The organism is Rosenbergiella gaditana, assembly GCF_018494065.1.
Taxonomy (GTDB): domain Bacteria; phylum Pseudomonadota; class Gammaproteobacteria; order Enterobacterales; family Enterobacteriaceae; genus Rosenbergiella; species Rosenbergiella gaditana.
Genome location: NZ_JABBFR010000002.1, coordinates 115,343 through 172,160 on the forward strand (window position 1 = coordinate 115,343; position 56,818 = coordinate 172,160).

At 47.1% G+C, this 56,818-nt stretch carries 59 protein-coding genes (2 of these 59 cut by a window edge); 26 read left to right on the forward strand and 33 right to left on the reverse strand.

The annotated features are described in order from the left end of the window. Nucleotides 1-536, forward strand: partial view of a metal-dependent hydrolase gene (locus HH682_RS01995; protein ID WP_214235739.1) — the 3' portion only. The gene continues 49 nt to the left of window position 1, outside the view; 536 of the gene's 585 nt are visible here — the last part of the coding sequence; its start codon lies off the left edge, out of view; it ends in the stop codon at nucleotides 534-536. A gap of 120 nt (nucleotides 537-656) precedes the next feature. Continuing rightward, nucleotides 657-2,048 carry an L-cystine transporter gene (locus tag HH682_RS02000; protein WP_214235741.1) on the forward strand — a complete coding sequence of 464 codons (1,392 nt, stop codon included), beginning with the start codon at nucleotides 657-659 and terminating at the stop codon, nucleotides 2,046-2,048. 243 nt (nucleotides 2,049-2,291) lie between these two features. Here the strand turns inward: HH682_RS02000 and osmE are convergent, their stop codons facing one another. After that, nucleotides 2,292-2,633, reverse strand: a complete 342-nt coding sequence (gene osmE, locus HH682_RS02005; RefSeq protein WP_214235743.1) for an osmotically-inducible lipoprotein OsmE — start codon at nucleotides 2,631-2,633, stop codon at nucleotides 2,292-2,294. A gap of 187 nt (nucleotides 2,634-2,820) precedes the next feature. Here osmE and HH682_RS02010 point away from each other — a divergent pair, with 187 nt between their 5' ends. Further along, complete coding sequence (locus tag HH682_RS02010; RefSeq protein WP_214235745.1) at nucleotides 2,821-4,023, forward strand: multidrug effflux MFS transporter; 1,203 nt, start codon at nucleotides 2,821-2,823, stop codon at nucleotides 4,021-4,023. A 75-nt stretch (nucleotides 4,024-4,098) separates the two neighbouring features. Then, a complete protein-coding gene (gene nadE, locus HH682_RS02015) occupies nucleotides 4,099-4,926 on the forward strand; it encodes an ammonia-dependent NAD(+) synthetase (protein ID WP_214235747.1) in 828 nt (275 codons plus the stop codon). 36 nt (nucleotides 4,927-4,962) lie between these two features. Here nadE and HH682_RS02020 read toward each other — a convergent pair whose 3' ends face one another. From HH682_RS02020 to HH682_RS16000, 4 genes are all read right to left on the reverse strand, one after another. Next, nucleotides 4,963-5,442 (reverse strand): Spy/CpxP family protein refolding chaperone, encoded by a 480-nt coding sequence (locus HH682_RS02020; RefSeq protein ID WP_214235749.1) that lies wholly within the window; start codon nucleotides 5,440-5,442, stop codon nucleotides 4,963-4,965. A 189-nt stretch (nucleotides 5,443-5,631) separates the two neighbouring features. After that, nucleotides 5,632-7,050 (reverse strand): YchO/YchP family invasin, encoded by a 1,419-nt coding sequence (locus tag HH682_RS02025; protein WP_214235751.1) that lies wholly within the window; start codon nucleotides 7,048-7,050, stop codon nucleotides 5,632-5,634. Between the two features lie 80 nt (nucleotides 7,051-7,130). Next, nucleotides 7,131-7,358, reverse strand: a complete 228-nt coding sequence (locus HH682_RS15955; RefSeq protein WP_214235753.1) for a gamma-glutamylcyclotransferase — start codon at nucleotides 7,356-7,358, stop codon at nucleotides 7,131-7,133. Nucleotides 7,359-7,390: 32 nt separating this feature from the next. Further along, nucleotides 7,391-7,726 carry a gamma-glutamylcyclotransferase gene (locus HH682_RS16000; protein ID WP_214235755.1) on the reverse strand — a complete coding sequence of 112 codons (336 nt, stop codon included), beginning with the start codon at nucleotides 7,724-7,726 and terminating at the stop codon, nucleotides 7,391-7,393. A gap of 426 nt (nucleotides 7,727-8,152) precedes the next feature. On the opposite strand from HH682_RS16000, the gene chaA reads away from it, so the two are divergent. Then, nucleotides 8,153-9,244, forward strand: a complete 1,092-nt coding sequence (gene chaA, locus HH682_RS02040) for a sodium-potassium/proton antiporter ChaA (RefSeq protein ID WP_214235757.1) — start codon at nucleotides 8,153-8,155, stop codon at nucleotides 9,242-9,244. A 125-nt stretch (nucleotides 9,245-9,369) separates the two neighbouring features. On the opposite strand, the gene kdsA is transcribed toward chaA, so the two are convergent. From kdsA to hemA, 5 genes are all read right to left on the reverse strand, one after another. Next, complete coding sequence (gene kdsA / locus HH682_RS02045; protein ID WP_214235759.1) at nucleotides 9,370-10,224, reverse strand: 3-deoxy-8-phosphooctulonate synthase; 855 nt, start codon at nucleotides 10,222-10,224, stop codon at nucleotides 9,370-9,372. A gap of 35 nt (nucleotides 10,225-10,259) precedes the next feature. Further along, nucleotides 10,260-11,069 (reverse strand): invasion regulator SirB1, encoded by an 810-nt coding sequence (sirB1, locus tag HH682_RS02050; RefSeq protein ID WP_250318515.1) that lies wholly within the window; start codon nucleotides 11,067-11,069, stop codon nucleotides 10,260-10,262. 80 nt (nucleotides 11,070-11,149) lie between these two features. After that, a complete protein-coding gene (prmC, locus tag HH682_RS02055; RefSeq protein WP_214235762.1) occupies nucleotides 11,150-12,001 on the reverse strand; it encodes a peptide chain release factor N(5)-glutamine methyltransferase in 852 nt (283 codons plus the stop codon). Continuing rightward, nucleotides 12,001-13,083 carry a peptide chain release factor 1 gene (prfA, locus tag HH682_RS02060; protein WP_214235764.1) on the reverse strand — a complete coding sequence of 361 codons (1,083 nt, stop codon included), beginning with the start codon at nucleotides 13,081-13,083 and terminating at the stop codon, nucleotides 12,001-12,003. Before prfA ends, prmC begins: the two co-directional genes overlap by 1 nt. A gap of 43 nt (nucleotides 13,084-13,126) precedes the next feature. Next, complete coding sequence (gene hemA / locus HH682_RS02065; RefSeq protein WP_214235766.1) at nucleotides 13,127-14,383, reverse strand: glutamyl-tRNA reductase; 1,257 nt, start codon at nucleotides 14,381-14,383, stop codon at nucleotides 13,127-13,129. Nucleotides 14,384-14,577: 194 nt separating this feature from the next. On the opposite strand from hemA, the gene lolB reads away from it, so the two are divergent. From lolB to prs, 3 genes are all read left to right on the forward strand, one after another. Then, nucleotides 14,578-15,207: a lipoprotein insertase outer membrane protein LolB gene (lolB, locus tag HH682_RS02070; RefSeq protein WP_214235768.1), complete on the forward strand. Its 630-nt coding sequence runs from the start codon at nucleotides 14,578-14,580 to the stop codon at nucleotides 15,205-15,207. Further along, nucleotides 15,204-16,058, forward strand: coding sequence for a 4-(cytidine 5'-diphospho)-2-C-methyl-D-erythritol kinase (gene ispE / locus HH682_RS02075; RefSeq protein ID WP_214235770.1), 855 nt, complete (start codon nucleotides 15,204-15,206; stop codon nucleotides 16,056-16,058). The genes lolB and ispE overlap by 4 nt, the downstream gene beginning before the upstream one ends. 122 nt (nucleotides 16,059-16,180) lie before the next feature. Next, a complete protein-coding gene (gene prs, locus HH682_RS02080; protein ID WP_214235772.1) occupies nucleotides 16,181-17,128 on the forward strand; it encodes a ribose-phosphate diphosphokinase in 948 nt (315 codons plus the stop codon). A gap of 43 nt (nucleotides 17,129-17,171) precedes the next feature. Here prs and HH682_RS02085 read toward each other — a convergent pair whose 3' ends face one another. Then, complete coding sequence (locus tag HH682_RS02085) at nucleotides 17,172-17,441, reverse strand: DUF2583 family protein (RefSeq protein ID WP_214235774.1); 270 nt, start codon at nucleotides 17,439-17,441, stop codon at nucleotides 17,172-17,174. A 198-nt stretch (nucleotides 17,442-17,639) separates the two neighbouring features. On the opposite strand from HH682_RS02085, the gene pth reads away from it, so the two are divergent. Then, on the forward strand, nucleotides 17,640-18,227 hold the full coding sequence (gene pth / locus HH682_RS02090; protein ID WP_214235776.1) for an aminoacyl-tRNA hydrolase: 588 nt from the start codon (nucleotides 17,640-17,642) through the stop codon (nucleotides 18,225-18,227). 101 nt (nucleotides 18,228-18,328) lie between these two features. Beyond that, nucleotides 18,329-19,420, forward strand: coding sequence for a redox-regulated ATPase YchF (gene ychF / locus HH682_RS02095; protein ID WP_214235778.1), 1,092 nt, complete (start codon nucleotides 18,329-18,331; stop codon nucleotides 19,418-19,420). A 371-nt stretch (nucleotides 19,421-19,791) separates the two neighbouring features. On the opposite strand, the gene HH682_RS02100 is transcribed toward ychF, so the two are convergent. Together HH682_RS02100 and HH682_RS02105 are read right to left on the reverse strand one after the other, a co-directional pair. Continuing rightward, nucleotides 19,792-20,394 carry a LysE family translocator gene (locus HH682_RS02100; RefSeq protein WP_214235780.1) on the reverse strand — a complete coding sequence of 201 codons (603 nt, stop codon included), beginning with the start codon at nucleotides 20,392-20,394 and terminating at the stop codon, nucleotides 19,792-19,794. Nucleotides 20,395-20,505: 111 nt separating this feature from the next. Further along, a complete protein-coding gene (locus HH682_RS02105; protein WP_250318518.1) occupies nucleotides 20,506-20,916 on the reverse strand; it encodes a bleomycin resistance protein in 411 nt (136 codons plus the stop codon). Between the two features lie 599 nt (nucleotides 20,917-21,515). On the opposite strand from HH682_RS02105, the gene HH682_RS02110 reads away from it, so the two are divergent. Then, nucleotides 21,516-22,001, forward strand: a complete 486-nt coding sequence (locus HH682_RS02110; RefSeq protein WP_214235782.1) for a cold-shock protein — start codon at nucleotides 21,516-21,518, stop codon at nucleotides 21,999-22,001. Between the two features lie 27 nt (nucleotides 22,002-22,028). Here the strand turns inward: HH682_RS02110 and araD are convergent, their stop codons facing one another. From araD to HH682_RS02125, 3 genes are read right to left on the reverse strand one after another with little or no spacing between them, the layout of a single operon-like run. Continuing rightward, complete coding sequence (gene araD / locus HH682_RS02115; protein WP_214235784.1) at nucleotides 22,029-22,727, reverse strand: L-ribulose-5-phosphate 4-epimerase; 699 nt, start codon at nucleotides 22,725-22,727, stop codon at nucleotides 22,029-22,031. Between the two features lie 16 nt (nucleotides 22,728-22,743). Further along, entirely contained in the window at nucleotides 22,744-24,249 is a 1,506-nt protein-coding gene (gene araA / locus HH682_RS02120; RefSeq protein ID WP_214236037.1) for an L-arabinose isomerase, read from the reverse strand. A gap of 12 nt (nucleotides 24,250-24,261) precedes the next feature. After that, nucleotides 24,262-25,941: a ribulokinase gene (locus HH682_RS02125; RefSeq protein WP_214235785.1), complete on the reverse strand. Its 1,680-nt coding sequence runs from the start codon at nucleotides 25,939-25,941 to the stop codon at nucleotides 24,262-24,264. Between the two features lie 233 nt (nucleotides 25,942-26,174). On the opposite strand from HH682_RS02125, the gene araC reads away from it, so the two are divergent. Next, entirely contained in the window at nucleotides 26,175-27,098 is a 924-nt protein-coding gene (gene araC / locus HH682_RS02130; protein WP_214236039.1) for an arabinose operon transcriptional regulator AraC, read from the forward strand. Nucleotide 27,099: 1 nt separating this feature from the next. On the opposite strand, the gene HH682_RS02135 is transcribed toward araC, so the two are convergent. Beyond that, entirely contained in the window at nucleotides 27,100-28,506 is a 1,407-nt protein-coding gene (locus HH682_RS02135; RefSeq protein WP_214235787.1) for a sugar porter family MFS transporter, read from the reverse strand. Nucleotides 28,507-28,737: 231 nt separating this feature from the next. On the opposite strand from HH682_RS02135, the gene HH682_RS02140 reads away from it, so the two are divergent. Beyond that, on the forward strand, nucleotides 28,738-29,751 hold the full coding sequence (locus HH682_RS02140) for a LacI family DNA-binding transcriptional regulator (protein WP_214235789.1): 1,014 nt from the start codon (nucleotides 28,738-28,740) through the stop codon (nucleotides 29,749-29,751). On the opposite strand, the gene HH682_RS02145 is transcribed toward HH682_RS02140, so the two are convergent. Continuing rightward, the gene (locus HH682_RS02145; protein WP_214235791.1) at nucleotides 29,721-31,160 is read right to left on the reverse strand and encodes a glycoside hydrolase family 32 protein; all 1,440 of its coding nucleotides are present in this window, start codon (nucleotides 31,158-31,160) and stop codon (nucleotides 29,721-29,723) included. The genes HH682_RS02140 and HH682_RS02145 overlap by 31 nt on opposite strands. A 208-nt stretch (nucleotides 31,161-31,368) precedes the next feature. On the opposite strand from HH682_RS02145, the gene HH682_RS02150 reads away from it, so the two are divergent. Continuing rightward, nucleotides 31,369-32,604 (forward strand): oligosaccharide MFS transporter, encoded by a 1,236-nt coding sequence (locus tag HH682_RS02150; protein ID WP_214236040.1) that lies wholly within the window; start codon nucleotides 31,369-31,371, stop codon nucleotides 32,602-32,604. A 46-nt stretch (nucleotides 32,605-32,650) separates the two neighbouring features. Here the strand turns inward: HH682_RS02150 and HH682_RS02155 are convergent, their stop codons facing one another. Together HH682_RS02155 and HH682_RS02160 are read right to left on the reverse strand one after the other, a co-directional pair. Then, nucleotides 32,651-32,992 (reverse strand): zinc ribbon domain-containing protein YjdM, encoded by a 342-nt coding sequence (locus HH682_RS02155; protein WP_214235793.1) that lies wholly within the window; start codon nucleotides 32,990-32,992, stop codon nucleotides 32,651-32,653. 100 nt (nucleotides 32,993-33,092) lie between these two features. Next, entirely contained in the window at nucleotides 33,093-34,016 is a 924-nt protein-coding gene (locus HH682_RS02160) for an aminoimidazole riboside kinase (RefSeq protein WP_214235795.1), read from the reverse strand. A gap of 89 nt (nucleotides 34,017-34,105) precedes the next feature. On the opposite strand from HH682_RS02160, the gene HH682_RS02165 reads away from it, so the two are divergent. Next, on the forward strand, nucleotides 34,106-35,338 hold the full coding sequence (locus HH682_RS02165; RefSeq protein ID WP_214235797.1) for an amino acid permease: 1,233 nt from the start codon (nucleotides 34,106-34,108) through the stop codon (nucleotides 35,336-35,338). A gap of 34 nt (nucleotides 35,339-35,372) precedes the next feature. Here HH682_RS02165 and exaC read toward each other — a convergent pair whose 3' ends face one another. Beyond that, the gene (gene exaC, locus HH682_RS02170; RefSeq protein WP_214235799.1) at nucleotides 35,373-36,893 is read right to left on the reverse strand and encodes an acetaldehyde dehydrogenase ExaC; all 1,521 of its coding nucleotides are present in this window, start codon (nucleotides 36,891-36,893) and stop codon (nucleotides 35,373-35,375) included. A gap of 213 nt (nucleotides 36,894-37,106) precedes the next feature. Between exaC and HH682_RS02175 the strand changes: the two genes are divergently transcribed. Next, a complete protein-coding gene (locus HH682_RS02175; RefSeq protein ID WP_214235801.1) occupies nucleotides 37,107-37,682 on the forward strand; it encodes a class I SAM-dependent methyltransferase in 576 nt (191 codons plus the stop codon). Nucleotides 37,683-37,694: 12 nt separating this feature from the next. Here the strand turns inward: HH682_RS02175 and HH682_RS02180 are convergent, their stop codons facing one another. The 4 genes from HH682_RS02180 to HH682_RS02195 form a co-directional block, all read right to left on the reverse strand. Next, entirely contained in the window at nucleotides 37,695-38,861 is a 1,167-nt protein-coding gene (locus HH682_RS02180; RefSeq protein WP_214235803.1) for an amidohydrolase, read from the reverse strand. A 1-nt stretch (nucleotide 38,862) separates the two neighbouring features. Further along, on the reverse strand, nucleotides 38,863-39,435 hold the full coding sequence (locus HH682_RS02185; RefSeq protein WP_214235805.1) for a TorD/DmsD family molecular chaperone: 573 nt from the start codon (nucleotides 39,433-39,435) through the stop codon (nucleotides 38,863-38,865). A gap of 127 nt (nucleotides 39,436-39,562) precedes the next feature. Further along, complete coding sequence (locus HH682_RS02190; protein ID WP_214221571.1) at nucleotides 39,563-39,811, reverse strand: GlsB/YeaQ/YmgE family stress response membrane protein; 249 nt, start codon at nucleotides 39,809-39,811, stop codon at nucleotides 39,563-39,565. 142 nt (nucleotides 39,812-39,953) lie between these two features. Next, nucleotides 39,954-40,607, reverse strand: a complete 654-nt coding sequence (locus HH682_RS02195; RefSeq protein WP_214235807.1) for a transglycosylase SLT domain-containing protein — start codon at nucleotides 40,605-40,607, stop codon at nucleotides 39,954-39,956. Nucleotides 40,608-40,861: 254 nt separating this feature from the next. Here HH682_RS02195 and ldcA point away from each other — a divergent pair, with 254 nt between their 5' ends. From ldcA to HH682_RS02220, 5 genes are all read left to right on the forward strand, one after another. Next, nucleotides 40,862-41,785, forward strand: coding sequence for a muramoyltetrapeptide carboxypeptidase (gene ldcA, locus HH682_RS02200; protein WP_214235809.1), 924 nt, complete (start codon nucleotides 40,862-40,864; stop codon nucleotides 41,783-41,785). 39 nt (nucleotides 41,786-41,824) lie between these two features. Beyond that, on the forward strand, nucleotides 41,825-42,175 hold the full coding sequence (locus HH682_RS02205; protein WP_214235811.1) for a hypothetical protein: 351 nt from the start codon (nucleotides 41,825-41,827) through the stop codon (nucleotides 42,173-42,175). A gap of 101 nt (nucleotides 42,176-42,276) precedes the next feature. Continuing rightward, complete coding sequence (locus HH682_RS02210; RefSeq protein WP_214235813.1) at nucleotides 42,277-42,525, forward strand: glycine zipper domain-containing protein; 249 nt, start codon at nucleotides 42,277-42,279, stop codon at nucleotides 42,523-42,525. A gap of 281 nt (nucleotides 42,526-42,806) precedes the next feature. Further along, nucleotides 42,807-43,721 (forward strand): DMT family transporter, encoded by a 915-nt coding sequence (locus HH682_RS02215; RefSeq protein WP_214235814.1) that lies wholly within the window; start codon nucleotides 42,807-42,809, stop codon nucleotides 43,719-43,721. A 263-nt stretch (nucleotides 43,722-43,984) separates the two neighbouring features. Beyond that, nucleotides 43,985-44,167 (forward strand): hypothetical protein, encoded by a 183-nt coding sequence (locus HH682_RS02220; protein ID WP_214235816.1) that lies wholly within the window; start codon nucleotides 43,985-43,987, stop codon nucleotides 44,165-44,167. A gap of 53 nt (nucleotides 44,168-44,220) precedes the next feature. Here the strand turns inward: HH682_RS02220 and HH682_RS02225 are convergent, their stop codons facing one another. Continuing rightward, complete coding sequence (locus HH682_RS02225; RefSeq protein ID WP_214235818.1) at nucleotides 44,221-45,057, reverse strand: endonuclease; 837 nt, start codon at nucleotides 45,055-45,057, stop codon at nucleotides 44,221-44,223. 196 nt (nucleotides 45,058-45,253) lie between these two features. On the opposite strand from HH682_RS02225, the gene HH682_RS02230 reads away from it, so the two are divergent. Then, the gene (locus tag HH682_RS02230) at nucleotides 45,254-46,174 is read left to right on the forward strand and encodes a Kdo(2)-lipid IV(A) acyltransferase (RefSeq protein ID WP_214235820.1); all 921 of its coding nucleotides are present in this window, start codon (nucleotides 45,254-45,256) and stop codon (nucleotides 46,172-46,174) included. 26 nt (nucleotides 46,175-46,200) lie between these two features. Here HH682_RS02230 and HH682_RS02235 read toward each other — a convergent pair whose 3' ends face one another. Beyond that, nucleotides 46,201-46,947: a molybdate ABC transporter permease subunit gene (locus tag HH682_RS02235; protein ID WP_214235822.1), complete on the reverse strand. Its 747-nt coding sequence runs from the start codon at nucleotides 46,945-46,947 to the stop codon at nucleotides 46,201-46,203. An 18-nt stretch (nucleotides 46,948-46,965) separates the two neighbouring features. Further along, the gene (locus HH682_RS02240) at nucleotides 46,966-47,874 is read right to left on the reverse strand and encodes an extracellular solute-binding protein (RefSeq protein ID WP_338049294.1); all 909 of its coding nucleotides are present in this window, start codon (nucleotides 47,872-47,874) and stop codon (nucleotides 46,966-46,968) included. Between the two features lie 197 nt (nucleotides 47,875-48,071). Between HH682_RS02240 and HH682_RS02245 the strand changes: the two genes are divergently transcribed. Next, nucleotides 48,072-49,154: an oxidoreductase gene (locus HH682_RS02245; protein WP_214235824.1), complete on the forward strand. Its 1,083-nt coding sequence runs from the start codon at nucleotides 48,072-48,074 to the stop codon at nucleotides 49,152-49,154. 48 nt (nucleotides 49,155-49,202) lie between these two features. Here the strand turns inward: HH682_RS02245 and HH682_RS02250 are convergent, their stop codons facing one another. Next, nucleotides 49,203-50,204 (reverse strand): zinc-binding alcohol dehydrogenase family protein, encoded by a 1,002-nt coding sequence (locus HH682_RS02250; protein ID WP_214235826.1) that lies wholly within the window; start codon nucleotides 50,202-50,204, stop codon nucleotides 49,203-49,205. A gap of 180 nt (nucleotides 50,205-50,384) precedes the next feature. Between HH682_RS02250 and HH682_RS02255 the strand changes: the two genes are divergently transcribed. Next, nucleotides 50,385-50,624, forward strand: coding sequence for a DinI family protein (locus HH682_RS02255; RefSeq protein WP_214235828.1), 240 nt, complete (start codon nucleotides 50,385-50,387; stop codon nucleotides 50,622-50,624). Between the two features lie 91 nt (nucleotides 50,625-50,715). On the opposite strand, the gene HH682_RS02260 is transcribed toward HH682_RS02255, so the two are convergent. The 4 genes from HH682_RS02260 to HH682_RS02275 all read right to left on the reverse strand — a co-directional run bounded on the left by HH682_RS02260 (nucleotide 50,716) and on the right by HH682_RS02275 (nucleotide 53,546). Beyond that, nucleotides 50,716-51,621, reverse strand: coding sequence for a DMT family transporter (locus tag HH682_RS02260; protein WP_214235830.1), 906 nt, complete (start codon nucleotides 51,619-51,621; stop codon nucleotides 50,716-50,718). Continuing rightward, nucleotides 51,618-52,181 (reverse strand): TetR/AcrR family transcriptional regulator, encoded by a 564-nt coding sequence (locus HH682_RS02265; RefSeq protein ID WP_214235832.1) that lies wholly within the window; start codon nucleotides 52,179-52,181, stop codon nucleotides 51,618-51,620. Before HH682_RS02265 ends, HH682_RS02260 begins: the two co-directional genes overlap by 4 nt. A gap of 65 nt (nucleotides 52,182-52,246) precedes the next feature. Beyond that, entirely contained in the window at nucleotides 52,247-52,999 is a 753-nt protein-coding gene (locus tag HH682_RS02270) for an SDR family oxidoreductase (protein ID WP_214235834.1), read from the reverse strand. 70 nt (nucleotides 53,000-53,069) lie between these two features. Then, nucleotides 53,070-53,546 (reverse strand): OsmC family protein, encoded by a 477-nt coding sequence (locus HH682_RS02275; protein ID WP_214235836.1) that lies wholly within the window; start codon nucleotides 53,544-53,546, stop codon nucleotides 53,070-53,072. A 1,257-nt stretch (nucleotides 53,547-54,803) separates the two neighbouring features. Between HH682_RS02275 and HH682_RS02280 the strand changes: the two genes are divergently transcribed. Both HH682_RS02280 and HH682_RS02285 read left to right on the forward strand, forming a co-directional pair. Further along, nucleotides 54,804-56,024, forward strand: coding sequence for a cupin domain-containing protein (locus tag HH682_RS02280; RefSeq protein WP_214235838.1), 1,221 nt, complete (start codon nucleotides 54,804-54,806; stop codon nucleotides 56,022-56,024). Nucleotides 56,025-56,231: 207 nt separating this feature from the next. Next, nucleotides 56,232-56,818, forward strand: the 5' portion of a protein-coding gene (locus HH682_RS02285; RefSeq protein WP_214235840.1) for a TIGR04086 family membrane protein. It continues 442 nt past the right edge of the window; 587 of the gene's 1,029 nt are visible here — the first part of the coding sequence; its start codon is at nucleotides 56,232-56,234; the stop codon falls past the right edge of the window.

Below are 56,818 nucleotides of genomic sequence, written 5' to 3' on the forward strand. Positions count from 1 at the left end.
CTAAACGCTACGATTTAACCCCAATTATCAGTGCTGCCGATTGGTGGCACCTCATCCCGGCGTGTTTACTGACTAGTCTTCTCCCTGATATCGACCACCCCAGGTCACTTTTAGGTCAGCGTCTACGCTGGATCTCTTTGCCTATATCGCGAATTTTTGGCCATCGAGGCTTTACACACAGCTTAATCGCAGTAGCGATCGGTGTTTTTTTATTAATCAATAAACTGCCTGCGAATTTATTGGTACCTAATGATGTCATCCAAGGCATGGTATTGGGATATTTGAGCCATATTCTTGCGGATATGCTCACTCCCGCCGGCGTCCCGCTGCTTTGGCCTTGTCGCTGGCGTTTTAGACTGCCTATTCTGCCTGCATCAAAACACCCACAGCCTGAGCGGTACTTCTGTATTGCACTATTAACCTTTACGGTATTAACACCAGAAAGTCTGACTAAGCAGTGGATTACTGTCGGTTCACAGCAAATGAATCAGACTTGGCAGCAATGGTCACCCTTATTATTACGTTTTACACATTAACGCTAATTTAGTTATAAAATAGATCTTCTAGTTATAAACACTGAATGGACCCTCCATGGTAAAGTTTGCCCCTTTTCAAACGCCACACTGCCGAGTCGGGCACGCTATATAGAGGTATTCATGGATTGGTCATTAGTGATTAATATTGGTATTTTCGTTTTACTGTTATGGATGTTATCCGCGATAGGTAACGATAAATGGAGCTTGTCCAAGCGTGTATTCAGTGGCCTGGTCATTGGTATACTCTTTGGAATTGGCTTGCAGGCAGTTTATGGCGTCGATAATTCAGTATTAACTACCTCTATCAGCTGGTTCAATATTGTCGGGAATGGTTATGTACAACTGCTTCAAATGGTGGTTATGCCACTCGTGTTTGCTTCCATTCTCAGTGCGGTCGCGCGCTTACATAATGCGAGTTCATTGGGTAAAATTAGCTTTCTGACGATTGCCGTTCTGCTGTTCACCACGGCTATTGCCGCGTTAGTCGCTGTATTCGTCACTGGGTTATTCAAACTCAGTGCTGAAGGATTGGTACAGGGCGTTAAAGAGACCGCGCGACTCGATGCGATTCAAAGCCACTATGTCGGACAAGTTGCTGACTTAACCGTGCCGCAGCTTGTTCTTTCCTTTATCCCGAAAAATCCGTTTGCTGAACTAACTGGCGCGAGCCCAACGTCGATTATCAGTGTGGTTATCTTCGCCGTATTCCTGGGTGCAGCGGCTATTCAATTAGTGAAAGATAGTCCAGAGAAAGGCCAGCGTGTGCTCGCCGCCATCGATATTTTACAAGCCTGGGTGATGAAATTAGTTCGGCTGATTATGCGCCTCACACCTTATGGCGTAATGGCATTAATGACCAAAGTTGTAGCGACCTCTAATTACCACGATATCGTTAAGTTAGGTACCTTTGTGCTCGCCTCTTACTTAGGGCTGCTCATCATGTTCGGTGTGCATGCGCTGCTACTGGCGGTCAATGGGATCAACCCACTCCGCTACTTCCGCAAGGTCTGGCCAGTGATTAGCTTTGCCTTTACCAGTCGTTCAAGTGCCGCCTCGATTCCACTGAGTATCGAAGCACAACAGAAACGATTAGGTACCCCAGAGTCGATTGCCAGTTTCTCTGCATCCTTTGGTGCAACCATCGGTCAAAATGGCTGTGCGGGTTTATACCCTGCGATGTTAGCCGTGATGATTGCCCCAACCATGGGTATCAATCCTTTCGAACCTATGTGGATTGCAACATTGGTCGGATTAGTCACCTTGAGTTCAGTGGGTGTGGCCGGTGTTGGAGGGGGTGCGACCTTTGCAGCACTAATCGTTTTGCCAACCTTAGGCTTACCTGTCACGCTGGTCGCGCTATTGATTTCAATCGAGCCATTAATAGATATGGGAAGAACCGCATTGAACGTCAATGGTTCGATGACTGCAGGAACCTTAACCAGCCGCTGGTTAAAACAGACCGATCAATCGATTATGGAAAGAGAGCACCACGAAGAGACCTCCATTCATTAATAAAAAAAGCCCCAAAAATTGAGAATGCCGATCAGTTAAGACCTTGATGATCGGGTGGTGATACAAAAATTCGTAATCTGTGGTGGATGATTAAGGGTTTTATTATATTGCTCAGTCAGGCTCTGGATGCTGTTCTCAAGTCTCATCCACGAGCGGTAAAAAAGAGGCCGCAGCGTTATCCGCTGCGGCCATCTTAAAAGCTTAACTGATAAACATTGCCAAAGATTGGCCCTATTTTTACAATTATTGCTGAGCCACTTGGGGGTCAGTATCGTATTCTTGGCAGCTTTGGAAACCATAGTTCATCACACGGTCGCTACCGCTATAGCTAACGAAATAGGTAACAGGTTTATTATCTGTACCCTTACCGATGACGTAGGTTTCACAGGTTCCGCGCGCGTGTACCATAGTGATATCGGTTGAAGGCGTACCCGCAATTTGGTGTACCTGCTGACGGCTCATTCCCTTCTTGACATTCTTCACCACAGGTTGAGTCACATAGCTTTCTGCTTGACGGTAAGTCGTACAACCACTTAATACCGCTAACGCTAGACCACCCAGCATAATACCCGCTAATTTCTTCATAAAGTCCCTCTGCAAGTGTCAATCATTGAGTTAGATTTATTCGTAATAAAGTAATCATATTTAAGTGTAGACATAGATTTCCTGCAAAACAAATAGTTAACATAGATCTTTGAAGGGTTAATAGCTATCCTTGCCCTCTACAACGCCGCATTACCGTTTTGTTATCGAATCATATGATTGAGGATCCATGTCAACGACTCACACTCCACGTATGGCGCTTGCCATTCCCCTAGGGTTAATGGCCGGTTTAGGGCCACTCTGTATCGACCTCTATTTACCGGCCCTGCCACAACTTGCCAATGACTTAGCCGTCCCCACCGCCAGTGCTCAGCTTAGCCTAACGGCAGGACTACTTGGTCTCGGTTTTGGTCAACTGCTCTTTGGCCCCTTGAGTGATAAATATGGGCGCAGTAAACCCTTGTTGATTTCGCTATGTATTCTGCTACTCGCCTCTATCGCCTGTTCATTTGCCCAAACCTTACCTCAGCTCCTGACCGCACGGTTATGTCAAGGGTTAGGCGGTGCTGGAGGGGCAGTGTTATCCAGAGCGGTCGCGCGTGATCGGTTTAGCGGCCACGAATTAACCCGTTTCTTCGCTATGCTACTCTTAGTCAATGGCTTAGCGCCGATCCTCGCGCCGGTAATCGGTGGGTTGCTGACCAGTTATATGAGTTGGCGAGGGATCTTTATTGTGTTGGCTGGTATTACCGTCGTGTTATTGTTCTTGGCTAAAACAAGAATTGAAGAGAGTTTGGTGGTTGAAAAACGCAGCCAGGGTTCATTATTTAGCGCATGGAAACTATTGATCGACGTCATTCGCCACCGCCCTTTTATGGGCTTCTGTTTAACACAGGGATTTATGATGTCTGGTATGTTTGCCTATATCGGCGCTTCTCCCTTCGTTTTGCAAGAAACCTATGGTTTGTCACCACAAAATTTTAGCTTGTGTTTTGCATTAAATGGAGTCGGTCTGATCCTCGCTTCGCAAATTAGTTCGCGCCTTTGCCCTAAATTTGGCGAATATACCATTTTACGTTGTGGGTTGATCATCGCTTTTGTGGCATCGAGTTGCTTACTGATCAGCGGGCTTTTACATACAAGTTTACCAATCTTCTTAGTGGCGCTGTTCTTTAGTATTGCCAGTAACGCGATAATCTCCACCACCGCGTCATCACTCGCGATGCAAAGCCAAGGTCACCGTGCAGGAAGTGCTTCGGCAGTGATTGGTGTAACCATGTTTACCTTAGGTTCTATTGCTATTCCAATTACCGGGATCGGCGGCTCATCAGCGCTAGCAATGGGGGCTACGATTTTTGGCTGCTTTATGATGGCGATCATCATGTTTATCTTTGTTGCTAAGAAACCCGAGACCATGCAAAAAGGACATTAATTTATCATCCCCTCTGCTATAGAGGGGCATCATAGCGTTTCCTAAACGCTCAACCCGCTCATCAGAGGTTTTGCCATGTCTTTACAGCAAGAAATCATTCAAGCCTTAGGGGTTAAACCAACCATTAATCCTGAACAAGAAGTCAGACGTAGTATCGATTTTCTAAAAAATTATTTAACACACTACCCTGGCTTACGATCATTGGTTCTTGGTATCAGTGGGGGGCAAGACTCAACACTTACTGGAAAACTGTGCCAATTAGCCATTAATGAGCTGCGTAATGAGTCAAAGGACCGAACCTATCAATTTATTGCCGTACGTTTACCCTACGGCACACAAGCCGATGAGCAAGATTGCCAAGATGCTTTAGCCTTTATCCAACCGGATAAGACTTTCGTCGTCAATATTAAAGAGTCGGTATTAGCCAGCGAGCGCGCGTTAAAAGAGGCAGGGATAATTGTTTCAGATTTTGTTCGCGGTAATGAAAAAGCCCGCGAGCGGATGAAAACGCAATACAGTATCGCCGGCATGACCCAAGGGGTAGTGGTCGGCACTGATCATGCAGCGGAAGCGGTGACTGGGTTCTTCACTAAATATGGTGACGGGGGGACTGATATCAACCCACTGTTCCGTCTCAATAAACAGCAAGGTAAACAGTGCTTGAAACATTTAGGTTGCCCAGAACACCTCTACCTTAAACACCCCACTGCCGATCTCGAAGATGATCGTCCCGGACTCCAAGATGAAGTCGCGTTAGGTGTCACTTATGCGGATATTGATGCGTATTTAGAGGGGGAAAAGATTGCAACAGAGCGGGCAGCGATTATTGAAAATTGGTATCTCAAGACTGAGCATAAACGCCGGACGCCGATAACGGTATTCGACGATTTTTGGAAACAGTAAAAAAAACTGCGGAGTTACAACTCCGCAGTTTTTTATTTAGTTTTGTTGAGGTGCCGCTTCAGGCGCCGAACGTTTGAAGCTCTTCATTTTCTCGTAATTCGCTTGATACTGCTTCTTTTGATCAGCTGTCAATAAATTATAAATTTTATTATCCGTTTCTAACCGATTTAACATGCGTTGTTTATCTAATGCTGCGTGGCTATCAACTAGCGTTTGTGCTTTAGCGGCATCAAATTTTTCTGCTGTAATCAGGTTGAATGCCGCTTGACGGTCCGCTTTAGAGGGAGGCGTCAGGTTCTTACGACCTTGGTCAAGAATACTATGAATGTGTTGCTTTTGAGCGTCAGTTAACACAATCCCTTTCATAAGCATCATTTCGGGTGCGCCATGTGGGCGCTTTTTCATATGCGGATGTTCAGTAGGGGTTGCGCTTAATGGTGCTGTCTCTGCATAGACCATTGATGCCGAACCCATCAATAAAGAACTCGCTAATAATAATGATGTGACTTTACGCATCTTAGTTTCCTTAACTTATCAACAACCACGAGAATGTCGTGAACAGGGAGGTAATAATAAGAGATTCATTGTCAAGCAACGCGCAGTTCAGTAAAAACTTGAAAACATTCGCCCCTCATATTCTTCTCTAATTGCAATCATTGCAAAGCCCAGCACAATACTCTGTTAAGATTACGTTAGGACTCGCTATTATCCTGCATATCCCTGATTGAAATAATCAGGTTGCTGCGCCGGTGGCTCTGATTTAAGGGTGATTGTGTTCGAGGTAACACGTTGTTTGCCATTATCAACTGCCACAGCCAGATGATATTCATTCTTAGCGCCTGGAGCATTATCCCAAGGTGGTAAGATAATCGTCCAACCCGATAATTGCTGGGTATTGGCGGGCGGTGTCAAACTTAATTCCCGCGTATCACCCTGCCATTCGACGCTTTTAATCGATTTATTTGGCGTAGCCTGTACGACTAAGGTAATAGAATCTCCTGAGTTGAGCTGCCATGGCGGTGTTGCCAGATAAACCGAGAAGCCTTGACGTTTACGATAGCTCATGACTGGAAGATTATTGCGGGTAACGACATCGTATCGACTACCGAACAATGACCGAGCATCTGCTACCGCGTAAGGTGATAGCTGCTGTGAGAGGGATTGACCAAAGTGATAGTTAAGATTGAGTCCGAACACATCCTGACTGGTGCCGCCAGATCCTTCCTTGTGAGAAGCCGATACCGTAACAAGAGGGATAGGCGTATAGGTCAAGCCTACTGACATGCTGCGTGGATTGTTGTAATAATTTCCATCATTGAAGATATCTATTCCCGCTCCCAGATATTGTTGCCACGAGACGGTCACCCCAAGTTGTTGATAGAACGGTAAGTAGCCTTGGCTGGTAATATCATAACCTCGTGCCATACGTTGAGATTGAGAGAGGGACGTATTTTTCCATCCCGATAATGGAGTGTAATAATTCGCTGAGAAGCGCAGAAAATGACTCCATAACTCTGTACCGATAGAACCTCTCTGCTGATTATTCGTAAAAAGTTGATCCAGGAAAGCGTTATATCCGAACAACCATTGGTTATTGGAAAAACGCTGTCCCAGCCCGGCGCTACCCACCGTTCCTAAGGTACTTTGATTAATGGAAAGTTGACTAAATGTCAGTCGTTGACCGTTATCGCTGAGAGGCGTGAAGAGCGAGCCGGTCGACCCGGTAAAGTTACCTTCCATATCAACATTGACGCTTAAATTCGCCTGACCAAAAGGTGACAATAGGTGTTCGCCAGTACTGTCCACCTTTTCAGTAAGCTTATCTCTAACGTGGTTGAATGCCCATTCGCTCGCACTGCGCCCTATGCTGGTATTGTCATCAGAGTTTTGTAACGACTTTCCCAAGCTTGTCGCAATGTCGGTAAGCCGCTGGTCAACTTGAGAAGTAGATGATTGGGAGGATCCTAAGTCGGGCAAGGTGTTTACATAGGAGGCGCTATTCATCGTAGAATCTGACGTCGAGGGATGTAGCATACTGCCCTGCGTGCGGCTCACGACGAGCAATGGAGAAAGCAACATCAGCACTTTGGTCAGGGATACAGGATCACGCTTTATATAAAACAATAGGAGCAACTCCTCTTTTAATAGTGCTGAGAGATAGACCCGATAAGTATATAAGCTGAGATATGGATCACAATATCATCTCATTCCGAAGATGTGCTGCTGATTTCCATCGATAACTTTACTGCATAATCAGTCAAGGCGGTCATGCTTGGCTCTTCAATTCCATATTGTTGGAAAGTGGTCATCATCTCCTGTAAATAAGTAATATTTTTACCCAATGGGCCTTGTGCGCAAGCAATGGTTTTTGCTTTATAGGCAATATTTTCCTGTGCTCTGAACAACACATGTTGTGGGTTGGCGACGAACACTAAGGCTTCAATCGTTTCTCCGCTCTCTAGCGTCAGTGACTGCCAAAGCGGCCGATGGTTATCCCCCCTTCCACCAGCACCAACATGCGCCCTGGTGTCTCCGACGTCCCCCGTCCCACGATCAAGGTTAAACAAAAATCTCGAGACCATCCCTCTAAGTAAGCGGTTTCAACTCGGTCATAATCTAAAAGTGGATTCCACATTAATGAACCATAGCCAAACACCCATAACGGGCCTTTACTTGGCTTATTCAGTAAAAAGTGATGTAACGAGGCAGTTCGTTGTTCAGTTGAAAGCAGTAAGCTTTCTTCGATTGGCCCAAAGGAAGATTGACAATCAGCACTTTTCAAAAATTCTCGGGTTAACACAGCCACTCCTCTCTACTTCAACACCTCCCCATCATGACAAAGTCCTCTATCAGTGTGAAGACTTATGACTTAGAAAATGGGCAGATAATTACTTCCTATTATTAACGACCTCAGTTGCGTATCGCTTTAGTCAGAAACTCATCATTCTGCCTACCATTCATCAATTATGATCTTAAATGAGTAAAAATAGAGGTTATTAGTGGATAATTATGGGTTAAAACTCAGAATAAAGATGATAACTATATTTTTATTATCTTTATTTTCAATTCATTAAAGTGATTTATTGGTTTTTTATGGGCTCCGCGATGCGTAAAGCAAAGTAAAACAAAGTGACCTTGTTAAAATATTTGCTATAGTAATTATTCCCCCTTTAGGATTACTCTACTCGCGAGCTGACTCACGCTACGCTCATTATAAGGAGATTGGATGCCTGGTAACGAAAAAACACGTCACACCGAATTTAGTTTAGCGCTTCCTATTTTGGCCATCGGTCTATTATTAGGACTCCCACACCCTGAAGGTTTAGTGTTAACGACTGGAATGAATATTATTGCTATCGTTGCGATTCTCTCCAGTGCCTTCAGCGTAGTTCGCCATGCAGATGTGCTCGCTCACCGGTTAGGTGAACCTTATGGCTCTCTTGTGCTTACCCTTTCTGTCGTGATTTTAGAAGTTAGCTTAATCTCTGCATTAATGGCGACTGGTAGCGCTGAGCCAACCTTAATGCGCGATACGCTCTATTCAATTATTATGATTGTTATCGGTGGATTGGTGGGCTTTGCTCTGTTGTTGGGCGGAAAAAAATTCGCCACACAGTACGTTAATCTGGCAGGCGTTAAGCAGTATTTGATTGCCATCTTCCCACTCGCTATTTTGGTCTTAATTTTTCCCAATGCATTACCGGGTGGCAACTTCACAACCGGGCAATCGCTACTTGTTGCAGCACTTTCCGCCGTCATGTATGGCGTTTTCCTGTTAATTCAGACAAAAACCCATCAAAGCTTATTTGTTTATGAACATGAAGACGATAGTGATGATGGTGACCCTCATCACGGTAAACCTTCGGCTCATAGCAGCACACGGCACAGTATTTGGTTAGTGGTGCACCTTATTGCCGTGATCAGTGTAACTAAGCTCAATGCCCCGGTATTAGAAAACTTACTTCATGCGTTGCATGCACCCCAACAATTCACTGGCTTCCTCATTGCATTATTAATTTTATCGCCCGAAGGATTAGGGGCAATTAAAGCAGTCCTTGCCAACCAAGTACAACGTGCAATGAATCTCTTCTTTGGTTCTGTTATTGCGACGATTTCGTTGACCGTACCTGTCATTACGATTATTGCTACGCTAACAGGAAATGCATTACATTTTGGATTAGACGCACCGCAAATGGTTGTCTTGGCTAGTGTATTGATCTTGAGTCAAATCTCTTTCTCAACCGGTAGAACTAATGTCTTAAATGGCGTGGCGCATCTCGTTTTATTCGTCGCTTATTTAATGACCGTGATGCTTTAGTAAGTTAACGATCGGTTGAATGATCCACCCGCAGTGAAAGAAAAACCCTCGAAATATCCTCGGATAAACAAAAAAAAGCCAGTCAGTGTTAACTGACTGGCTTTAACCGTTAAGGCCTTTTTTTATTAGTTGCTGGTATCCAGCTCAGGGAATGATTTGACTAAGTCATCGATCGCTTTCATTTGTTGTAAGAAAGGTTCTAACTTATCCAAAGCTAAGGCAGAAGGACCATCACAACGGGCTTGTGACGGTTGTGGGTGAGCTTCGATAAATAGCCCAGCAATACCAACCGCCATGCCTGCACGCGCCAGTTCTGCTACTTGGGCACGACGGCCGCCCGATGCAGAACCGAATGGATCACGCGTTTGCAGTGCGTGGGTCACGTCAAAAATAACCGGAGAGTTATTAGTGACTTTTTTCATCACATTGAATCCCAGCATATCCACAACAAGATTATCGTAGCCAAAGTTACTTCCTCGGTCACAAAGAATCACTTTATCATTACCGCCCTCGGCAAATTTATCCACGATATTACCCATCTGACCAGGACTGACGAATTGTGGTTTTTTTACATTAATCACAGCGCCTGTTTTCGCCATCGCTTCAACTAAGTCTGTCTGGCGCGCCAGAAAGGCCGGTAGCTGGATCACATCCACCACTTCAGAAACGGGTTGTGCTTGGCTCGCTTCATGAACATCCGTAATGATCTTTACGCCAAAGGTCGATTTTAACTCTTGGAATATCTTCATCCCCTCTTCTAAACCAGGACCGCGGTAGGAATGAATTGAAGAACGGTTAGCTTTGTCGAAGGAAGCCTTGAAGACATAGGGAATGCCTAATTTTTCCGTTACCGTGACATAATGCTCACAGATTTGCATGGCGAGGTCACGAGATTCCAGAACATTCATGCCCCCAAATAGTACGAACGGCAGATCATTTGCTACACGGATATCACCGATAGACACAACTTTTTGGACCATACTTTTATCCTTTACTTGGCTTTTTACAGGGCTCACTAATGTAAAGTGACCGACTTATATTCAATAGTATGCATTTGCACTTTAATCATTTCACTAACCGGATCTTCTGGACAGTGTTCCACAAAATAAGCGAGATCAGTCAGTGCGATATGTTCACATTCGAGTTGTGCGTAAATTAATCCGCGATCACGAATTTCGTAAGGGTCATCTGGATCGAGCGCAACTAACACCTTACTGATTTGTAGCGCCAACTCCATCTGGTTCTCTTCCATTAATGAAACCTTGAGCGTTTCAAGTAATTTACGGATTACCTCTTCAGAAGTTGCTGGCTCCAAATCTATGTCATCAATACTGGAAGTGGGTCCAATCGTTCCCTTGACCCAGACATCTAACGTATGTTCATCCAGAGTGTCGCCATTAAAGGGATTTATTAACCACATTTCGTCATCAACCCAGTCAGCGCGTAAGATCAGCTGCGTGGGAAAAATAACGGGAAATAGCGGTAACTCAAGTTGTTCACTGAGATAGAGCAAGATAGCCCCTAGCGAAACAGCGCTACCTTTGCGGTACTTCAGCACATTATCCAGCCAAAGTGCTTCTGACAGACGATAGACACCACTGATGCTCGCAAAGCCCCACTGCTTGAAGAATAACTCGAGCAAACGCTCAAGCTTCATATCGGGGTTAGGCTCAGTTGCTAGATAACTTTTCGCTTCATCAAGCAATAATTCTAATTGCTCACGAACCCAAGTTTCCGAAAAATCGTCACGAACTTCGGCTGTTAGCGCGATCATTGCGTCAGATAACGAACGCTGTGGAGGTGTCACGGTTTCTACGGGAGTCATCATATTCTCCCCACTGATAAATTAGCAGAGCATCGCAGCGCGTTACTCTTTCGAGAAAGTTTTTTGAAATAGTTCATGATTCACAACAACTTGTTGGACACTTGAGTGAATTTGCCATAAGTCACCCGTGGATTACCACCATAATCGTACCGCGTCTCAACTGCGTCAAATCCTGCCGATACAAAGAGGTCTTGAACTTGCTGGTGCTGCTGCCAGCCATGTTCAACTAAAAGCCATCCCCCTGACACCAGCCACTGCGGTGATTGCTGGATAATGAGCTGTAAATCAGCTAGGCCATTTTCCGGTGCCACTAAGGCACTGCGTGGCTCAAAATTCACATCACCTTGCGTTAAATGAGGATCGTCTGCGTCGATATAAGGTGGATTTGTCACAATCATATCAAATGCGTTGGACGATAAATCCTCGAACCAGTGGCTCAATTGAAACCTACAATTTTCAATCGAAAGACGCTGCGCATTACTGCGCGCTAAGGTAACCGCTTCATCTATCCGATCAACACCGATAATGTGGGCCTCAGGTCGTTCACTGGCCAAGGCTAACGCTATCGCGCCCGTGCCCGTGCCCAGATCTAATACCTTAATAGGTGTAGAGGGGAGTAAACTTAGCGCCTGCTCGACTAAAACTTCGGTATCGGGGCGAGGAATCAACGTCGCAGGGGAAACCGTCAACGGTAAAGACCAGAATTCGCGCTGCCCACATAAGTAAGCGATCGGCTCGCCTTGACGACGACGTGCGATAAGCTCAGTCAAAGTGCTTTGCTGCTCAAGCGTTAATGAATAGTCATCAAAAGCGATTAACCAACTTCTGGGCTTATCGAGTACGTGGCTGAGGATGACCTCAGCGTCTCGCTTAGCGCTGTCACTGTGCTGCAACAATGGGAGTACTTCACGTAGCCAGTGACGGATCTGCATTACTCTTGACCTGCTAAGGCTGCCAGTTGATCCGCTTGGTGTTCTTGCACCACAGGTTCGATAAGGCTCTCAAGTTTACCTTGCATCGTCTCATCTAACCGATAGATGGTGAGGTTGATACGGTGATCGGTAATTCGCCCTTGTGGGAAATTATAAGTTCTAATCCGGTCAGACCGGTCACCGCTACCAAGCAGATTACGACGCGTTGAGGCCTCTGCTTCATGGCGTTTCGCCATTTCAGCAGCATGGATCCTTGCCCCTAATACAGAAAGCGCTTTCGCTTTATTTTTATGCTGTGAACGCTCGTCCTGACACTCAACCACAATTCCGGTCGGTAAGTGAGTAATACGGATTGCAGAGTCAGTGGTGTTGACGTGCTGACCCCCTGCGCCGGATGAACGGAAGGTGTCAATTTTTAAATCAGACGGGTTGATATCCGGAAGCTCTGCTTCAGGGATCTCGGGCATCACCGCAACGGTACACGCTGAGGTATGGATACGACCCTGTGATTCGGTTTCCGGCACACGTTGCACACGGTGGCCGCCAGACTCAAACTTCATCCGTCCATATACACCAACACCTTCGATACGGGCGATAACTTCTTTGTAGCCCCCGTGCTCGCCTTCATTGGCGCTGACCACCTCAACACGCCAGCGATTGGCCTCTGCGTAACGGCTATACATTCTAAACAGGTCGCCTGCAAACAGTGCCGCTTCGTCGCCACCCGTACCCGCGCGCACTTCCACAAAGCAAGAGCGCTCATCATCAGGATCTTTAGGCAACAACAAAACTTGTAGCAATTGCTCAAGTTCTTCACTCTGTGCTTTAGCCTCTTTCAATTCTTCTGAGGCCATTTCGCGCATTTCTGGATCGGCCAGCATCTCGTTGGCGGTTTCAATGTCTTCTTGTACCTGACACCACTGACGGAAACAATTGGTCACGTCAGTCAGTTGAGCATATTCCCTGGAAAGCGCCCGAAAACGCTCTTGATCGGCAATAACACCTGCATCACCGAGCATCACTTCAACTTCTTCATGACGTTCCTGTAAGGCTTCAAGTTTGGCAACAATAGAAGATTTCATGTATGAATTATTTGTCCAATAACAAAAGGGGAAATAGCCTGACCTAACTTAGGCCAAGGCTATCACGCAGGATCTGTAAACGCTCAGCATCGCCTTCACGCGCAGCTTGCTGGAGAGATTTTGTGGGTGAGTGAATCAAACGATTGGTTAACTTATGGGCCATCTCTTGCATCACTTTCTGTGGATCCTGACCTTGGGAAAGTGCTGACAACGCCCGCTGCATCAATTCTTCCCGGATATCTAGGGCTTGATGCCGATAATCACGGATCACATCGACAGCATTTTGCGCTTGAAGCCAGGCCATAAACTCACCGCTCTCTTGTAGCACGATGGTTTCAGCCTCAACGGCTGCGGCTTCGCGCTGCGCCATATTATGTTGAATAATGGCTTGAAGATCATCAACCGTATAGAGGTAAGCGGAATCCAGTTTGCCCACTTCCGGCTCGACATCCCGTGGTACCGCAATATCAACGATAAGCATAGGTTGGTGGCGTCGCTGTTTTAACGCACTTTCGACCATGCCTTTACCAATCACGGGTAGTGGACTGGCGGTTGAAGAGATAATAATATCGGCGGCAGCAATATGTTCAGGTAAAGAGCCAAAATCAATCACTTCGGCGTTAACTTCTTCAGCCAGACGCAGTGCCCGTTCACGGGTACGGTTGGTGATCATCAGTCGTTTTACTTGGTGTTCGCGTAAGTGGCGCGCGACCAACTCGATGGTTTCCCCCGCTCCCACCAACAAAACGGTTACTTTTTTTAATGACTCAAAGATTTGTCGTGCAAGGGTACAGGCGGCAAAGGCCACAGAGACAGCGCTACTGCCTATTTCCGTTTCGGTTCTGACACGCTTAGCGACAGAAAAGGTTTTTTGGAACATCCGTTCCAATTCGCCGTTAATGACATGCCCCCGCTGCGATTCGGCGTAGGCTTTCTTAACCTGTCCCAGAATCTGCGGCTCACCTAATACTAAAGAGTCCAGCCCACTCGCTACACGCATTAAGTGACTCACCGCAGCATTATTCTGATGCCAGTAGAGACTAGTAAGCACTTCGGTTTCATCGAGCTGGTGATAGTCACACAACCATTGGATTAACTGTTGCTGAATATCGTGCTGCTCATCAACACTTAAGTAGAGCTCGGTTCGATTGCAAGTGGATAGCACAACGCCACTGTGGACTGACGGCTGCGACAGTAAGCTGTCTAACGCGTTATCTAAGATATCAGGGCCAAACGCCACCCGTTCGCGAAGCGCGACAGGAGCAGTTTTGTGGTTAATTCCAAGTGCTAGCAGCGTCATAATAATGTGATTACTTTTACCCTACAAACCTTACAGGCATTTTTGTGCAGCCATTCTACAAGATGCTTCCTGTCATGAAAAGCCATACAAAAGATAAGTGTGTAATAAGATTCTTTTGTTGCATGTGTTATGCTGAATATAGCATTGATCGTTAAAGTCCGCCGTCACAAACGGCCCTCGTCAAGGAGAAAAGCGTGCGAGTTATTCCTGCTAAGCGTTTGAGCGTGGTTATTCCTGTCGTCACTCTGTTATTAAGTGCCTGTGTCTCCCATCAAGCACCACAAGGGCCAGGGAAGAGTCCCGACTCTCCGCAATGGCAACAGCATCAAGCGCAAGTCAATACTGTCACGCATTTTGAAACGCGTGGCGCATTTGCTTACCTATCCGATAAACAGAAGGTTTACGCGCGGTTTAACTGGCAACAACAAGCTGCTGACCGTTACCGTCTATTGCTGACCAGTCCGATTGGAAGCACTGAGTTACAACTCGACCAACAAGGGAATACTGTTCAGCTCGTGGACAATAAAGGTCAACGTTACATGAGCCATGATGCCCAAACGATGATCACGAAATTAACCGGTATGCAGATCCCACTGGATAATCTGCGCCAATGGATGTTAGGTCTACCGGGCAATGCTGACCATTTCACCTTGAACGATAATTATCAGTTACAAAGCGCGGATTACAGCCAAAACGGTGTTACGTGGCATGTGACGATTAATCGCTATAACAGCACTGTCTCTCCTGCTTTGCCTGCGAATATCGAGTTAACGGCCGATGGGCAACGTATTAAATTGCGTATGGATAGCTGGACAACACAATGATTGACCGTTGGCCCTCTCCTGGGAAATTAAACTTATTTTTATATATCACCGGTCAACGAAAGGATGGCTACCATAATCTACAGACCTTATTTCAGTTTCTGGATTACGGTGATGAAATGACCTTTGCTGTAGACCAGCAAAATCATATTAGCCTCCTTAACAATATCGCTAATGTCGCTTGCGAAGAAAACCTGATTTTCTGTGCCGCTCAGCGACTCAAGGCCCGAGCCATAGCGGATCAACGCTGTCAAGAAACGGTCGGTGTTTCCATTGGTATTGAGAAGAAATTGCCCATGGGAGGTGGATTAGGCGGTGGCTCATCCAATGCCGCAACGACACTTATCGCACTGAATCGATTATGGGGCCTCAACTATTCCATGCCACAACTGGCAGAGTTAGGGCTGACGCTTGGCGCTGACGTACCGATCTTCGTTCATGGTTATGCCGCGTTAGCCGAAGGGATAGGCGAACAACTAACACCTGTCGCACCACCCGAAAAATGGTATCTGGTTGCTCACCCTGGCGTGAGTATTCCAACACCTACCCTCTTCAAGGATCCAGAGCTTACCCGTAACACAAGGGTACGCAGTGTAGAACAATTAATGCATTCCCCTTGGTCGAATGATTGTGAAGCGATTGCAAGAAAACGTTTTCGTAAGGTTGATGAACTACTCAACTGGCTGCTAGAATATGCTCCGTCAAGACTGACGGGCACTGGCGCTTGCGTGTTTGCTGAATTCGACAGTGAAGCCGCTGCTCGTCAAGTTCTTACTCTCACTCCACCTTGGATGACCTGTTTTGTTGCAAAAGGCGCGAATATGTCCCTGCTGCATCGCCAGTTATCGGAGTGATTGGCGGCAGGTAACAGGCTCACTTGTTCCAGGGCTTGTACATGCTGTTACTCACCTATACACCTGTGAGAATGCCCGATTACGGTGGGCATTCTTTGGACCCAAAGCCTGAGGTTTAACTCGTGCCTGATATGAAGCTTTTTGCTGGTAACGCCACGCCGGAACTAGCGCAACGCATTGCCAATCGTTTATACACGACTCTAGGAAACGCCGCTGTAAGCCGTTTTAGCGACGGAGAAGTCAGTGTTCAGATTAACGAAAATGTACGGGGCGGTGATGTCTTTATCATCCAGTCCACCTGTGCCCCGACCAATGACAACCTTATGGAACTGGTCGTCATGATCGATGCACTGCGTCGCGCCTCAGCCGGCCGTATCACTGCAGTAATCCCTTACTTTGGGTATGCGCGTCAAGACCGTCGCGTGCGTTCTGCACGGGTACCGATTACCGCGAAAGTGGTCGCAGATTTCCTTTCAAGTGTTGGGGTTGACCGCGTACTGACCGTTGACCTGCATGCTGAACAGATCCAAGGCTTCTTTGACGTACCGGTTGATAACGTGTTCGGTAGCCCAATTTTACTGGAAGATATGCTGCAGCTGAAAATGGAGAATCCAATTGTCGTTTCTCCTGATATCGGTGGCGTTGTTCGCGCACGTGCTATCGCGAAATTATTAAATGATACAGATATGGCTATTATTGATAAACGTCGTCCACGTGCCAACGTATCCCAAGTCATGCATATTATTGGTGATGTGGCAGGCCGTGACTGTATCTTAGTCGATGATATGATCGATACTGGTGGTACTTTATGTAAAGCAGCCGAAGCGTTGAAAGAGCGCGGCGCAAAACGTGTTTTTGCTTATGCGACCCACCCTATCTTCTCAGGTAACGCTCTCGAAAACTTACGTAACTCAGTGATTGATGAAGTGGTGGTCTGCGATACTATTCCCCTCGCTCCAGAAATCCAAGCGCTGCCGAATGTAAGAACCCTGACGCTATCTGGCATGCTAGCTGAAGCGATTCGTCGTATCAGTAACGAAGAATCTATTTCTGCGATGTTCGAACACTAATCGTATTTAAATGGGCCGTATGGCCCATTTTTTACTGTATAAACTATATGTGGCGCCGCTGATGCGGATGCCGTTGGTGAAATCGCAATAAATAGTATTTTTCACACACTTTCTCACGCCCGCTGAGTTGTGCGCCCATTAACCAGAAAAAAGCCCCGAGAAAAATCCCCAATACCGAGCCAGTTGCCCAACTGTCAGTGAATATCGATCCTTCTGCTTGACTCAGCAAGGCGATGAGCAGGCTGCTGACCGATAACACCAGCCCAACCACCATCACACCATTGCCCAATAATGCAGTATGTACGCGTTTCATTATCGTCTCCTTAACAATACTCTTACATAACTTGACAAAAGTTTAGGCGTTGAAGGAATTATTATCTTTAACGGCGATCACAGTCTGAGACTTTTTAACGCTTTGTGCGGGGTAACAAAACGCGTTCAACGTAATGTTTTTGAACTTCCCTTCCCCGTTGCAGTACACTAGCGTTTTGCCCCGCATAGGATAAACCCAGTGAGTACCATTAAATTAATTGTTGGCTTAGCAAACCCCGGTGCTGAGTATGCAGCAACTCGTCATAATGCGGGTGCATGGTATACCGACCTGCTGGCCGATCGTTTTCGCCAACCCTTAAAAGAAGAAGCGAAATTTTTTGGCGCCACGGCGCGTCTTTCTATCGCTGGGGAAGATATTCGCCTATTAGTCCCTACAACCTCTATGAATCTTAGTGGTAAAGCGGTAGCGGCGATGGCCAATTTTTACCGTATTCAGCCCCAAGAAATTTTGGTGGCCCATGATGAGATGGATATCCCTCCCGGCGTTGCCAAGTTCAAACAAGGGGGAGGCCATGGGGGACACAATGGGTTGAAAGATATCATCAGCAAATTAGGAAATGTTGCCGATTTTCATCGCCTAAGGATCGGTATTGGTCATCCTGGTGATCGAAATAAAGTCACTGGCTTTGTATTAGGTAAGCCGCCCCTCAGCGAGCAAAAATTAATCGATGATGCCATTGATGAAGCCGCCCGGTGTACTGAGGTGTGGTTAAAAGAAGATCGCTTACGGGCGATGAACCGTTTGCACAGCTTTAAAGCAAGTTGAGTGCTCTGCCCTCTTTGCTAAAATCTGTGTATAATGCGACAAATTTTCTGCTATTCAGCGCGCTGTCGCGCAGCATAATTAACGTAATAAGGTAGTCAAGCATGGGATTCAAATGCGGTATCGTGGGCCTGCCAAATGTCGGTAAATCCACTCTTTTTAATGCACTGACGAAAGCAGGTATCGAAGCGGCCAACTTTCCGTTTTGTACCATTGAACCGAATACTGGCGTGGTACCCATGCCCGATACTCGTCTCGATCAACTTGCTGAGATCGTGAAACCCCAACGTACCATCGCCACTACGATGGAATTCGTCGATATCGCCGGTTTGGTGAAAGGGGCTTCTAAAGGTGAAGGTCTCGGTAACCAATTCCTGACCAATATTCGCGAAACAGAAGCGATTGGCCATGTTGTCCGCTGTTTCGAGAACGATAATATCATTCACGTCTCCGGTACGGTTAACCCAGCTGACGATATCGATGTGATCAACACCGAACTCGCGCTTTCTGATCTCGATACCTGCGAACGTGCTATCCAGCGCCTGCAAAAGAAAGCGAAAGGCGGCGATAAAGAGGCGAAGACTGAACTGGCCGTACTAGAAAAATGCTTACCGCATTTAGAAAATGCAGGAATGTTACGTAGCCTTGACCTAGATGCTGACGAAAAAGCAGCTATCCGTTATTTGAGCTTTCTGACGCTAAAACCGACGATGTATATCGCCAATGTTAATGAAGACGGCTTCGAAAATAACCCGTATTTAGACCAAGTGTATGCGATTGCAGAACAAGAAGGTTCGGTGGTTGTCCCAGTTTGTGCAGCAGTTGAGTCTGATATCTCTGAGTTAGAAGATGACGAACGCGACGAATTTATGGCTGAGCTGGGTATTGAAGAGCCAGGGTTAAACCGTGTGATCCGTGCCGGTTACCGCTTACTTAACTTGCAAACTTATTTCACTGCCGGAGTGAAAGAAGTGCGTGCATGGACCATCCCGGTCGGCGCGACGGCCCCACAAGCCGCAGGTAAAATCCATACTGATTTCGAGAAAGGCTTTATTCGGGCGCAAACTATCGGTTTTGATGACTTTGTTACCAACAAAGGTGAACAAGGCGCGAAAGAAGCCGGTAAAATGCGGGCTGAAGGAAAAGAGTATATCGTGAAAGATGGCGATATTATGAATTTCTTGTTTAACGTCTAAATAAAATTTGTTGTCTCATGAGGTTTCGCTGAATCTCATGATATTCATGAAATCCACGCAACTGCGTGGATTTTTTTATTTTATAGCGTCTCAGATGATTTCGTCTAAGCGCTATAAAAAATGAGTAACTAGGTGAGAGTACACCAAACTTATATCTTCACTTTAAGTGAGTACAGTAACAGTATAATAAATAAACAACGCCCCGCTAGGCTTACTGATACGCAATGCCGCACTGCTAAGCCGAAAGAAAAACTCTATCAGCTTAATGATTTCAATAATATCTAGATACATCACCAAATATTAGGCGATCCCTTAATCTTAGGGCACATTCATTCTTCGCGTAGATGAGCAGATAGTAAATAAAGTCAGTATTAATGAATAACAGCGTGTATAGAAAAAGCAATAAGCAATATACCGCCGGTAATATTTACGTATTTCTTTAGTATTAGTGGCTTAGTTTTTTTTACTGAGAATACTAGCGTTCGGCTGACCACTAAAAGCCAGACGCTCATGACCACTATGTGGACTGATGCCAACGTTAGATAGTTACTGACGCCTCCCTGTTTTCCTGCAAACTGTGAAACAACGGTTAGGTAGAAGATGATGGCTTTAGGGTTTAAGACGTTAGCTATCCATGCCTCTTTTAATGTGACCGAATGCTTGGTATCAGTTAATTCTCCGGGCTTTGCACTGATACCGCTGCGGATAAGGGTTATACCCAACCAGAGGAGATAGGCGGTTCCTAAAATTTTCAACACAAAAAAAGAGGCCGGTGAAGCAATAATCATAGAAGTTAAACCAAACCCGATAAGAACAGCATGTGTGTATATGCCCAGTGCTGTTCCTGCTAGGGTTTTGAATAACCCATTGTAGCCGCCTGAAAGAGCACTGCTCATAACAAGGGTAAAGCTTGCGCCCAGTGAAAGCGCAACGGGGAGAAGTGCTGGTATAAAGCCAAGAATATTTATATCCATAGATGACTGATAGTAGTTAAATTCTCATTCTATTACTAGCTTTAGCGTTTCGTCACAGACCGCCTTATATTAAATCGATATATTGGAAGAGTCTTTGGAAAACCGTCTACATTACTCAATGTACTGGCTGAAACGCAGAAGGTAGCCATCAGGATCTTGCACAAGAAACTCTCGCTGACAGGCGTTTTTTTCTCCGATACTGTAATAGTTATCGTTGAGATCTCTGTACAACGTTATGCCATTTTCAATCACGCGCGTAAATATTTGCTTTATGTCATCTACTTCGATTTGGAAGTTAACACCACAGCCAAGTGGTCTGACTAGATCTGCTGTGTTCCACCCGCTCGAATGATACTGCTCAAGCATTAGCTGTGCTTCACCGAGGCAAATATATGCAAAATCTGGTTCTGTACGCCTAATCATGACACTGAATCCTAGTACGCTAGTGTAGAAGCTCAGCGAGGCCATAAAATCAGTTACGGTTAGCTCTGGAACCATCTTGTTCCAGTAGACTTCTTTCATATCATCCACGTTTTTTTCATCCTTTTGACTTGGACTGCATACATTTGATAGCTGATGTGTGGGGCACGTAAGCAGATATTATGGTGCACAGTTGAAGGTTGATTAATTTGAGTGGTGAATGAAATGAAATTCACCTTAATGAATAGACGCAGATTTCTGTGCCGGCATTGTTATAACAGTGACCTTGGGCACTCATGCTGCCACGAAAATTATCCTGCTTCAAGAACACCGAATAGTTCGCCGAACCCTACTGGCCACCACGACACAGGTGAACGATAACTGCCTTTCGACCTTTGCAACGCCACCACATCTCAGCCAGCTATGCAGTCAGCTTAGATGTGGTCGACCTACCAATCACCGCTCGTGGCTACAGGTCAATCCCTACCACAAGCATACAGCCCTCTTCGATACGTAAGCGCATGATATCGTCTGACCACTTCCAATTCGGGCCGCTGACATAAACGTCCTATTTCAGCAGGTTCTGCTGAAGCCCCACACTACGACAATTTATCCCTATTCCTCCTCTAAGTCATAGAGTCCCAGCGCAATATGCATTACACTGCGCGCAGAGAAGACAGTCAGAAATAAGGTAGGACAACATGGCATTAAACGGCACCATCACCACTTGGTTTAAAGAGAAAGGCTTTGGTTTTATCAAAGATGAAATGGGTGATAACCGTTATTTCCACGAGGTTAAGGTGGCTAACCCCGACTTAATCAAAAAAGACGCGGCGGTCACCTTTGAACCGACCACCAACAATAAAGGCCTCTCGGCCTATGCGGTGAAGGTGATCCCTGCCAGTAAATACCTATTTATTGCCGGTGAACGCGTCAAAATCACGGCGATAAAAAACTATCGACTCTACAGTGAAGAAGTACCGGCGAACCAATCGATTGATAAAGCTAACACCATCTTAAGTGTTGGGATGTTAATGAACACCATTCGCCCTAAAACCGATCAACATCCCGATGCAACGCGTACCTTGCGAAAAATTGCTATCACGACTTTCCAAGGGGAAACCTTGGTATTCAGTGAAGATGAAGTTGATATTGATGAGACGGTTAAGCTGCTCAAATTCAAATAACGAGCCCTCCTTGGCCAGAATAAAGCGTTATTTTTGCCCGTAATACGCCTGTTCACCATGTTTGCGAAGATAATGTTTATCCAGCAATGTGGGTTGCATGGCGGATAATGTAGGCTGTAATTGCTGACTAAATAGCGCCATATAGGCAATCTCCTCCAGCACAATTGCCGTTTCGACGGCATGTGCCGGATCCCTTCCCCAGGTAAATGGCCCATGGGAATGGACCAGTATACCCGGCATCTCTTCAGGTTGATGCTGACAAGCTTGCAGAGTTTCAACGATAACAGCTCCGGTTTGCCACTCGTACTCATCGCGGATCTCCGCGTCATGCATCACTCGCGTACAGGGGATTTCGCCATAGAAATAATCTGCGTGGGTCGTACCAAACGCTGGCAGGTTACGCCCCGCTTGCGCCCATATCGTGGCATGTCGCGAGTGCGTATGCACAATCCCACCCAGTTGCGGGTAAGCGCGATAAAGGTAACGGTGAGTAGGTAAATCGGAAGAAGGACGATAGCGTCCCTCCACCACTTCGCCACTCTCAAGATTTACCACCACCATATCCTCTGCTGACAGGGTTTGATAATCGACGCCAGAGGGTTTAATCACTATCCATTGCCGACTCTCATCCACCCCGCTGACATTCCCCCAGGTCAAGGTAACAAGATTATGCTGTGGCAGCGCTAGGTTGGCAGCGTAAACCTGCTGCTTTAAGGCTTCAAGCATAAGGCCTCCTTTTCTATCACCGTTGAAAGCGGAAATACGCGTCGTTCCAGCGTAACTGATCGCGGAAACTGGCAAGAGTGGTATGATGATCAATCACCGCTAACTCAATGCCATATAAATCAGCCAAGCGACGTGTATCGTCGATCGTCAATGCCTGACTAAATACCGTATGGTGTGCCCCCCCTGCAATCATCCAAGCCTCTGAGGCTGTGGGCAGATCGGGTTGGGCACGCCATAACGCATTGGCTACCGGCAGCTTGGGTAAAGCGTGCGGCGTTTTAATCGCCTCAACCTGGTTAACCAACAGACGGAAACGGTCTCCCACGTCAATCAGGCTGACATTGACCGCAGGTCCGGTTGCGGTCGCGAAGATAAGACGCGCCGGATCGGCCTTACCGCCAATACCTAAAGGTTGTACATCCAGAATCGGTTTATGCTCAGTCGCAATGGTTGGGCACACCTCAAGCATATGCGAGCCCAACACCAAGTCGTTACCCTCTTCAAAATGGTAAGTGTAATCCTCCATAAAAGAGGTGCCGCCTGGCAACCCTAAAGCTAACACTTTCATCATTCTGACTAACGCTGCCGTTTTCCAATCCCCTTCCCCAGCAAAGCCATAACCTTGCTGCATCAACCGTTGCACCGCTAAGCCGGGTAGTTGCGCCAGACCATGTAAGTCTTCAAAGGTCGTGGTAAAAGCATGCGCCTCTCTCTCTTCGAGAAACTGTTTTATCCCCAATTCGATGCGGGCTGCATCGAGCACATTTTGGCGTTTATCTCCGTGGAGTTGGGCCGCCGGGGTTAAGTGATACGTCGCTTCATATTCATCGATCAAGGCATTAATCGCCCCTTGGCTTACCTGATTCACCACCGCGACCAGATCCCCGACTGCCCAGGTGTTGACTGAGTAGCCAAAACGGATTTGTGCCGCGACTTTATCCCCTTCTGTCACCGCAACTTCGCGCATATTATCGCCAAAACGTATGACTTTTAATGATTGGGTATCTTGCTTAACGATTACCGCCCGCATCCACTTGGCTAACCGCTGTTGCGTCGCTAACTGCTGCCAGTGGCCGGTGATCACCTGGTGCTCAAGCTGCATACGCGCGCCAATAAAACCAAACTCCCGCCCGCCATGCGCCGTTTGATTGAGATTCATAAAGTCCATATCGATCTCGCCCCAAGGTAAAGCGGCATTATATTGGGTATGTAGCTGTAATAACGGCTTGTGAAGGTCCACTAAGCCATTGATCCACATTTTCGCGGGTGAGAAGGTATGCAACCAGACAACGATCCCCGCACACTCAGTACGATAATTAGCTTCTCGCGCTAAGGCGGTGACTTCTTGAGGCGTGGTGACCAGAGGTTTCAAAACGAGAGGGCAAGGTAAGGTACCGGACTGATTAAGCGCCTCAACCACTTTTTTACCCTGTGCAACGACCTGTTTTAATGTCTCTTCGCCATAAAGATGTTGGCTACCTATCACAAACCAGATTTCGTACTGCTCAAAAATATTTTTCATCATCGTCTCCTGCTACGCTGCATCATGTTTGGGGGTATTACGATAGTGTGGCTCTACGCACTCTGCCCACTGGCGGTAGCGCTGAAAAAGAAGCTGATAAGCCTCGACTTGGGCAGGCTGCGGCGAGAGCGTTTTTTCAATGCCACTCGCCATCACTTTTTGCGCGCTAGCGATATCCGGGTAAAAACCAGCCGCAACCGCTCCAAAGATCGCAGCGCCTAAGGCACAACATTGTTCAGATTCGACTATCTGTAACGGGCGATTTAACACATCGCAGCAGACCTGCATAATTGCCGGATTTTTTCGGGCGATACCGCCCAGTGCCATTACGTGGTCGATAGCCACGCCTTGATCGATAAAGCAGTCCATAATGGCGCGCGCACCAAAGGCCGTTGCGGCAATCAGCCCCCCAAATAGTGCCGGTGCATCAGTCGCCAACGTTAAGCCAGTAATCACTCCTTTTAAGCGTTGATTGGCGATGGGGGTGCGTCGACCATTAAACCAATCAATAATGATGGGTAAATGCTCAAGCTTCGGATCTTGCTGCCACGCCTCAGTGAGGTCGCTGAGTAAGCGCTGCTCATAGTGTTTAATGTCTGGCACTAGAGCTGGCTGTTGGACGGCCAATTGCTGCAGGGGCCAGCGCAATACGCGCTCAAACCACGCATAAATATCGCCAAAGGCTGATTGGCCTGCCTCTAACCCGATCAATTCAGGTACCACACTTCCTGAAACCTGACCGCAAATCCCCTGAATCGTTTTCTCACCAAGTTGCGAAGGCTCAATTGTGACAATGTCACATGTTGAGGTACCTATGACTTTGACAAGCGTATTAGGCTTGGCTCCTGCCCCGACGGCTCCCATATGGCAATCGAATGCCCCGCCACTGATCACCACTTGCGTGGACAATCCCAGCCTTTCTGCCCATTCCGCGCTCAGCATGCCGACCGCTTGCTCAGCCGTAGCGGTGCCATGATAGAGTGGAAATTGAAGATGTTGAGATAATGTGGGTTCGATTGCCTCGAAGAACTGTTGTGGCGGTAATCCCTGCCAATCGTTATGCCATAACGCTTTATGGCCTGCACTGCAGCGGCCCCTTACCAATTTTTCGGGGGTTAATTGGTTTGTTAACAGTCCAGGGATCCAGTCGCACAGTTCCACCCACGATGCCGCGTGCTGTGCGACCTGTGGATCGTGGCGCGTAATATGGATAATTTTGGCCCAAAACCACTCGCTAGAGTAAACGCCCCCGGTGTACGCGGTATAGTCCACCGCCCCCGCAGCCTGACACTGCGCGGTGATCTCTTCGGCTTCTTGCACCGCGGTATGATCTTTCCAGAGCAAGAACATCGCGTTGGGGTTATTCGCGAACTCAGACCGTAAAGCCAGAACCTGGCCACTGGTATCGATCGGTGCCGGTGTCGAGCCGGTGCTATCGACTCCTATGCTGATAACGCTTTGCCGTTGAGCGGGTGTCAACTGCTGCAAAGTGTCAATTATCGCCTGCTGTAACGACTCAATGTAGTCGTTGGGATGATGACGAAATTGTCCATGTTCAGGTTGGCAATAGTGGCCTTGCTGCCAGCGTGAATAATAGGCAATGCCACTCGCGACTTCTGCGCCATTCTCACAATCTACTGCCAACGCCCGTACTGAATCACTCCCAAAATCAAGACCTAAGCTTATAGGCATGATCGGCTCCCCTTTTGCTAAATTCTTTATTCACCTTAAGGTACACCGAGTACCAGGAGTAAGGGCTTGGATGCTGAGGATATGGAGAAAAACGCTATCACCCGACGAAATGTGACGAAGTCCTAATTTTTGCTAAGAGGCATACCACCTTCTCGGTAAACCTTTCTACTATGCGATAACCCTGATGCAAAAAGATTATTGGTACCCGCCCTATTTATGGCTAAGGATTAATGATGTTACGGACACTTTCCCACCGTCACACAGCGGAACCCCAGCTCGATCCACTGTTGCCGGGTTATTCGTTTAATACCCATCTCGTTGCTGGGCTTACACCGATTGATAAAGAGAGTTATCTGGATTTTTTTATCCACCGTCCTGAAGGAATGAAAGGCTACATCATCAATTACACCTTGAAGGGTGAAGGGATCATCTTAGAAGGAAACACGTCTCACCCTTGTCGAGCGGGCGATCTGTGGCTGTTTTCGCCTGAGGCGGTCCATCATTATGGACGTCACCCTGATGCCGCCTGCTGGCACCATCAATGGGTCTATTTTCGACCGAGAGCCTATTGGCGAGAATGGCTTAAATGGCCATCATTAATGGCACACACTGGCTTCTATCGCCCGCAAGAGGAAGACGGAGAGATTTATAGCACCCTTTTTGCACAAATCATTGAAACAGTAAGTCTTGGTGGACTCTATTCTGAAATGCTCGCGATGAATCTCTTGGAGCAATTATTAATCCGCCGCCAACAATCCGTGACCGACCCGCTGCAGCGACAACTGGACCCTCGCATTCATGCCGCTTGCCAATATATGAATGAGCACCTGAGCGATAATCAGTTGGAAATTAGCGATGTCGCCGAGAGTGTCTGCTTATCCGCGTCACGCTTATCACATCTTTTTCGTCAGCATTTAGGCGTGAGTGTCTTAAAATGGCGGGAGGACCAACGTATTAATCAAGCAAAACTATTGCTGAGCACCAGTCAATTGTCCATTGCCGCGATTGGCAGCAGTGTAGGATTTGATGACCAGCTTTATTTTTCACGGGTATTTCGTAAATGTACCGGTAGCAGTCCCAGCGAGTTTCGAGTGAACCGTAGCCACCAACTGTTAAGCAAAGAAGAAGGCCAGCGCTCATTACGCTGGCCATCCTAAGTTAGACCCCGATATTTCGTAGCTTTTCGCCACGCATCAAGCGTCGCTCGATAAATTCTAGCGTAACATTCTTGGTTTCAGGGATGAGCCAAAGGGTGATAACGATAAAGGCAATATTCATTATCGTGTATAGCCAGAAGGTCCCTGCGGCACCAATGGCGTCAAGTAAGGTTAAGAACGTTGCACCGATAATCATATTGGCGACCCAATTGGTGGTGGTAGAACAGGTTACACCAAAATCACGACATTTTAGCGGTTGAATTTCGGAGCAGAGGATCCAGACAACTGGTGCGGCGCTCATCGCGTAGCCTGCAATACATAACATGGTCATGCCGACAGAAAGCCAAGGTAACAGCGGTGACGCATGACCTTGCTCGAATAATTTTAAGCAATAGCCCAAGACAAAGGTACCAAGTGACATCACACAAAAGCCAATGATCAGTGCCGGTTTACGCCCTGCCTTATCCACCATAAAAATCGCAATAAAAGTGGCGAACATAAAGGTCAGACCGACCACTAAGGTCGCGATCATCTGTTGTTCAGTGGTCGTGAATCCCGCCATTTTAAAAATACGCGGCGCATAATACATAATGATATTCATCCCAGTAAATTGCTGCATCGCTTGCAACAACATACCAAGGAACACCACGCGGCGAACATTACGGTTTGCCAGAAATAAGCGCCACCCCCCTTGTTTAATACGTAAGCTTTCCCGAATTTCATCCAATTCATGACGCGCTTGTTCGGAACTGTCGCGTAACAACCGCAGCACTTTTTCTGCTTCGATATCTCTGCCTTTTTCCGCCAACCAGCGAGGGCTATTGGGTAAGAAGACCACCATACCAATTAACGCGATCGCCGGAAACGCTAGCACCCCCAGCATCATCCGCCAGTTCCCTGAATAGCTAAAGGCCGTATCGGAAACAAAGGCGATAACAATCCCGAATGTGACCATTAACTGATACATGCTGATCATCTTTCCACGCACATTCTCGCTGGCCATCTCCGATAAGTAGAGCGGCGCAGTGTAGGAGGCGATGCCGACAGCAATCCCTAATAGCACACGGGCGACCAGTAACAATTCTATATTGGGCGCTAGCGCAGAGCCTATTGACCCTACGGCAAACAGTACGCCACCGATTAACAAGCTATATTTACGACCAAGATGGAAAGATAACCAGCCATTACCCAGTGCACCAATCGCCGCACCCAGCATCATGCTGCTGACAACCCATTCCTGTAATCGATTACTGAGCGTGAAGTGGTCGGCAATAAACGGTAGCGCGCCAGCGATCACCCCGATATCCAGTCCAAAAAGTAAGCCAGCCACTGCGGCCGCCACAGAAACAAACAGGGTCATTCGACGTGTCTCCTGCCCCTCTTTTTTATCAGTCTGAGCGATATTCATTATTTTTGCCTATAGCGGTTATGAAAACGTCTTCACATTAAGCCAATCTGCAGCGGCTGATCAGAGCGAAAAACTGCGAAGATATGGACAAAACAGCTGTCACTAAACGTTTTGTGATCTCCCTTGGATATTGGCAGAACACGCAAAGATATAGGATTACGCGCACTGACTAATTGCTGTGCCCAGTTTGGCTTTTTGGTAGACTACCGGCAAGCATAAAAAGGGGATGATATGGCTTCACTTAAAGACGTTGCTCAGTTGGCGGGAGTATCAATGATGACGGTCTCCCGGGTGATCAACAATGCCCCGCGTGTCACGGTAGCAACCCGTCAGCGAGTGGAGGAGGCCATCAAGCAGCTCCACTATGTGCCCGACCTGTCGGCTCAAAAAATTCGCGGACAGGCCAATAAGCCCCGTACCCTTGCCGTACTGGCTGAAGATACTGCCACCACCCCTTTCTCTGTTGATCTATTGTTAGCCATCGAGCACACCGCGCAGCGGCTCGGTTGGAACAGCTTTATCATTAATGTTTCTGCGGTGGGTGACAAACAACGCGCCGCCCGCGAGGTGTTGGCACACCGGCCTGATGGCATTATCTACACCACTATGGGACTCCGGAAAATCCAGCTCCCCGAGGCATTACTTGGGCTGCCAGTGGTATTAGCCAATTGTGTATCGGATGATACTCATCTCGCCAGTTATATTCCTGATGATTACCATGCGCAGTATCAAGCCACTCAATATTTGCTAGCACGTGGCTATCAACGCCCTCTCTGTTATTGGTTACCGGAAAACGAGCTTGCGCCGACGGCCAGGCGGCTAGGCTTCGAGCAGGCATGGCGTGATGCCGGTAAAAGCTTCGATCAGGTGACTCAACGCCATATGCCTAAAGGAGATGAGGGATATTTACAGTTGGCTGATGTGCTGGCGACGCATATCACGCCCCCTTCACTCGCATACGATGTACTAATTTGTGGCAATGATCGGGCCGCATTCGTGGCTTACCAGCAACTGCTGGCAATGGGAGTCAAGATCCCGCAAGATATCGCGGTGATCGGTTTCGATAATCTAGTGGGAGTCGGTCACTTGTTTTTACCAGGATTAACCACCTTACAGTTGCCCCATTACCAAATTGGCGAGCAGGCGGCTCGCCATCTTATTGAACAGTGGGACAAACCTGGCGTTCATTCGCTGGCCTGCCCTCTGTTAGAACGTCACTCTATCGCCGACCGTAACGGCCAGTAGTGCAGCGTATCAACTGCCACGTCTCCGCCTTGACTAAACAGCTTAAGCTGGCGGTCACCCCCGGTGGGGTAAATCCGGCTACTAAGGACCGCTTCACCGTCATTGATAAAAACCTCGACCGATGAACGATCTATATAGATCTGCCACTGCATCGCGGTGGCGTCGCTTATCTCGACGCGGCGTGAGTCCGCTAACCCCTCTGTCGAATAATCACGTGTCAGTGATAAACTCCGGTTCGCAACTTGGTAACGCAGGGTGAGGCCCTGACCTAATTTCAGACCAAAGGCCGTAGCGCTAACTCGCTGGAGATCCCAATGAATACTCAATTCTGTAGCCTCTACCGACTCTTGAAGTAACTTTTCCTCGATAAGTAACTGAGGTGGCCAGTTGCTACCCTCGCCGCGTAAATTCTGTAGTTCGCGAATTGGACGCTGCCGCAGTTGCCCCTTTTCTTCCGTCAACTCACGCGGTAGCGTAAAACACCCACACCATCCCTCGCTCTTAGTCGGCATTGGTGACTCCCACATATCCATCCACGCTATAGCGATACGGCGGCCATCTGCGGCGGCGAAACTTTGCGGTGCATAAAAATCGTGGCCATGATCCAGCTCTTTAAAGACTTGCTGATCGGTGAAGTCACTTCCCGCAGACCAGTGACCGGCGATAATGCCACTTTGGAAAAGATTCGCAAATCTATCGCCTTGCGCGGCGATACCCTGTGGAGAGCACAGCAGATAATGGTGTTGTCCTAATTTAAAGAAATCCGGACACTCCCACATATAGCCTTCGCCGACTTTAGCTTGCGCGAGCACTCGGTCAAAGCGCCATGAGGTTAAGGATTCACCGCGATAGAGCAATACTTGCCCCCGTTGTTGCGGGTCGCGGGCACCAATCACCATCCACCAGCTTCCTGCCTCATGCCACACCTTCGGATCGCGAAAATGCATAATGCCTGCTGGGGGCTGTAAAATGACGCCTTGTTTAGTAAAGGTAATGCCATCTTGGCTGGTGGCTAAACACTGAACCTCACAGATTTGACTGTCATCTCCGACTTCGCCCAACCAACGATGACCGGTATAAATCAGCGCTAATTGACCGTTGTCGACCACCGCACTGCCAGAGAAACAGCCATCGCGATCCGCTTCGCTGTCTGGGGCTAAGGCTATCGGCTGATGATGCCATTGCACCATATCATCGCTGGTGGCATGGCCCCAGTGCATCGGCCCCCACTCCACACTAAAGGGGTGGTGTTGATAGAAAGCATGATAACGTCCGTTGAAATAGACCAGTCCATTAGGGTCATTCATCCATCCGGCACGAGGGGCAAGGTGAAAATGGGGGTAGTACTGATTGCCGCGCAGAGGATATCGCGCGTTTAACGCCTGTTGGCCCTGTTCTAACGTATTCATAGCAAGCTCCCAAACTGAATTACTGCCATTGTTAACGTTAACCTGCCGTACTGCAAAGAGATCATCATCTTAAAATGTGCGTCAAGTCACATATGTTAACGTTAACCAAGGATAAGTGTGATAAAGATTACGCTTTCACACTCGGCATATTCTCAAAGCGTCAAAACAGCGTATCACTGTCCCTAATCGACGCATTCGGGAGACTATGATGTTGCTTTCAATCCCTTTTAAAAATCCTAATTACCGCATTGCCTCGGGCTATTCTGCCCTTTTTTTCATTTGCTGGTCGCTATGGTGGTCGTTATATGCCATCTGGTTGAAGCAGCGTATCGGCCTTACCGGCGCGGAGCTGGGAATGCTGTATGCCCTGAATCAAACCACCAGTATCGTCTTTATGCTCGGTTACGGCGTGATACAAGATAAGTTGGGTTTACAAAAAAACCTGATGTGGGTGATCAGCGCAGCACTGGTGTTAACAGGCCCCTTTATGACCTTTATCTACCAACCTTTATTGCTCAATTCATTCTACGTTGGGGCAATCATTGGTGCGCTATTTCTCGGTGTAGGTTACTTAGCGGGCTTTGGATTAGTGGAAGCGTTCTCTGAAAAGATCAGCCGTCATTTCCATTTTGAATACGGTACGGCAAGGTCATGGGGCTCATTAGGTTACGCCCTAGGCGCGTTCGTGGCGGGGGTCCTGTTTAGTATTGATCCTAACCTTAACTTTTGGCTCGTCTCGCTGTTCGGCGTGGGGTTCGCTTATCTGAATTATCGTTTTACCCCGCCCAAGCAGGTGATCCAGCAACAGAAAACCCTCACTCGCCAAGATTTTACTGCCGTACTTAACGACAAACATTTTTGGCTGTTCGTCATATTCGTTATCGGTACATGGTCTTTTTATAATATTTTTGACCAACAGCTTTTCCCGATTTTTTATACCCAGCTCTTTAGCTCTGCGACCTTTGGGGCAAAAGTTTATAGTTACCTGAACGCATCACAGGTGATCCTTGAAGCCCTCTTTATGGCGGTCACCCCGATACTGGTCAACCGACTTGGCGCCAAAAATGCGTTGTTATTGGGCGTGATGATTATGGCGATTAGGATTTTTTCATGCGCGGTCAGCGTCAATCCTTATCTGATTTCTGCGGTAAAACTGCTGCATGCTCTAGAAGTACCGCTATGTGTGATTGCGGTATTTAAATACAGCACGCTCTACTTCGATAAACGCCTCTCATCAACGATTTTTCTGATCGGCTTTCAAGTGGCCAGTTCGATCGGCGTAGTGGTGATCTCTTTTCCGCTCGGTGCGTTACACGACCAGTATGGTTACCAACACCTGTTTTGGATCATCTCTGCAATAGTCAGTGTCATGCTGCTGTTTGGAGGGATTTTTTTAGGGAGACGCAAGTTGCCGCCGCTGAGGGAAAAAAAGGTGACACTGTAACATTAATCACCCCATCGCCATGACGACTTTGGGGTGGAATTCACTGTTAGCTGTTCTTTTTCACAAACTCAGACTTCAATTTCATCGGTCCAAAGCCGTCGATTTTACAATCGATATTGTGATCGCCCTCGACCAAACGAATACTTTTTACTTTTGTGCCAATTTTAAGGGGCGTTGAGCTACCTTTAACTTTTAAGTCTTTGATCACGGTCACCGCATCACCATCACTGAGTAGATTGCCATTGGCATCGCGGACGATTAACGCCCCTTCATCACCTTGTGATGCACTGATAGACCACTCGTGACCACATTCCGGGCAATTCAACGTCTCATCATTTTCCCAGGTAAAACTAGATTGGCACTGGGGGCAAGGAGGAAGTGCTTGCATAAAAAACCTCATTCTAAAAAAATAAAAACCCTATACTTTGTAGGTATAGGGTAACTGTTTTTCATCACAAACACATTAAAATAAACGACGAGACCGTCGCTTAGAATTGCTTAGTGATTTCAGAGTAGTAAGGTAGCGCAGTCATCGCGCCTTTGGCAGTGGTGGCTAATGCCCCGCAGACCTGCGCCAAAGCGAGTACGCTGTCAAGTTGCGAAGTCGATTGTGGGAATCCACGCGTTGATAAGCCATAAAGCAGTCCCGCAACAAAGGCATCTCCAGCGCCGGTTGTATCGACACTGACAACCGGTTTCGCTTCGTGATAGCTCAGACTACCTTGATAGAACGCCGTCACGCCCTCTTTACCTTGCGTAATCACCAGTAATTCAGGTTGATAAGCCTCCACCACGCGCGCGATACCTTGCTCGAGTTGATGGCTACCACTGATAAACTGTAATTCATCTTCTGAAAGTTTGATCACATCGGCCAACGCCAGCGCTTGCGCTAAGGTGTCGCGCAGTACCTGTTCATTAGGCCAAAAATCCTCACGAATATTGGGATCGAAACACACTTTTCCGCCCGCTCGGCGAATACGGGCCATCGCCTCAAGTGTGGTAGCACGACTCGGTTCACGACTCAGTGCGATGGAACAACAATGCAACCACTCTTCCGCTTGAAAACCAGGGAGGTCTTGGTTCACTAAGAAGAGGTCAGCACTTGGCTTTACCATAAAGGTAAAGGAACGCTCGCCTTCTTCATCCAGACCCACCACCACAGTAGAGGTGCGTTGTTCGCGGTCAAAATGCATGTAGTCAGTAGAGACTTGCTCTTTTTTTAAAGTATTTTGTAAAAATTTCCCAAACGGATCGTCCCCAACCCGGCCAATAAAGGCACTATTACCGCCTAAACGGGCAATTCCAACCGCAACGTTAGCAGGCGCGCCACCTGGGCATTGCAATAGACGACCTTCACTTTCTGGTAGGAGATCGATGACCGCATCGCCCAGTACCCATACTTTCTTACTCATAGTGACTCCATCAATCGTTCTAACAGTAATCAAATTAATGTGATAGATTAGCGGCCTTTTTCAATTTAACCAGGATAATCAATTCATCGATGGCAAGATTTTGGTCAAAAGAAGCTACTCTATGGGGTTTTGCCCTTTACGGTACAGCGGTAGGCGCAGGAACACTCTTTCTCCCTATCCAACTCGGTTCCGCTGGGACATTAGTCCTCTTCCTCACTGCCCTTGTTGCTTGGCCGCTGACCTACTGGCCGCATAAAGCCTTAAGTCAGTTTATCCTCGCGGCTCCTGCGCGCGAACCCGGAGATGGTATCACTAATGCTGTAAAATATTACTATGGAAAGCGTGTGGGTAATGTCATCACCTTCCTCTATTTTATCGCTTTCTTCGTGATCATCTTAATTTACGCCGTTGCAATCACGAATTCTCTTATTGAGCAAATCTCTGCCCATTACCCATTATCTCATCTTGCCAGAATTGGCTTGAGTTTCTTAGTGGTGGTGCTGTTGAATATGATTTTCTTGATGGGACGACAAGCAACAATTCGTGTAATGGGGTTTTTGGTATTTCCAATATTGGCTTATTTCTTTTTTTTATCGTGCTACATGGTCAAAGATTGGCATCCAGAATTACTTTCACTCAACGGCGAATTTTCAACGGCCAGTCTGCACCAAATATGGTTGTCATTACCGGTAATGGTCTTTGCTTTTAGCCATACGCCGATTATCTCAACCTTTTCGGTGGCACAACGCGAAGCACACGGCGGCGAGGCAATGTCGAGCTGTCAACGCATTATGCGTTGGGCTTATTTAGTCATTAGTCTTAGCGTATTGTTTTTTGTGTTCAGCTGCTATTTATCGATTCCGAATGCCTATATTCATGAGGCGAAAGATAAAGGGTTAACCATTCTTTCAGCGCTATCGATGAAGCCTGATTCCCCAGCATGGTTAGCCTTATCAGGGATCGTGGTGGCGATTGTCGCCATGTCGAAATCTTTCCTTGGAACCTATTTTGGCGTGATCGAAGGGGCAACAGAACTGACTCGTACCACGCTTAAACAAGTGGGTATTTCGCGTAGTCATCGCTTTAATCGCGCACTCTCCGTCTGTATTGTGTCGCTGATTACTTTTGGCGTTTGTAGTATTAACCCCAATGCGTTATCGATGATTTATGCGATCAGTGGCCCGTTAATTGCGCTGATTCTGTTTATTATGCCTACCCTCTCGACGTGGTTAATTAAAGAATTAAAACCTTATCGGAGTGTTGGCAATTTCATTACGCTGATTGTTGGGATTCTCTGTGTTTCGGTAATGTTTATTCATTAATCGACAAGGGCGGCCACTGGCCGCCCTGCTTATTTTAGAATAGCCCTAACGGCTGCACGCCATAGCTGACGAGTAAATTTTTAGTTTGCTGATAGTGGTCCAGCATCATTTTATGGGTCTCTCGGCCAATGCCCGATTGCTTATAGCCCCCAAACGCAGCATGCGCTGGATAGAGATGATAACAGTTTGTCCAAACTCTACCCGCTTGAACGGCACGTCCAACGCGGTACGCTCGATTTGTATCCCGTGTCCAGACTCCTGCCCCTAAACCATAAATCGTGTCATTGGCGATGGCGATGGCTTCGTCTTCATCCTTGAAGGTGGTGATACCAATAACAGGCCCGAAAATCTCTTCTTGGAAAACCTGCATGCTGTTATTGCCTTTTAAAAGCGTCGGCTGGATATAGAAGCCCGATCCTAATTCACCCGATAAGGTTTCAGCGTGTCCTCCTGCAAGGACTTCAGCGCCTTCTTGCTGGGCGATGTCCAGCCAAGAGAGGATTTTATCAAACTGCTGTTGTGACGCTTGCGCTCCCACCATCGTCTCCGTATCGAGCGGGTGACCGCGTTTAATGGTCTGCATGCGTTTCATCACCACCGCCATAAAGCGGTCAAAAATAGAGGCTTGTACTAACGCACGTGATGGGCAGGTACAGATTTCACCTTGGTTTAAAAAGCCAAGCACCAGCCCTTCTGCGGCTTTTTCGATAAAACTTTCTTCAGCCTCCATAATATCTTCAAAGAAGATATTCGGCGATTTGCCGCCTAACTCGACGGTAGAGGGAATGATATTTTTCGCTGCAAGTTCCAAAATATGGCGACCCGTAGCGGTAGAGCCAGTAAAAGCAATTTTCGCGATTCCCTTATGACTGGCTAACGCTTCACCTGCTTCTCGGCCGAAACCATGTACGATATTTAATACTCCTGGAGGAAGCAGGTCACCCACCAGTTCTGCAAAGAGGGTAATCGATAACGGCGTCTGCTCTGCAGGTTTGAGAACAACACAATTCCCCGCAGCTAATGCTGGTGCCAATTTCCAGGCTGCCATCAGCAGTGGGAAGTTCCAAGGGATAATCTGTCCGACCACGCCTAGCGGCTCATGAAAATGGTAACTCACGGTTGTCTCATCAATTTCGGCACAGCTACCCTCTTGGGCTCTTAGACAGCCAGCGAAATAACGGAAGTGGTCCACTGCAAGCGGGACATCAGCCGCTAAGGTCTCACGCACCGGTTTACCATTATCCCAGGTCTCATTAACAGCGAAACGTTCGGTCGCTTGCTCTAATCTATTCGCTATTTTCAATAAAATTTCGGCACGCTGTTGTACAGAAACTTTACGCCAAACCATAAAGGCTTTGGTTGCTGCATCGACCGCCAGATCGACATCCTCAGCCTGGGAACGAGGGAATTCACCAATCACCGAACCATCCACCGGCGAGGTATTGGTAAAATAATCCCCCGATTTGGGAGGGATGAATTCGCCATTAACGAAGTTATGATAACGGTCTTTTAATTCAATCAACGATGCATTCTCTATCGGTGTCGCATAGCGCATAAAACCCCCTCACACATGTTAAATAAGTGTTAAATTAACCTGTGAAGGGGGTTTTGTCACAACTGAGAGGGGTATTTTGTGAGTTAGGTAAGAAATTTTTGACGAATTTACTTACAGACTAGTCTTATAAAGCGTAAAAAAATAGTTCTATTCTGGCACTTTCACTCTACACTGAAGACTAAGTAGTTCATTGAGTACTAACAGGAGGTTGATATGCTGGCTTCAGCAATAAATATGTTCCGTTCGAAAGCTGGATTTGTGCAACAATTTATAAGAAATCCTCGCGCAATTGGCAGCATAACCCCCTCATCTCATATACTTTGCGAAACTATGGCTCAGTGCGCTGACTGGCAAAAAGTGACTCGTGCCGCGGAGCTGGGTGCTGGCGATGGTGTGTTAACGCGTGTTCTGCTTCAACATCTCGCCCAGAATGCTTCGCTAGATGTCTTTGAAATCAGCCCATCTCTCGTTAAAAAATTACGTCAAATCCAAGACGAGCGGATGTCGATCCATTCACATTCGGCTGAACATCTGAGCGGACATTACGATGTTATCTTTTCAGGCTTACCTTTGTTATCGCTACCCGCAAAAATCCGTCACGCCATCCTAGAGAAAGTTCACGAGACCCTAGCACCGGGCGGTGTATTTATACAATTTCAATACACCTCCCTGACCCAACCCGAGTTATCCCGCTATTTCATTTGGGAAAGACAACGCGTACTGAAAAATGTCCCTCCTGCCTGGGTGTACCGGTGCCAACATAATTGGTCCGATAAAACCCTTGGCTAGCCTTGACCTATCTTAGCGACGATATTCAGCGCGCGCATACGCGACATTAAGCCACCAATCGATACCTTGACCAATGACTCCATCATCAAAATCGTACTCGGGATGGTGGCACATTGGTTTATCCCCAATGCCGAGGAAGCCATAAACACCTGGGGCATGGTCGAGATAGAACGCAAAATCTTCGGAAGGTCCAACGGGGCTATTGGCTAAGTAACAGGATTCACTCCCTCGCCATTGCTGTAGCGCTGTCACTAATTCTCCTGCTAGGGCTGCATTATTGACTACTGCAGGACAGCCCGCGAGATACGTGATGTCACCACTGCCGCCAAAACCTTGTGTGACGCTCTCTAACAGTTGCTGCATACGCTGTTTGACGTCCAGCCGCACTTGCGGATCATAGGTTCTCACCGTTCCGCTCAATGTCACCTGATCGGGAATAATGTTGTGTGAACTGCCGCCCTGTATAGAACCAAAGCTAATGGTTGCCGTTTGTAATGGGCTAATTGACCGGCTTACAATGGTTTGGTAATCAGCGATTAATCTCGCAGCCATCACAATAGGATCGATACATTGCTCCGGCACCGCTCCATGTCCGCCTTTGCCTTGCAAGGTTACGCTGAAAATATCACTGGCGGTGAGTGTTGCCGCCTGGTTCACCTCAATAATCCCTCGTGGACGACCGGGCATATTGTGCAAACCATAAATTTCTTCGAAGGGAAAACGTTGATGAAGTCCATCGTTGAGCATCGCTGGTGCGCCCAGTAAATTCTCTTCTGCACACTGGAAGATAAACACTAAGGTCCCCGCAAAATCACGATGTTTGCCCAGTAATTTTGCGGCACCCAGTAACATAACGGTATGACCATCATGACCACAACCATGAAATCGCCCAGCAATTTTTGAGCAATATTCTACCTGAGAAGCATCGTGCCCCTCTTGCATCGGTAGAGCATCCATATCTGCCCGTAGCGCGATCATTTTACCGGGTCGCTGACCTTTTATCAGCGCGACAATGCCTGTTTGACCGATACCTGTATGGATCTCGTCCATATTACACTGCTGTAAGTAAGCTTCTACCGCAGCAGCCGTTGCCACCTCTTCAAAAGCCGCTTCGGGATACTGATGTAGCGTACGGCGTAATGCGACTAACTCAGCAATAAAACTAGGTTCATAATGCATCTTACTGCCCCTCGTCGTCGTCAAGCCCCTCAGCCTCTAGTAGCTCTTCTGCCATGGCTTGGACAGCACCTCGGGTGGTCATTGCTAAGGCGCGATAAAATCCGGTTTGGGCGTGCGCTTCCATTTTACCGAGGAATGCCCCACACCAAGGCAATAGAAAGGTCTCAAACAAGGTGATGATTGCTTGGTTTTCATCATCAGCAGCATGATCTTCTAACCAAGAGGCGGCAAGGAGTAATAAACCGAAGTGGTCGGCTGGCGTCTCAGAGAGCGGCATACCGCGAGTCGTTAAGAAGTTTTTAACCTCAGCTTCGGCTGGACCTTGTGGCCATTGGTGACCAAAAGGTGTTACCGCCGGTGACTCACCATAGAATAATGCTTCGTAATCAGTACCTAAGCTATCACGATCATAAGCTCGCTGTAACTGCGCCAGCAATTCATCTTGTTCTAAGGGCCAGTGTTGGTTGAGTTTACCTTGCGCGAGCAGCTCCCATAGTGGCTCGACTGCAGGATCATTCGGGTGACGATAAACGAGCGTACCGAGGATACGACAAAGTAAGGAGAATTCATTCATGGGATCAGCCTATTGTTAGCAAGTATATTAGGCGATTGTACCATGATGGCTGATAACTACAGTGATTCGTGATTACTAGACATAAAAAAAGGCCACCGTCACGGTGACCTTTTTCATTCGTCAGAACTTAGCTTCTGATTTTGCGGTAGATCCACAGTACAACGATTGAGCCGATTACCGCTACCACAAAGCTTCCGAAGTTGAAGCCATCAACACGACCGTGACCGAAGAACGTACTGATCCAGCCACCTACGACCGCACCGACAATCCCCAGAATAACAGTGACGATGAAACCGCCGCCGTCTTTACCTGGCATAATCCATTTCGCAAGGATCCCTGCGATCAGACCAAAGATAATCCACGAAAGAATACCCATTTACTGCTCCTTATCTGACAAACATCAATTTAGTCATTCACAAAGTGATTAATAAATATTTTTATACACTGTCGAAATTATTATAGGCAACAATTTGAACAGTGGCGAATAAAAATTGATAAAAACTTTATTATTTATGATGTTAACTATCTTGATAAGCTTCCGTCACCTTGCGCAGATAGCGTGGCGCTTGGGCTGCCGGATGTTCACGCTGTACATAACTGATAAATTGTTCTGGTGTCATGCGATTAATTTTTGCAATCGCACGCTCACGACTTGCTGAAAAAATACGCATTAATGCCCCAGCACCGTTAGCATAGGAAACGATGGTGGCGTAGCGCAAAGTCACCGGGTTTTTAATGCCTGATAACTCATTTTCTTGTAACAACTTCAAATACGCAGTACCAATCTGAATGTTTTTCGCCGGATCTTTAAGCTCGTGGCCACTCGGTTGTCCACGACGGCCTATTGCTTGGTAGACTGCACGACCGGCTGTAGAGGCTTTGATTTGCATCAAACCAATGGCATTGGAGTGACTTACCACCTTTGGGTTTCCACCGGATTCGACACTAATAATGGCGCTGACAAGTTTCGGGTCAACGCCATAATGACTGGCGGCATCTTGGGTATAATGGGACCAGTGATCATTAGTGACCACTTTACCCGGTTTTGAGATCGCTTGGGGATCGAGTAAAAATTTAGCGTTTTGTATCGTCTGCGTATCAGTGATCTGTGTCGGATGCTGTGAACAGGCTGACAGCGTTAAAACCGCCAACAGCAAAAGTTTGCTTTTCACGTCATGGAGTTCCTGAAGAATGAATTGCGAGCTATGTTACTCAGCAGTAGAAATTTAAAAATGGCTGTTTGTCTTAAAAAAAGCGACATCCAAAGCCCCTTTAATCATAGTTTTTCATGATTTGATGGGTTTTTTAGCATAAAAAACAGAAAGATCCTAATTTTGATTCCCCATCATCAAATATTTTTCGAGAGTTCTTGCCTTCATTAGATGACTCACTCATCATAAATTTTTACCCAACATTGAGCACATCTATGTCTACTTCTCGTACTATACGTCTGATAGCGCCCTCGGGTTATTGTCAAAATCAACTGACCGCTGAGCGTGCTCTTGAACGACTGAGCCGCGATCATCAGCTCGAGAATACGGCGATCATCACCCGTAGGGCGCAACGCTTTGCCGGTACAGATGCTGAGCGACTCAACGATATTAATGAGCTGGTTACCCTAGCGGATTTACCGGATATTATCCTCGCGGTACGAGGTGGCTACGGGGTTAGCCGACTGCTGGCAGATGTGGATTACGCGGGGTTAAAAGCGCGGTTGACCGATGAGCCAGCTTTACTCTGTGGTCACAGTGATTTTACCGCCTTACAACTCGCCCTTTTGGCCAAGTCAGATTTGGTAACCTTTAGCGGCCCCATGTTAGCCGGTAATTTTGGCGCAGAAACGCTATCGAGTTTCACGGACTCCCATTTCTGGGGAGTGTTATCACAATCTGATTACAGCCTCTCTTGGCAAGATAGTCATGATTTATCTGGAACCTGGCAGGGAAAGCTCTGGGGAGGCAATTTAGCGATGATCTGTTCGCTAATAGGAACCCCTTGGTTACCTAAAATTGTCGACGGCATCTTAGTGATTGAAGATATTAATGAAAGCCCTTTCCGTGTAGAACGGATGCTTCTTCAGCTGTACAACTCAGGGATACTGGCCCAACAAAAAGCGGTCATCACCGGTAGCTTTACCCGTGGTGAACCCACCTCCTACGACGCAGGGTATCAGCTTGATACAGTGTGGGATTACCTACAGCAAAAAAGCGGTATTCCTTTTATCAATCATCTCGATTATGGACATAATGCAGATACCGTCACCTTACCAATAGGTGCACAAGCAACGTTGATCGCGCAAGAAAAGCAGCGACAATTACACCTTACAGGCTATCCTTTCTTACAACCTTAATAGACTTAACATCGCTGCGACGTATTAGAGGGAGTCACGATGCGAGGAATGATTTACCTAGTCCCAATTGCATTTATACTCGCTGGCTGTAGCCATAAACCTTACGGTCGGTCATGCCCTGGGGAGGTGTCAACGCTAAGTGGGCAAGTTACTGGCCATTCCCAAGCCTGGGTTTTCGATGAGATACAACGTTTCACTGTGACTGATGAGGGTACCACCGTGCACAGCGGCTATCTACACAGCGCTAATCGCGCTCTTTATGTCCCGAGTGCAACCACCTCTGAAGGCTTTCTTGCTCAGCGACTCTCTACAGACCGTTTTCGACTGATTGATGCAAGCCAAGATACTATGGTGACTTGGACCTGCCCTGTCTCCGTCGCTGGGCCATAAAGTGCTCTTCTCTTAGGAAAAGTCCGTAAGCGCTGCATAAATTTTTTTCTTTGCTATAGTTAAGTTATCAACATTACATCAGCCTACCAAGGAGCATTTTAATGGTCAGTAAAATTCAAGATAAAGTTGAAGAGTATGCAGGTGCAGCGGAAGAAGCCTACGGTGACGTGACCGATCAAGATGATCATTCTGCACGTGGTGCAGCGCGTAAATATGCTTCGCAAGCAAGTTATGCAGTGAAAGACGCGGCTGATACAATCAAGCAACAAGTGTCTGATAAGCCTTATGCAGGTTTAGCTGTTGCCGCCGCCGTGGGCGTGGCCTTCGGTTATCTGCTCGGCAGAAAATAGTTTATTGATAATTGAAAAAGCACCTTCGGGTGCTTTTTTTGTGTCTAACGCCTGAAATAGTGTTGCAATAAGTGCTTTGTGACGCTATTTTTAGGTGACAGAATACTTGAGAAAAACAATCAAGTATTCACCCAACTTACTCAGATTGCTCTAGTTATCTTGCCCGCCTCGCGCGGGCTTTTTTTTATGCGACGGATTATTCCGCTCAGCGCGCTAACCATTCATAAGTTCTATGATATAGTCCGCGCCCACTCATTATTTCGACACTAAACAGGAGCATTATGGACGTCAGAAAACAACTTGATGGTACTGCGGTCATTGCGATGCTATTGATTTGTCTTGTTTGGAGTTCACAACAAGTCATTTTAAAAGAAATAGCCGGTAATTTCTCTCCGCTACTCTTGCTTGCTTTTCGTTCAGGTATCGCCGCATTGATGCTCGCGGTACTGATGATAGTGCAGCGTCAGCGCTTCCCTATTACCAACGGCATGTGGTTAATGGGCGGATTAGTCGGACTACTTTTCTCTTTAGAGTATTTTTTTGTTTCTGAAGCCGTAAAATATACCACTGCTGGTCATGTCGTAGTGTTTCTCTACACCTCACCCATATTTGCTGCCGTGGGCCTAAACTTCGCTATTAAAGATGAACGTTTATCTGGATTACAATGGGTTGGCATTGTGTTCTCCTTTATCGGAATCTGCGTGTCCTTTTCGGGTGGTTTTGGTGACAGTACCATGCTGAAGGGCGATTTCTTTGCATTACTTTCCGGATTAATGTGGGGCGCAACAACTGTGGTGATCCGCAGTACAAGGGTCAACCAGATGGGGTCAAGACCCATTCTGCTTTATCAGTTAATTGTCTCTTTTATTATTCTTTTACTGGCCAGTTGGTTGAGCGGTAACACCCTTTTTGAACCGACGCTGAAAAATATCACCGCATTAACTTTTCAATCTGTGGTGATCTGTTTTATAAGTTTCCTTGCTTGGTTTGCGCTGCTCAAAAAATATGTTGCCTCACAGTTGGGGGTGCTCACTTTTATGACACCTCTGTTTGGCGTAATCTTAGGGGCGTTGCTATTACATGAAACCATTCAAAATACTTTTGTTTGGGGGGCGAACTTAGTCGTTATCGGGATTATTTTGGTGACGGTTAAAAGTGGCGGCATTAGGATTTTTAGACGTCGCCGTCCGCTCTAAGCGAGTTATCTGCTAACGTTTTGCATAACGAGTAGATCAATGAGGTCTACTCTATTACGTCTCCCCATATCTTCTTCCCTTCAAGTCCAGCATTCAAAAAGAAATTTCAATTTTTGTAAAAAAAACCCCGTCATCTGATTGTCACACTATAGTTGTTATATGGGTTTCAGGAATTGGCGATAATGCCTAAGTTTTCCGAATCCACGTCCTGTGCTGGGATCATTTTGCAGGGTCTGGTGTTGAGCAATCTGAGGAGAAGACGAATGTTTACCTTAACAAGAAACGAATTTGAATCGATTAATCCCGACTACCGTGGCGTATGGCAGAAAGAGTGTATTGAGCTACCAAAATGGCCACAAATCCGTGAGCAGTATGTAGGAAAACGTACTATCTTACGTCAGGGTGCCTTACTGATTGAAGATATGCACTTCTCCATAATGACCTGACTGATTTCCCTCGATGAAAAGGTAAAGGGTATAAATCCTTTACCTTCTACCCTTTACTCGTCTAACGGAATAACCTCGATACCGCTGAATAGCGCACGACAAAGAATCCGATAACTGTCGCCATCAAAGCTGTTTTCGTGCTGGTCCTGAGGTAACACGCTCAAGATACTCACGGTATTGATATAGCGCCAGTGATCAATAATATGATAGTCATTAAATCCCTCACGTTGTTCATGTATCGCCACTCGCCCCTTATAGGGCCACATTTTTATTTGCCAAGCAGATAAAGCGTTGATGACGCGTAAACTATGATCCTCAATCGTTTCCTTACCTTGGCACACCCCACGGCATTTCCCCAGCATTGACCGAAAACACCCTCTTCCCCGTTGTGCAGCTTCAACGCCCAATGTGGCTAAACAGAGCTGATACTCATCGGCTAAATTTCGCGTGAACTCCATCGCGGTCCGCTTATTACGGAATAAACCGTAAAGGTTCGGGGTACGAGCAAAATTATGTTCGTTAGAGCTGACAAATGCGATGCCCGGTTCACGCCATTGTAAAGAAAAGAGCGACCGTTGTTTGCGTAGCTGCTTGTTGTGTAGCGGAATGAGCTGCTTAATTAATGTGGCCTCAAGTAATTGTGCGCCAATATCCCCTGCCGTCTCGGTATAAGTGATCCTATCTGTTTGCCGTAATAGCTTTGCTTCACGTACCGTGCGCAGATGTGACAGGACACGGGACCGGATATTAACGCTTTTACCTATATAGAGCGGCACATGGCTATTCGTCGCCCAGAAAAAATAGACGCCAGGCGTCGCGGGAAGATGCTCAAGAGTCTCGCGGAGTTGCTGCGGATAGCGATAAAGTTCAGTGTCATGTTCATGGGCCATAAAGAGTCTCGTCATTCTACTATTCACTAAGTGTAGCAAATTGATCACACTTTATGATTAGCGTGGCACAACCCGCACTTGGCAGGCATCTCTATGATGTGTAGGGCTTTTACAAAGCTAACCCAGTATTTTTTCCTTGATTACGATATAATACCCGCCATATTGTTAAAATTTATTGAGATGATCAGGGTTTATAATGACCATTTTGCCTAAGTTTACTCGCCAATTACTGCATCCACGCTATTTTCTATTATGGTGTGGCATTGGCGCGCTTTATTTAGTCGTGCAGTTACCTTATAAATTTTTGAACAAGCTAGGGCCAATCGTCGGACGCCTAGCAATGAAAGTGTTGACAGACCGCGTGTATGTCACCGCGCGTAATCTACACCTCTGTTTTCCTGAAAAAACGGAGGTGGAAAGAGCAAAACTGCTGAAAGAAAACTTCGAATCGGTGGGCATGGCACTATTTGAAACCGGTATGGCTTGGTTTTGGTCTGATGATCGAGTAAAAAAACACTTTACTGTGACCGGTCTTGAGCACATCACGAAAGCTCAACAAGAAGGTAAAGGGGTATTGTTACTGGGCGTCCACTTTCTGACCTTAGAACTCGGCGCACGTATTTTTGGTATCTACAACCCAGGGATTGGCGTTTATCGACCCAACAATAATCCAGTCTTAGATTGGCTGCAGACCTATGGCCGTATGCGCTCAAATAAAGATATGATCAACCGCCGTGATGTGAAGGGGATGATACGTGCCCTCAAGCAAGGTGACATTCTGTGGTACGCCCCTGACCACGACTATGGTCCTAAAAGTAGTGTGTTTGCCCCTTTTTTTGCCGTCGAAAATGCCGCCTCGACCAAGGGGAGCTATATGTTGATTAGAATGAGCCAGCCCGCCATCATCCCTTTTTTGGCGCGTCGCTTACCGGGGAATAGCGGCTATGAGATGGTGATTTTACCGGCGGCGGAAGACATTCCTGTGGATTCTGATGTCAACACCGCCATTGCTCTGAATAAACTGGTCGAGCGCTGTGTGATGATGGCCCCCGAGCAGTATATGTGGTTGCACCGCCGCTTTAAAACCCGCCCCCAAGGCGAGCATTCCCTTTACTAAACGATAGCCCGCACTGTGCTTGCGGGCTAGCCTTTCTGCTTTCGCGAACGATAAAAACACCATAATGGAAACGGTAGACTGGTTAACAGTAAAATCCATAATAATGCATAGACAGCGTCCACTCCCCCATTTTGTAAATCAACGTAGAGTTTGACTGGGATGCCCTGCGGGAAATAACAGAATATCATCACGATGCCAAATTCCCCCAGTGCCCTCGCCCAAGCCAAAGAGAGGCTATTGAGTAATCCACGTTTCGCTAAGGGTAATGTTAAGCGCCAGAAAAGCTGCCAGCGGCTTGCTCCAAGTGTCTGCGCCACTTCGGCGACCGCCGTGGGAACACCTTCAAACGCATTTCGTGCCATTAACACGTAAAAGGGCAACGCCGCGTAGAGTTGAGCGAGGATAAACGCCGCGGGGGTATTGGTTAAATTAACACCAATCCGCGCAATAATTTCCCCTAGCGACCCATAAGGCCCGTACGCCGTTACCAGTAAAATCCCCATTGCTAATGGCGGCGTTAATAATGGGATAAGTAACCCAATTTCAATTCCTAAGCGCCACGACGATTGCGTTTTTGCTAACCATAGAGCGACAGGCGTCCCCAACACCACAATTAGGGGCAAGCTAATTAGGCTTAAACTTAGAGATGTCCAGACGGCGCGGCCATCGCCATAAGCTAATTCAAAGTGATGCCATGGGGTGACCATCAGTAAAGTAATAAACGGTACTGCAAGCAAACACAGAGCCGGAAACATCAAACCGCGTAATAGCATCAAGTTCACCGAGGGGGGTTAACGTGCGTAAAGTGCTTTTCCTTTGGGCTGGTCATAACCATTATCCTTGAAGATTTGTTGGGCCGACTCGCTGGTGAGGTAACGCACAAACTGTTGAGCCAATTGCGGGTGTGGCGCGTTGTTGAGTACCGCGGCATAGAAGACTAACGGTTGGGGATGATAGGTTTTACGCTGACCAGTGTGATCGGTTAAGGCGAAACTGACTTTGTCATACCATTGTTGGCTGTAGTCGGGATTACTCAAATTGATTGGGTCAGGTAACACAACATAAGGCAGTTTGGCTGAACGCGTCGCACTTTCATATCCTGAGGCGGCATCCACCTGTCCAGCTTGCAGGCGCGCTAACAACCCTCCTTCTGCCGCAATTTGTTGTGGGTTGATCAGCTCACCCATAATGTTTTTCGCTAATCCGGGTTGTTGATAATAACGTTCGGCAAGTTTTAGCGTGAAAATAATATTTTGTCCTTGTGGGTCGCTAGTAGGATCCGTACGGCCAAAATGCAGTCCAGGTTCTGACAGAATTTTCCACCAAGGTATCTGCCCCGCGCTTCTTGACTGAGCAAACTGCTGTGCGAAACGACTCTGCGGGTTATAAGCGATGACCATGCGAGTACTGGCTACGGGTTGGGCCTGATCGACAAGTCCGGCCTGTTTTAATATATCAATCGGTCCCGGCGTGATGGAGACGAAAACATCGGCGACCACTTTTTTAGCCGACAGTAAACGCGCCATACCATAAGCCCCCTGCCCTTGGCCTTGGTAATCAATATGGTGTTGTTTGGCAAAGTCAGGCCCTAGGCCATTATCCATCACGACTCCCATCGACCCAGCATAGGTGACTGTGAGTGTGTCCGCTAAAGCCGCTTGGCTCACGCAACCGAGGCTAGTCAGTAATAGTAAAAGCACGTGTTGACTCTTTTTTGGGGTGAAACGAAATGCGGTCTGCACGAATGACACACTCGGTCAGGGATAGGATCTCTACACCATAATCGGGCTAAAAAATGAAATCAAGTCAGGTCTTAAGGTTCTCCTCGTCGCGGATTCCTGTTAACGTTGTTAATTAATTAGAATATCGTAACATTTACCCTACAAAAAGGACGCATATGAGTCAGCTTCCTCTACAAACTGGCCCCCGTATTAAGGTTGCTTTGATCGGCTATGGCTTTGTCGGTAAAACTTTTCATGGCCCATTAATCAGTGCTATTGAAGGGTTAGAGTTAATCGTTGTCGCCTCAAGTGACAGTGAAAAAGTTCATAAGGATTATCCAGACGTCGAGGTCATCGCCAGCGCTGAAGCCGCTATTACACATCCACACGTGGATCTCGTGGTCATCGCCAGTCCGAACCAGACTCACGCTTCCCTTGCCAAACTCGCCCTATTGGCTAACAAGCATGTGGTTGTCGATAAGCCTTTTACACTTGACCTGCCAGAAGCTCGCGAGCTAATACAGTTAGCCACTCAACAACAGCGACTCCTCTCTGTCTTCCATAATCGCCGCTGGGATAGTGATTTTCTGGCAATAAAAACCTACATCCAAGCGGGTAAGATCGGTAATATCGCCCATTTCGAGTCACATATGGACAGGTTCCGACCTCAAGTACGTGATCGCTGGCGTGAGCAAGCACAACCTGGGAGCGGTTTATGGTTTGATATTGGCCCACATCTGGTCGACCAAACCTTACAGCTTTTCGGTTTACCGGACTCGGTTGAAGGGAATATCTGTTTATTACGCGAAGGCGCACAAATCGATGATTGGGCACACGTGGTGTTGAACTATCCGAAACATCGGGTGATCCTTCATTGCTCAATGCTTGCAGCGGGGGGGAGCCTACGCTTTGTCGCGCATGGCACCGAGGGGAGTTTAGTGAAAACTTGCATTGACCAGCAAGAATCTCAATTAGCGGCGGGTATTCTACCGGGCAGTGAAACCTGGGGACAGGATAATGATGAGGTTATCTATTATTGCCCTGAAGGAAAATCCCACTTATTACCGACACCTGCTGGCGATCAACGTCTCTACTATCAAGGTATTGCTAACGCTTTACGCCAGGGTGATAACAACCCGGTCCCCGCAGTAGAAGCGCTGGCGGTGATGGCAGTGATTGAAGCCGCTGTCAGTGCGTCACAAAGTGGTACCCGCCAAGGCTTAGCGCTGACCGAACAAGAAATAGCTCAGCTTCGCTAATCTCACTGTTGGGCGAAGCGAGCTCTGCCCCTTCGCCCAATACTCTGGTTAAAAACCTTCTAAAACGAGTTTGCCTTTCGCTTTATGGCTTTCCAACATGGCGTGAGCCTTACGCAGATTCTCCGCGTTGATGGTGCCATAATGTTCTGCAAGCGTGGTGGTCAGTACCCCCTCATCAATTAGCGCTGCCACACGACTGAGGATCTCATGCTGACGGATCATATCATCGGTTTCAAACAGAGAACGGGTAAACATAAGCTCCCAGTGCAGAGAGATGGCTTTGCGTTTGAGGGGTAACGCATCCAGTGTTTTGGGATCGTCAATCAATCCTAATTTCCCTTGTGGCGCCAATAATTCGATAATGTCTTTATAGTGACTATCGGTATGCGTCAGGCTCGCCACATAGTCGACTTGTTCAATGCCTATCTTCGCGCAGCCTTCAACTAACGAATGCGTGTGGTCAATCACCTCGTCGGCGCCCAACGCCTTCACCCATTGCACGGTCTCTGCGCGGGATGCCGTACCAATAACACGCAGACGGGTCAATTGCTTGGTAAGTTGCGTTAACATAGAGCCCACGCCACCCGCCGCGCCGATAATGAGCAAGGTTTTGGTCTGTTCGGTATCTACCGCTAAGCGATCGAACAAGAGTTCCCAGGCCGTCAGTACGGTAAGGGGCAACGCGGCAGCTTCCGCATCACTGCACTGTGTAGGCTTCTTCGCAACAATACGTTCATCGACCAGATGATACTCAGCATTGGTCCCTGGACGTACCAAGGATCCTGCATAGTAGACCTTATCACCGGGCGAGAATAAGGTAACGTGTTCCCCGACCTTCACCACTTCACCCACAGCATCCCAGCCTAAAATACGCGGTTCTTGGGTTGATGAACTGCGCCGTATTTTGGTATCAATGGGGTTAACCGATATGGCAGCAACCTTAACCAGTAAATCGCGTTCACCGGGGGATGGCATATCCAGTTCAATTTCATACAAGGCTTGAGGATCAGTAATGGGTAATTGATGGTCACGATAGACAATCGCTTTCATAACACACTCCACAGGTTATCGAATGAGGTTTTTTTCTCGCCGTTAAATCATAGTGGATTATCCTGATAAACACTGCTTTATATTTCGAGAATCGCTATCACTTGCAGTTAAAAGTCCTTCTTGACAAGTACTTACCGCCTAGGCACTATACTGGTTATCTATACAGTTAATGGGTGAGTTATGTACGTAGAGCTAGTTTATGATAAAAGAAATGTTGCCGGGCTCGATAACGCTGCTGACATTATTCTGCAAGAATTGACACAGCGTGTTAAACGACTGTTTCCTGACGCAGAGGTACGGGTTAAACCGATGCAAACCAATGGATTAAACAGTGATGCCAGTAAGAGTGATCGTGAAAAGCTTAACCGCCTGTTAGAAGAGATGTTCGAAGAAGCCGATATGTGGCTGGTTGCAGAGTAATCTTAACGGTGAGGGTGATCGCGATCACCCTCACCGCTTCGTTATTTACCGGTACCCCGTAACACTACGGTCAATAACAGGACACCTAATCTCATTTACTCGCGGTTGAGCGCGTCGGCCACGCGGTGATCACTAAACTGCTGACGATTAACCCTATCCCCAACCAGCCCAGTGGGGAGAGGGTTTCACCTAAAATAGATACAGCAAGTAAGGCTGCCACGACCGGTTCAAGTAGCGTAATTGCCGTTGCCACACTGGCTTTTATGCGTGCAAGTCCTGCGCCATAGCAGAGGTACCCTACGCACATAGGAAAGATCGCCATATAGCTTCCCACCGCCGCATTACGCCAAGAATCAAGTAAAGGCGCTCCCGTTAATATCAATAATGGTAGCAACAGTATCCCACCGACTCCGAAGGTCGAGCCCATGGCCGCGCGACTCATTATTCCCTTCACCATCATCCTTCTCGCCGTCCAGGAATATAAGGCATAGGTCAGCCCAGCCACTAACCCTAAGGCAACGCCAAGCAGTAAGGCATGTGAGGGGGGGCCGCTATCTGTTGAGGAGTCAGTGTGTAACTGAGCCAGTAAGCTGATACCTATCACGCCGACTAAGGCTCCACAGAGCCACTGCTTAGATAACGCACTACCTTCTAAACGGTTTTCAATCAGGGCAGAAAATAATGGCGCTGAGCCGATGGAAATCACTGTTCCTATCGCCACCCCAGCAAAATCCATTGAGCAGTAAAAAGCCAAAGGGTAAATGGCTACAGCGCAGGCACCAAAAATCAGTAAGTAGCGGTGTTGTTTAAGTTGCGAGAGTGAGCCAACAATAGCCGGTAAGGCTAACAATGCTTGCAGTATTCCCCCCACACCCATTGCAACACAAGCAATGGTAATTGGACTTAATTGAGGGGCTAAGCGCGCCGCAGTCCCGGTAGTCCCCCAAAGTAATGCTGCCATCACCACACAGCTATTCCCCAATGCAGTAGGCTTCATAGCGCCACCAATCGCTGGGCAACGGAGTGCCTAGCCAGCTCGATCAAGGCTGAATGACCACTCAGACCAGCAAGACTGATACTGCCTTCAAGTAAAAAAGCGAACTCTTGCGCCAATAACGCCGCGTTTTGAGACTCAATCGACGATAGCTCACACAGCGCAGATTCAATAAATTGCTGAATTTGCGCTTTCTGCTCAGCCACACATCGCCGTTCTAAGGAGTCAACAGGAAACTCAGCGGCTGCATTGAGTAGACCACAGCCACGAAACCCATTCTCATACTTTTTTTCAGCATGATCTTGGTAGGCATCATAAACTGCCAAAATACGTTCTTGAGGGGTTTTTGCTTGCTCCAGTCTGCGCGCATAGAGGTCAAGCCACTGTTGATGGCGAAGGGCGAGATAATCTAAAACTAAACACTGTTTCGAGACGAAGTGATTATAGAAGCTCTGCTTAGCGACTCCCGCACGCTTGATAATGCTATCAATACCTGTCGCATGGATACCGTGATTGTAAAACAGCGTATGGGCCGCTTCGCGTATTTTTTCTTTAGCCGACATAGTTATAGACCCCTTAAATAGACAGACCAGTCTATCTATTTTCCGAGTTATTTCAAGTAAGACCCCTACTTTCCTCCCGCGAGGTCGATAAAGCTACCCGTAACATAAGAAGCTTCTTTCGATAGCAACCAGGCAATCGCATAAGCCACTTCGATCGGCTGACCCCCTCTTCCCATCGGTAATTGTGACTTTAGCCGTTCAACGCGATCGGCTTCGCCCCCCTCAGCATGCATATCGGTATAGATAAACCCAGGACGTACCGCATTCACCCGGATACCCACAGCAGCGACTTCTACACTTAGACCACGCGTAAAGGTGTCGATAGCTCCTTTGGAGGCTGCATAATCCGTATACTCAAAAGCCGAACCCAATCTTGCCGCCGCCGATGAAACATTCACGATAGCGCCTCCGCGCCCTTGATTCTGGGTCGACATCCGCTTGACAGCTTCGCGGGCACAAAGAATTGAGCCACTGATATTCGCGGCAAAGAGCTGCTCCAAGCGAGGGGCAGAAAGCTGTTCAATTGTTGACTGCGTGAAAAGACGGGCGGCATTGTTGACCAACCCGGTTATCGGCCCTAGCCGTTGGTCGATCTCGGCGAACATTTCAATAATTTGCTGCTCATCGCTAATATCAGCGGCGATTGCGATCGCACAACCGCCCTGCTGACGGATAAGTTCAACAACCGCTTGGGCTTCTTGATCTCGCTGCCGGTAATTAATACAGACCTTATGCCCTCGTTCAGCGAGTAATAGCGCCGTTGCCTTACCTATCCCCCGCGAACCGCCAGTGACTAAGGTAATATTTTGCTGTGCCAATCCTGAACTCCTTGTTAACACATAATGAACGCTTCGTTACGGCCAGAGGTCATTAAACTAAGACGTAAGATTAGCCTTGGTCAGAGGCGATAATAAACCGGGGTTGGTAGGTCACAGGAGAATTAACTGAACGCGCAATAAAACAGACAGGATGTACATCATCATGTAATTTTCTTGCGAGATCGAGGTCGGTATTGGGTAAAACTGTAATCACCGGATGTAAGGTCATGGAGAGAAAGCGTCCCGCACCGTTAGGTAATACTTCTCCAACCGCAGTGGGATTATCCTGATAGGCGACAACGGTTACGCTCGCAGCTGAAGCGAGATGCAAATACCACAACATATGGCAAGCCGACACCGACGACATTAATAAATCCTCAGGATTCATCTTAGTCGGGTCCCCTCCTAGCAAGGGATCGTTAGAACAGGAAATAATGGCTTTACCGGGGAGGGTAATATCCCAGGTTCGAGCATAACCACGATAATGTGCGGTACCCTGCCCCAAGTTACCTGTCCACGTAATAGAAGAGTGGTAAGTGTGTTCCATAACCTATGCCTCAAAATGAAGTAAAGCGTTACTCAATCAAAATTCTTATGAATCGTAAAGCACTTATTGAGTCTAGTGACGGCTTGGCGTTAGAGGGGGATTGGTTGGAGTAAAGAGTGCAAGATGATGATTTGCACTCTCCCACCAAGAGTTTGGCGTTAATACGGTTTCACATACATCACGGTAATTAGGAGTGCAGCCATGATAATACAAGGTACGACGATAACTGCGAGTAGCGTGATCATCCAGAATTTACGCTTAGACTGAGACATTGTGGTGCCCGTTCGGAGTCGAGAATGATGTGACATAGAATACCGTAGAATAGCCACTCTATCTAGGTAATGAGGGCCAAAATTCTATTGACCTTCTGCACAACAACGTAAATCAGGGAATATCCTGCATAGACTGTCACTCAGGACTCAATAAAAAAAGGCCCTTCTAATGAAAGGCCAACTAGGAAATTACTTTTCTATTCAGGAAGACCTTTGTTTCCGTTCAAAGGTTTATGGCATAGCGGCACTTATCCTTTAGTGATAGAAAATCCCTGCTCTTCGACGCTATAAATTAAGCCTAGACCACATAAACGAGAATATAAAGGTATTTAAATTTTTTATCGAGCTGTGATGCTATCTGATGACCAGTGTGGTGCATTACCCGACATCAACTGCCGTCGTATCGATTTTATTCGCTCTGCTTAAGTTCCCGGTAACGAACTTCTTTCTGGAAAAAAACCACCCCACCCTGTTATGAGGCAGGATATTCATTATTTAAAGAATAACCACTAAAGGTGGAACATCTGATAACCAAAAGTTGACGCTTTACTATTTCAAGAGGCATGCTCAGATGACGAGTAAAAATAATATAGCGGTTTAAGGGGGGGTTAAAAACATAAATTATAGGGATTAACCTCCTATAATAACAAAGATCCCCGCCCTATTTTTCTGGCAAACGCTATCTTCCCTTATTTAACCTGTACGACATTTGTAAAAATTATTCTAATTGTTAACGACCGAATTCATTGTGTCCTCTACAGGAAAAATATTTACTCCATAAAAAAATCTCTTAACCTACTTAAAAATAGGGAGATTACTTGAAGTAAATTAAAGGTGAAGGATTCAAGCTATTAAAATGACGTATTCTCACAATAGGATTTTTCGATAATAGTAATTATATTGCTAACATAATGTTACATCGACTATTTCTTGTTTTACCTTTACTCACGTAAAAAGGAGGGTAAACACTAACAAGAGGTTTTAAATGGCTAATTTCACACGGCGCAATTTTATGTCTTTTGCTGCAGGGGGCACCATGATGCTTGCTGCAGGTGAAGTGCTCGCTCATGATAACGATACAAAAGCCTATCCTTTTAAGGCCGATTTTCCTGGTCCCCACGATCCCCTTCGTGAGCAAGAAAATAAGGATTTAGTTTATCCCCCTTCGACGGACAGCGGCACCTTACCCAACCTACGCTATTCATTTAGTGATGCCCATATTCGACGGAGCAGTGGTGGATGGACACGACAAGTCACCAATAGAGAATTGGGGGTGGCGCAAACCATTGCCGGTGTAGACATGCGCCTCAACGCAGGGGGCATTCGTGAACTTCACTGGCATAAAGAAGGTGAATGGGCCTTCATGACCTACGGTCATGCGAGAGTCACCGCATTCGATACCGACGGAGGCTGGTTTATCGATGATATTTCCGCAGGAGATCTCTGGTATTTCCCGCCTGGGATTCCACATTCCATTCAGGGAATAGGGAATGATGGCTGCGAATTCCTTTTAGCCTTTGATGATGGAAGCTTTGATGAGGACAGTACTTTCCTGCTTTCCGATTGGTTCCAACATATTCCGCCAGAAGTCTTAGCAAAAAACTTCAATGTGCCCGTATCAGTCTTCTCACATTTACCCTCTCCTGCAAGTGAATATATTTTTGCTGGGAAAGTGCCTGGTGATATTGCCTCAGTCACGCCCAAAAAAGGAAAAAAATCAAAACAGTCTTTTACTCACCGTATGATGCAACAAACACCCATTACCTCTGCAGGCGGTACAGTCCGTATTACCGATTCATCCAATTTCCCAGTTTCAAAAACCATCGCTGCCGCCTTAGTCGAAATAGCGCCTGGTGGGATAAGAGAACTGCATTGGCATCCTAATAATGATGAGTGGCAATATTATTTAGAGGGTCAAGGACGGATGGGGGTATTTGCCTCATCGGGTCAAGCACGTACATTTGATTATCGTGCGGGCGATGTCGGTTATGTTCCTTTTGCTATGGGGCACTATGTTGAAAATACCGGCGATACGCCGCTGCGTTTTTTAGAGTTATTTAAAAGCGATTATTATGCCGATATCTCACTTAACCAGTGGTTAGCCAGTACGCCTGTTGAATTGGTTAAGGAACACTTGCATCTCGACGATCAGTTTATTGCGGCATTGTCGGCACAGAAAAATGCGGTAGTGAAAAACAACCCTTAACATTCTGCTATTTTTTGGCGGAGTTTATCACTCCGCCCTCTTCGCTTAAGCGTTTTACCCTTACTTTCCAACGTCTGAATACCCTGCACGTCATAGCATTCTAGCTGGTTACTGAAGCAGTAACTCAGAATAGAAGAAAAAAATTAGAATTTTCCTAACTTTGAACTACATTGATTAATGGGTCATTCTTTTAAAATGGAGTTAAAGATGGAATTACAAAACGAAATTAAAATAACCAACCGGATTTCTTGGGGTAGCATTATTGCAGGCGTTATCACGGTGTTAGCAGTCTCGCTACTATTAACTACTCTCGGCGCTAGTTTAGGCTTCTCTCTTCTCTCCCCCACACAGGACAATATTGTTAACGGTGCCGATAAAGCCGTAATGATTTGGACGGTGATTGCGTTAATTATCAGTTTGGCTTCAGGTGGATTTGTTGCGGGCCGCTTAGCGGGCGCGGATGGCTTAATCCATGGTTTCCTAATTTGGGGAACCACGTTACTGGTTGCAACCGTACTAGGTTTCTCTGCAGTCGGTGGTTTAATTAAACTCACAGGAAGCGCGGTAAGCTCAGTGGCTTCCGGTGCAGGTACCGTAGTCAGTGGTGCCGGCAAGGCCGTGGCAAACACTGCCGATTTTAGCAAAGAGATGTTCGATAAATTAGGGGTTAACACCAACATTGATATGTCTGATACCAATCAAGACGTGATCAATGCGCTGAAAAAATCGAATATTCCTGAATTACAACCTCAGTATTTACACGACCAGTTACAGCAAGCGGGGAATGATGTGAT

Excerpts from the sequence above, each read along its gene's own strand:
- kdsA (WP_214235759.1), bottom strand. The coding sequence starts at position 10,224 with ATGGTCCAAAAAGTTGTGTCTATCGGTGATATCCGTGTAGCAAATGAT.
- HH682_RS02255 (WP_214235828.1), top strand. The coding sequence starts at position 50,385 with ATGTACGTAGAGCTAGTTTATGATAAAAGAAATGTTGCCGGGCTCGAT.
- HH682_RS02160 (WP_214235795.1), bottom strand. The coding sequence starts at position 34,016 with ATGAGTAAGAAAGTATGGGTACTGGGCGATGCGGTCATCGATCTCCTA.
- HH682_RS02180 (WP_214235803.1), bottom strand. The coding sequence starts at position 38,861 with ATGCATTATGAACCTAGTTTTATTGCTGAGTTAGTCGCATTACGCCGT.
- HH682_RS02125 (WP_214235785.1), bottom strand. The coding sequence starts at position 25,941 with ATGCCTATAAGCTTAGGTCTTGATTTTGGGAGTGATTCAGTACGGGCG.
- ychF (WP_214235778.1), top strand. The coding sequence starts at position 18,329 with ATGGGATTCAAATGCGGTATCGTGGGCCTGCCAAATGTCGGTAAATCC.
- HH682_RS02165 (WP_214235797.1), top strand. The coding sequence starts at position 34,106 with ATGGCAAGATTTTGGTCAAAAGAAGCTACTCTATGGGGTTTTGCCCTT.
- HH682_RS02250 (WP_214235826.1), bottom strand. The coding sequence starts at position 50,204 with ATGAAAGCGATTGTCTATCGTGACCATCAATTACCCATTACTGATCCT.
- HH682_RS02010 (WP_214235745.1), top strand. The coding sequence starts at position 2,821 with ATGTCAACGACTCACACTCCACGTATGGCGCTTGCCATTCCCCTAGGG.
- araA (WP_214236037.1), bottom strand. The coding sequence starts at position 24,249 with ATGAAAAATATTTTTGAGCAGTACGAAATCTGGTTTGTGATAGGTAGC.
- HH682_RS02100 (WP_214235780.1), bottom strand. The coding sequence starts at position 20,394 with ATGGATATAAATATTCTTGGCTTTATACCAGCACTTCTCCCCGTTGCG.
- HH682_RS02215 (WP_214235814.1), top strand. The coding sequence starts at position 42,807 with ATGGACGTCAGAAAACAACTTGATGGTACTGCGGTCATTGCGATGCTA.
- araD (WP_214235784.1), bottom strand. The coding sequence starts at position 22,727 with ATGCTTGAAGCCTTAAAGCAGCAGGTTTACGCTGCCAACCTAGCGCTG.
- HH682_RS02260 (WP_214235830.1), bottom strand. The coding sequence starts at position 51,621 with ATGAAGCCTACTGCATTGGGGAATAGCTGTGTGGTGATGGCAGCATTA.
- HH682_RS02085 (WP_214235774.1), bottom strand. The coding sequence starts at position 17,441 with ATGAAACGCGTACATACTGCATTATTGGGCAATGGTGTGATGGTGGTT.
- HH682_RS02175 (WP_214235801.1), top strand. The coding sequence starts at position 37,107 with ATGCTGGCTTCAGCAATAAATATGTTCCGTTCGAAAGCTGGATTTGTG.
- HH682_RS02205 (WP_214235811.1), top strand. The coding sequence starts at position 41,825 with ATGCGAGGAATGATTTACCTAGTCCCAATTGCATTTATACTCGCTGGC.
- HH682_RS02225 (WP_214235818.1), bottom strand. The coding sequence starts at position 45,057 with ATGGCCCATGAACATGACACTGAACTTTATCGCTATCCGCAGCAACTC.
- sirB1 (WP_250318515.1), bottom strand. The coding sequence starts at position 11,069 with ATGACTCCCGTAGAAACCGTGACACCTCCACAGCGTTCGTTATCTGAC.
- araC (WP_214236039.1), top strand. The coding sequence starts at position 26,175 with ATGTTACGGACACTTTCCCACCGTCACACAGCGGAACCCCAGCTCGAT.
- HH682_RS02105 (WP_250318518.1), bottom strand. The coding sequence starts at position 20,916 with ATGAAAGAAGTCTACTGGAACAAGATGGTTCCAGAGCTAACCGTAACT.
- prfA (WP_214235764.1), bottom strand. The coding sequence starts at position 13,083 with ATGAAATCTTCTATTGTTGCCAAACTTGAAGCCTTACAGGAACGTCAT.
- HH682_RS02235 (WP_214235822.1), bottom strand. The coding sequence starts at position 46,947 with ATGCTATTACGCGGTTTGATGTTTCCGGCTCTGTGTTTGCTTGCAGTA.
- chaA (WP_214235757.1), top strand. The coding sequence starts at position 8,153 with ATGCCTGGTAACGAAAAAACACGTCACACCGAATTTAGTTTAGCGCTT.
- hemA (WP_214235766.1), bottom strand. The coding sequence starts at position 14,383 with ATGACGCTGCTAGCACTTGGAATTAACCACAAAACTGCTCCTGTCGCG.
- HH682_RS02230 (WP_214235820.1), top strand. The coding sequence starts at position 45,254 with ATGACCATTTTGCCTAAGTTTACTCGCCAATTACTGCATCCACGCTAT.
- HH682_RS02140 (WP_214235789.1), top strand. The coding sequence starts at position 28,738 with ATGGCTTCACTTAAAGACGTTGCTCAGTTGGCGGGAGTATCAATGATG.
- HH682_RS02245 (WP_214235824.1), top strand. The coding sequence starts at position 48,072 with ATGAGTCAGCTTCCTCTACAAACTGGCCCCCGTATTAAGGTTGCTTTG.
- HH682_RS02220 (WP_214235816.1), top strand. The coding sequence starts at position 43,985 with ATGTTTACCTTAACAAGAAACGAATTTGAATCGATTAATCCCGACTAC.
- HH682_RS02135 (WP_214235787.1), bottom strand. The coding sequence starts at position 28,506 with ATGAATATCGCTCAGACTGATAAAAAAGAGGGGCAGGAGACACGTCGA.
- ldcA (WP_214235809.1), top strand. The coding sequence starts at position 40,862 with ATGTCTACTTCTCGTACTATACGTCTGATAGCGCCCTCGGGTTATTGT.
- HH682_RS02150 (WP_214236040.1), top strand. The coding sequence starts at position 31,369 with ATGTTGCTTTCAATCCCTTTTAAAAATCCTAATTACCGCATTGCCTCG.
- HH682_RS02265 (WP_214235832.1), bottom strand. The coding sequence starts at position 52,181 with ATGTCGGCTAAAGAAAAAATACGCGAAGCGGCCCATACGCTGTTTTAC.
- HH682_RS02210 (WP_214235813.1), top strand. The coding sequence starts at position 42,277 with ATGGTCAGTAAAATTCAAGATAAAGTTGAAGAGTATGCAGGTGCAGCG.
- HH682_RS02190 (WP_214221571.1), bottom strand. The coding sequence starts at position 39,811 with ATGGGTATTCTTTCGTGGATTATCTTTGGTCTGATCGCAGGGATCCTT.
- HH682_RS02020 (WP_214235749.1), bottom strand. The coding sequence starts at position 5,442 with ATGCGTAAAGTCACATCATTATTATTAGCGAGTTCTTTATTGATGGGT.
- HH682_RS02145 (WP_214235791.1), bottom strand. The coding sequence starts at position 31,160 with ATGAATACGTTAGAACAGGGCCAACAGGCGTTAAACGCGCGATATCCT.
- prmC (WP_214235762.1), bottom strand. The coding sequence starts at position 12,001 with ATGCAGATCCGTCACTGGCTACGTGAAGTACTCCCATTGTTGCAGCAC.
- HH682_RS02155 (WP_214235793.1), bottom strand. The coding sequence starts at position 32,992 with ATGCAAGCACTTCCTCCTTGCCCCCAGTGCCAATCTAGTTTTACCTGG.
- HH682_RS02110 (WP_214235782.1), top strand. The coding sequence starts at position 21,516 with ATGGCATTAAACGGCACCATCACCACTTGGTTTAAAGAGAAAGGCTTT.
- HH682_RS02280 (WP_214235838.1), top strand. The coding sequence starts at position 54,804 with ATGGCTAATTTCACACGGCGCAATTTTATGTCTTTTGCTGCAGGGGGC.
- exaC (WP_214235799.1), bottom strand. The coding sequence starts at position 36,893 with ATGCGCTATGCGACACCGATAGAGAATGCATCGTTGATTGAATTAAAA.
- HH682_RS02185 (WP_214235805.1), bottom strand. The coding sequence starts at position 39,435 with ATGAATGAATTCTCCTTACTTTGTCGTATCCTCGGTACGCTCGTTTAT.
- HH682_RS02000 (WP_214235741.1), top strand. The coding sequence starts at position 657 with ATGGATTGGTCATTAGTGATTAATATTGGTATTTTCGTTTTACTGTTA.
- osmE (WP_214235743.1), bottom strand. The coding sequence starts at position 2,633 with ATGAAGAAATTAGCGGGTATTATGCTGGGTGGTCTAGCGTTAGCGGTA.
- HH682_RS02275 (WP_214235836.1), bottom strand. The coding sequence starts at position 53,546 with ATGGAACACACTTACCACTCTTCTATTACGTGGACAGGTAACTTGGGG.
- nadE (WP_214235747.1), top strand. The coding sequence starts at position 4,099 with ATGTCTTTACAGCAAGAAATCATTCAAGCCTTAGGGGTTAAACCAACC.
- ispE (WP_214235770.1), top strand. The coding sequence starts at position 15,204 with ATGATTGACCGTTGGCCCTCTCCTGGGAAATTAAACTTATTTTTATAT.